A 41,595-nucleotide genomic window follows, 5' to 3' on the forward strand; every position below is an offset into this window, starting at 1 on the left:
AGGCTGTCTGACGTTTCAGACAGCCTTTTTTTAATCCAGCAGATCGGCAAGGCTGGATGCGTCCGGAGCGTAGTAGGTATTGAGCAGGATTTTTACGTCTTTATGCCCGGATATTTTTGCCAAGTCCATCACGTTAACCTTTTTTGCCATGCGCGTAAGGGCTTCGCGGCGGCTGTCGTGAAAATGCAGATCGTCGATTTCCAGTGCTTTGGTGGCGCGGCGGAATATTGCGTCTAGGGATTGGGAGGTTAGTCCGAACGTATTTTCAAATTTTAAAGGTATCAGCTTTTGCAATATTTCAATGGCTCGGCGGCTTTGGGGTACGTCGCGGCTGCTGCCGTTTTTTGTGATGTCGAGGTGTACGTATTTTTGTGATAAATGGATGTTATGGGGTTGGATGCTGCATATTTCGCCCGCGCGCATGCCGGTTTCCATTGCGTATAGGAATGCCAGTGCGACACGCTGTTTGGTTAATTTCGGCGGGGTGTCATCGTCGTATTCAAGGTAGGCGCATATTCTGCGTGCTTCTTCTTGCGTGGGCCTGCGGGTGCGCGGCGGGTTTTCTTTAGGGCGTGATATTTTTAATATGGGGTTGTCTTTGGCGTATTGCCATTCTTTCACGGCGTGGTTTAACACGGCGGATAGTGTCGATAGCTCGCGGGTTACGCTGCTGCCTTGTACATGCTTTAGTCTTTCGTCGCGCCATTCGGCGAAATGGTGGGGCTGAAGGTCTGTTGCGGGAATATTGCAGATTTTATAACGCAAGAAGCTTTCAAGTCTGATCGCTTCGCTGCGGGCGCTGCGTTTGCCGGGCGTTACTTCGTTTTTGTAGCGGGTGATGATGTCGCCTAGCGTGATGTGCTTGGGCACGATTCCCAGCGCACGGTTATTGGCATCGGTTTCGGTTTGTGCTGCCCATGCTTTTGCTTCGGCGGCGGTACGAAAGGTTTTGGAGGTGTCGATATTCTTTGTGCGTACGCGGGCAAGGTATTTGCCATTGCGCTTAACAATTGTTGCCATGATTTTTTTAGGGGATGTTGTGGTGATGGAGGTTGTAAGATACAACACAAAAAAGAATAAAGACACTCATTTGTCACAAGTGTCTTTTTATGCTTTGATTTATAAAGGAATATTGGTGCCGGCGGCAGGATTCGAACTCGCGACCCCCTGATTACAAGTCAGGTGCTCTACCAACTGAGCTACACCGGCGTTTGAAGAACTGAAATTATACAGGCTCTTTATTTTTTGACAAGGGATGAGATAGTGTTTTTTTTGTGATGTTTGTCATCATTTTGTTTTTTAATAGATAAAAATATAAAAATTGTTGGTTGGGTGATTGTTGATTTAATGCAATGGTTGAGAATTTTGTCGTGTGCTGTGCGTGCTTGTTATAAAATGCTCTCTTTTTTATTGGGTTATGGGTAATTTTATGGCTCGCCATCCTTATCATCGTGTTCGTGCGCAGAGTTTTGATTTGCCGGAGGTTGATATTTCTGAGGAGGGAAATATCCGCTCGATGCATTTGGGCAGTAAAACGATTCAGAGTTCGATGAATTTGGATAATCCTTCGGAGCTTGTGCTTTCTTACAGCCGTGCGATGATGGCTTGGCTTTTGTTTATGGATGCGCCGGAGCATATTACGCAAATCGGATTGGGCGGCGGTTCGTTTGCGCGTTGGATTGATGAGTTTTTGCCGGAAACAAAGCAAACTGCGGTGGAAATTAATCCTCAGGTTGTGAATGTGGCGCGCGGTTTGTTTGAGCTGCCTTTTGAAGAGGATGGCTTTGAAATCGTGGTGGCTGACGGTGCGGATTATGTGAAAACCTTGCTGGGCGGTACGGATGTGATTTTGGTGGATGGTTTTGATGGTGAGCAGATTATTGATGCTTTGGTGAGCGAGGAGTTTTTTCGGGATTGCCGCCGTGCGCTGAGTAAGAATGGTGTGTTTGTTACAAATTGGTGGAGTGGTGACAAACGCTATGGTCGTTTTGTGGAAAGTTTATTGGATGTTTTTGAAGGGCGGGTGCTGGAAGTGCCGGCTGAGAGTCACGGTAATGTGGCTGTGATGGCGTTTCGGAACACGCCGAAGGATCAGCGTTTAGATAGCTTGAAAAAGCGGGCTGAGAAGTTATGTGAGGCGTATGGGTTGGATTTTCGCCGTATGTTGAACGATTTGAAAGCGAATAATCAAAACAATGGTAGAACTTTTTATTTGTGATGGCGCGAGGCCTGTCTGAAAATGGTTTCAGACAGGCATGAAATAGGTTGATAATCTTGTTGAGTTGTCGGATTTAATTTTATTTGAAGAAGAATATTGTTTATTAGGTTGAGGAACGTTTTGTGGTTTTGAAATACGATCTAGTTTGGGTAGATGGCCCTTCGGGCAAATTGGAAACAATTTATTTGGCCGCTCAGGGTAACGAACGCGGAGTGGCTGTTATCAACCATCCTAATCCTTTGCAAGGTGGAACAAACACGAATAAGGTGATTCAAACGGCAGCCAAAGCTTTGGCGGCATTAGGTTTTCATTGTTATTTGCCAAATTTCCGCGGTGTGGGTAATAGTGAAGGGATGCATGACTATGGCGTAGGCGAGGTTGACGATTGTGTGGCGGTGGTTGATTTTGCGCGAATGCAGCATCCTGACGCGGAAAAGCTGGTGATAAGCGGGTTTTCTTTTGGCGGCTATGTAGCTGTGTTTACGGCGCATGTGCGCGAACCGGATTTGCTTTTGTTGATGGGGCCTGCGCTGCATCACTATGAGCGACGTGAACCGGCGGCGCCGAATGCATCGAAAACGTTGATTTTTCATGGGGCGGAAGATGAGGTTGTTGCTTTACAAAAATCGTTGGATTGGGCAGCGCCACAAAATATTCCGGTGATTGTGTTTCCGCAAACATCGCATTTTTTTCACGGCAAGTTGGTTCCTCTGCGTGATGCGGTATCGCGTTTTGCACCGGTTGTGTTGGGAATGTAAGTTGTGTGGGATGGCATAGCGGTTGGAGGATATGGCTATCAAGCTAATGTTTCTACAGTGTTTCTCTCCTTTCCTTTGAGGCTTTACCGCTTGCGGCCTGCTGCCTTGTATTAAAAATAAGTTTGTTTGCTATAGATAACAATGCCTGTCTGAAAGTTTTCAGACAGGCATTGTGTTTTCAGATTGTTGTAGCTACATGATTATGTATTTGATTAATTAGACGCAAATGTATTGCACTGAGCGGGATCGCCGCTTTGCAGTCCGCGTTTGAACCATGCGAGGCGCTGTTCGGATGTGCCGTGAGTAAAGCTGTCGGGAACAACGTAGCCTTGGTTCTGCTTTTGCAAACGGTCGTCGCCCACGGCTTCTGCGGCGTTGAAAGCTTCCTGTAAATCGTTTTCATCAAAAAAGCCTTGGGCGGCGATATAGTTGCCCCAGATGCCGGCATAGCAGTCGGCTTGCAATTCCAGTTTAACTGACAATTCATTGGCTTTTGCTTTACTTACCCCTTGTTGCATCTGGCTTACTTGCGGCAGTATGCCGGTAAGGTTTTGTATGTGGTGGCCGACTTCGTGGGCAATCACATAAGCAAAAGCGGTATCGCCTTCCGCACCAAGCTTGTGGCGCATGTCTTCATAAAAAGATAGATCAAGATAAACCTTTTTATCGGCAGGGCAGTAAAACGGCCCGGCAGCAGCTTGGCCGTAGCCGCAGCCTGTTTGCGTGCCGCCTGTGTACAGCCTCATCACAGTCGGCTCATAGCGGGCATTATGTTTTTGAAAATAAGCCGACCATACTTTTTCAGTGTCGCGTAACACAACACCGGAAAGCTCTTTGAGTTGACTTTCGAGCTTGCTGTCGATTTGGGTTTGCGGGCCGCTTTGTATAGCCGCGCCGCCTCCTACGCCGCCGACGATACCGGATAAATCTATGCCGTAATAAGCGCCGACCAATAAAACGATGATGCCTATAATTCCCGGCCCTTTGCCACCGCCTCTGCGTGGACTCTGACCGCGTCTGTCTTCTATATTGCTGCTTTGTTCACGACCTTCCCAGCGCATGATGTTCCTTATATTTTCAATGGTAACAAATAGTTTATTATAAATTATTCTGTTTGTTGTCGAAGATTATTGGATGAATGGTCGAATGACGGTCTGAAAAAGAATAAAAAACCTTTGTGGAAATACTGTTTGCGGCACATTTACTGAAAATAAAAAAACGCTGTCTTTGGATTGCAAAGACAGCGGTCAAGGATTGCATTATGAAAGGATTACAAAAATAGGAAAATACAGATACTGTTGGTACTAGTATCAGATTTATGTCGAAAGTGGTTTCATTCAATCGACATAAAATGGAATGTACATGAATTTGTAATAGATGACAAGCTTTTTATTTCTTTTGTAACTACCACTGCCTTTTCATTTTGTCGATCTGTCGTCTGTCGCGTTTGGTTGGGCGGCCTTCAGGATAAGCTGCTGTAACACGGCTGGTTTGATCAAGTAGTTTTTGCTCATCGCGTTGTTTGGCAACCGTGGCATCTTCTTCATAAAGCAACCGGGCTTCAGGAGCGGGGCGGCGTTGGTGGTTGAGCGCCTGAACAGTAACCAAGTAGGGCAGCGAGTTGAGGGTAAGGTGAATTTTGTCGCCAACGCAGATGTTTTTGCTGTTTTTAACCTTGTTGCCGTTCACGAGAATCCGCCCGAGTTCGATATGTTTTTGCGCCAGCGCCCGCGTTTTGAAAAAGCGGGCTGCCCACAGCCATTTGTCGAGCCGCATGGTGTGTTTGTCTTGAGATTCGGTCATTGTTGGTTGATGCTGTTGGTATTTTCAGACAGGCATTAGTGTAGCATATTTGTTTTGTGTGGAAGGATAAGGAATGAATGCTTGATGTTTCATTTTTTACTTGCCCAACCGCCGTTTATCGCGTAAATTCACTTTTTATTTACCATTGCATTTTACCATTTAAACTGGTTTCAGATTTAGCAGAAGAAATCAGGGAAATGAATAAAGACATCATTTTATGAAACCCGTTTTTCTAGATTTTGAGCAATCAATTGCCGAATTAAACAATAAAGTTGAAGAATTGCGTTTTGTGCAAGACGGATCTGCTGTTGATATCAGTGAAGAAATAGATCGTCTGCAAAAGAAAAGCAGCGATTTAATCAAGTCTATTTACAGCAAACTGACACCGGCCCAAGTATCCCAAGTTTCACGGCATCCCCAGCGTCCTTATACTTTAGATTATATAAAAGTTTTGTTCACAGACTTCCAAGAGTTGCACGGCGACCGCCATTACGCGGATGACCATGCCATTGTAGGCGGTTTGGCGCGATTCAACGATCAAAGCGTGGTGGTTATCGGCCATCAGAAAGGCCGCGATACGAAAGAGAAAATCCGCCGCAATTTCGGTATGCCGCGCCCGGAAGGTTACAGAAAGGCTTTGCGCTTGATGCATTTGGCGGAAAAATTTCATTTGCCAGTGCTGACATTTGTTGACACGCCGGGTGCTTATCCGGGCATCGGTGCAGAAGAACGTAATCAGTCGGAGGCAATTGGTAAGAATCTGTATGAATTAACCAAACTGCGTGTGCCGGTGATTTGTACAATTATTGGCGAAGGCGGTTCGGGTGGCGCGTTGGCCATTGCCGTAGGCGATTATGTGAATATGCTGCAATACTCGACTTATTCGGTTATCTCACCAGAGGGATGCGCATCTATTTTGTGGAAAACCGCAGAAAAAGCTGCGGATGCTGCACAAGCTTTGGGCATCACGGCAGACCGTTTGCTTAAATTGAACTTAATCGACAGAGTAGTGGAAGAACCTTTGGGCGGAGCGCATAGAGATCATGGTGAAACCATGAACCGCTTGAAGAAAGTTTTAACTGAGCAGTTGCGTGAAGCGCAATCTATGCCTATGTCTGATTTGCTGATGCGCCGTTTTGATCGGATTATGGCTTACGGCCAATATCTTGAAAAATGAGTGCTGTGTAGATTTTATACAAATTGAGGAAGGTAAGCGATTGCTTGCCTTTTTTGTTTTTGATTGGGCGGGTATGATATGCCTGTCTGAAAATATGGATATGAATAATCATGTTATCTGACTTGGATAAGCGTTTGTTGTCCAAATTGTCGGTTTCATTCGATCGTTGTGTGAATCAGGGTGCTTCGATAGAGGTTGGGTTGAGTGGCGGTTTGGACTCGATAGTTTTACTGCACTTGCTTAACCGCTTGAGAAATGACAGACAGTTTGATTTATGCTCAGTGCATATTCATCATGGCTTACAGGCTACGGCAGATGATTGGCCGCGATTTTGTGGTGAGTTTTGCCAAATACTTCAAATTCCTTTTCGCGTGGAGTATGTTCAAGCAAATACTGAAAAGGTTGGTGTGGAGGCGGGCGCCAGACGGGCGCGTTATCAGGCTTTCATGCAGAGTAGAGCAGATATCGTGGCATTGGCGCACCATCAAGACGATCAGGTGGAAACATTTATGCTGTCTGCTTTGCGTGGCAGCGGTATTAGAGGATTGTCGGCCATGCCTGAGTTGCGTGAGTTGGGTGAGCAGCATCAGTTATGGCGCCCTTTTTTAGAAATAACTCGGCAGGAGTTATCGGCTTATGCGCAGCTTCATTGTTTGCAATACATTGATGACCCCAGTAACACTGATGAATCTCTATTGCGCAATTGGTTGAGAAACACGGGGTTGCCTATCTGGCGCGCACGATTGCCTTTTTTAGACCGCCATATTATGACAAGCGTTAAAACGCTTCAGGAAGAGTTGGCGGTGTTGGAGGAAGTGTCTGAACAGGATAAACAGGCAATTTATCATTCAGGTTTTTTTGATTGTACTGTTTGGCGTAAGTTAACTGCGGCGCGTCAAAGCAGGCAGTTATTGTTTATGGTAAAACAAAACAATCTAGGCATTCCTACTCAAGCATCGCTCAATGATTTCCGTCGGGTTTTGAACGAATGCGGAAATGGATCGGCGGAATGGTGTTTGCATGGCGGTAAAATTTATGCTTACCAGAGCCGTTTGTTTTGCGTTCACGATAATTGGTTGGATGATTGTGTCTGGCTGAAACCAACATGCCTGTCTGAAAATAGCAGTGCTTCTTTAAATACTGTTTTAGAGAAGGCTAATTTTAAGCTGTGTAGACATTTGTATGGGCTTCGTGAAGATGTTTTAGAGCAGGTTGGCAATATTAGAGCGGTAAGTACCGATGATATGATTGAATTGACCGTTGGGCATAAAAAAGTACGGAAATTATTGCAAGAATGCAAGATTCCCCCCTTCGTTAGACCATATTGGCCTGTCATCACCAACCAAGAGGGTCAGTGTATTGCTGTGGCAAATTTATGGGTTAATCCCGGTTATGCCTGTCTGAACGGTGTTGTTCTGCATTTTGAAAAATTTAGTTGCTTTGTTTTGGAACCAAAGTAAAAATAGAGTGTCATAGTTTATAAGAATTAAAGACGCTCTGCTTTTGCTTTCCTGACGCATTTAAGGGTAAGTATGAAAGATCGTGAAGCCGATCAAGCTCTGGTTGAGCGTGCACAAAAAGGTGAACAAAAGGCTTTTGAGTTGCTGGTATCTAAGTACCAGCGCCGCCTTACGCGCTTACTGTCACGTTTTATAAAAGACGAACATACGGTAAATGACGTTGCACAAGAAGCGTTGATAAAAGCATATTGTGCGTTGCCTAATTTCCGCGGTGAGAGTGCCTTTTATACATGGCTTTATCGTATAGGCATTAATACTGCAAAAAATTATTTGGCAACCAACGGTAAGTTGAGTGTTATTAGCGCAGATGTTGCAAATGAGGAGGGGGATGTTCTTGATTTGGTTGAACAAATCGCAGATGAGCATACCCCTGAAGCTGAATTGATGAATAGGGAAATTCTGCAGACCGTTGAGACTGCAGTAGCGAGACTGCCGGATGATTTGCGCCGTGCAATCACATTGCGTGAAATGGAAGGCTTGTCTTACGATGAAATTGCTCAGATTATGGATTGTCCAATCGGTACAGTGCGCTCCCGGATTTTCAGGGCACGGGAAGTGATTGCCAGCGACTTAAGGCCACTATTGGATACATCCGAAGACCAACGATGGTGATGAAATGGCTCAAGAAAAAGATTTTGAATTTGTGTCTGCGGCAATGGACGGCGAATTGTCTGATGATGAATTAGACCGACTGTTGCAAGACGAGGATGTTCAGGAAAGATGGTATCAGTATCATCTTATCCGGGACTGTATGCAATATAACCAGCAAGTTGTAGGTAAAGATATTGAGTTTACCTCGCAAGAAAGCTTTCTGGCTAAACTGAATGCAATTACAGAGGAGCGTAAGGCTGCTTTGGCATCGGGGGAAGGTGTGCAATGCAAGCAACCTGTTGTTAGGGAAGCTTCCAACCATAATTTCCGCTGGTTCTCAGTTGCAGCAAGTGTATTGGCTGTTGCGGTGATTACATGGCAAATGTTGCCTGCTAATAATGACAGTGCGGCTGGAGAAGTGGCGACAAAGAGTATTGAAAAAGTACAACCTGCAGACAGTGCTGTTGTGCCTGTTTCAACTAAGCCTTCGGCTGCGCCTGGCAATAAGAGTGCTGATGTAGTTGTGCCGCAAGCCGCAATTGAAAACCAAAATAATGCGGAAATTAAATCAGCCGTGCAAACTGAAAAACAAGATGTAAATCAAGAGCGTCAGCACACAGATGTGAAGCCTGTCGTGCAATAATCTTGTATATTTTTTGTGAGAACAAGCTCTGCTTTATAGCAGAGCTTGTTTTGTTTGTAACGATATTGCTACAAGTTTCAGTGGAATGACCTAGAGAGAAATTTGCTTGTGTGTATGGTTGTAAAATTAAAGGGATACCCTACCAAAGTATGATGGAAAGAGGCCAGAATAAATGCCTGTCTGAAAAACTTTCAGACAGGCATTTATTCTGGAATGATTATTGTAGTTTCAAACGTTATTAGCAATGTTTGCTGCTTTTTCGGGAACGTGCAGCCTGTTGGCGGATGGCGCTTTGCTTTGCGAGGAAAGCGCGTTTGGCTGCTTGAAATATTGTTTGTCTTCTGCGATGTTGCATAATAAATCCTTTCTTTATTATTAATATCTTACTTTTTTAGTATTTCATTAATATGACAGGCTTTGCAGAATAAAGAAAGGTGTTTTACACCAAACAGCATTATGTAAGGTTCTGCGGTTTCAGGTTAAGGCCACAGCCAAGCCCATACACGCCGTCCCTCGCTTTGCAGGATCATGAAGGTGCGGCAGGCTGCCGGTGTGGTCATGGTTTCCAAACCTATGCCTTTTGCGGCGAGCTTGGCGGTAATTTTGGGGTGGAGGAAACAGTGTTTTCTACCGGTGCCAACCAAAATCACTTCGGGAGCTAATGTATTTTCAAATTGGGATAGGAAAAATTGATCATCAACAGTTTGTAAGCTTACCTGGCTGATAGGTAAGATTTCCTTCTCTGTGATGCACAGGGGGAGGGAGTGGTTGGTGCCGTTAATTTCTATTTTATCTCTATTACAGGCGGTGATAGCCAGTGTGTTTTGCAGGCGGTTTTCTTCAATATGCATGGTGTTTCTTTCTTGGTTTTTCGGCCAAAATCGGGTACGATTATTGGTTTATTTTGTAACAGTTTATACCAACGCATCAGGGCTTAACAAGGAGATAGGATGAAGCCAGTCAATATCGGTATCTTGGGTTTGGGAACCGTAGGCAAGGGGACGGTTGAGGTTTTGAACCATAATGCCGAAGAAATCAGCCGCCGCTTGGGGCGTGATGTTAATGTGTTTATGGTTTCTACACGTAATGTGGAGAATGCGCGTCGTATCTGCTCTGAGCAAACTTTAATGACGACCGATCCTTTTGAGGTGGTTAAGCATCCTGAGGTGGATGTGGTGGTTGAGTTATTTGGCGGTACGGAAATCGCCAAAGATTTGGTGCTGGAAGCGATTAATCAGGGCAAACATGTGGTTACCGCCAATAAAAAGCTTTTGGCCGAATACGGCAATGAGATTTTTGCCAAAGCCGAAGAAAAAAACGTAATGGTCCAGTTTGAAGCGGCAGTAGCGGGTGGCATACCAATTATTAAGGCCTTGAGAGAAGGCTTGGCCGCCAACAATATCCGCAGTATTGTCGGGATTATTAACGGAACCAGTAATTTTATTTTGAGTGAGATGCGGGAAAAAGGCAGCTCGTTTGCTGATGTATTGAAGCAGGCTCAGGAATTGGGCTATGCGGAAGCCGATCCGACTTTTGATATTGAAGGTCACGATGCTGGTCATAAAATTACCATTATGTCTGCTTTGGCCTTTGGAACTCCGGTAAATTTTAATGCCTGTTATCTGGAAGGCATCAGCAAGCTGGATAGCCGCGATATTAAATATGCAGAAGAATTGGGCTATCGCATCAAGTTATTGGGAATTACCCGCAAAACAGGAAAAGGTATTGAGTTGCGCGTACATCCTACTTTAATTCCAGAAGTGCGCTTGATTGCCAATGTAAACGGTGTGATGAATGCCGTACGTGTAGATGCTGATATGGTTGGTGAAACAATGTACTACGGTGCGGGTGCGGGTTCTCTGCCTACTGCTAGCGCGGTGGTGGCCGACATTATGGATATCAGCCGCTTGATCACTGCGGATACGGGTAATCGTGTGCCGCCATTGGCGTTTCAATCCGGTGAGGTAAAAGAGCAGGTTATTCTGCCAATGGATGAGGTTGTCAGCAGTTATTATCTGCGGGTTCAGGTAGATGATGAGCCGGGTGTTATGGCGCAGATTACGAAATTGCTTGCAGATGAAAAAGTGTCTATTGAAGCCTTGATTCAGAAAGGTGTGATTGACCAATCAACGGCGGAGATTGTCATTTTAACGCACAGCACGATAGAAAAACGCGTGAAGGCGGTCATTGCGGGTATCGAGCAATTACCTTGTGTGCGTGGCGGTGTAACGATGATCCGTATGGAGAGCTTACATGGCAGAAACGGATAATCAACCGAAGTTGCAACAGGACGAAGAGCAGCTGCGTGCGGCGGAGTTGAAAAAGAGCAAGGCAAAAATCCGCACTATCCGCATTTGGCTGTGGGTGATTGCCGGTTTGTTTGCTGCGTTTTTCTTTCTCTCGCAATGTGCGATGTCTAAGCCGAAGGCGAAAGCGGCTATTATTGAGTCGTGTATCAAGAATGTGCCGTTTACCGATAAATGGCAGGCGGATTTGAAAGCACGGGGTTTGGAAAGCCAGTCTGAAAAACTGATTCAGGATTACTGCGTTTGTATGTGGGATGAACCGCTGGAGAAGCTGACCGATAAGCAAATCCGTTCAATGAGTAAGATAGATGCAAAAGCACAGCTTGATTTGTTGGGTGGTGCCGATGCGTTTGAGAAACGCGATGAGCAATGCGTTGCACGATTGAAATAAATAAAACCGCCTGATAATTTATCAGGCGGTTTTATTTATAAGGAGAGTCAGAGATGCGTGAGTGGCAGATTTACTGCGCAGGTGGCGATGTGTTTTTACCGGAACCGAAGCGCAAGCAGGTGTTTGATAGCATGAAGAAGTTGGCCGAAGATTTTTCAGACAGGCATTATAGCTTCCGGCTTTTGATTCCTTTGGATAACGAAGTTGTTTTGCAACCGGGTGATTCAGTGGAGGTAAAACGCGCCAATGCACTTACAATCCGTTTGGCTAATGAAGAAATGATACGCCGCTGTGATGTGGTGATTGCTAATCTGTCTCCTTTTCGAGGAGAGGAGCCGGATTGTGGCACGACTTACGAATGTGGTTTTGCACGTGCATTGGGCAAGCCAGTGTTGGTATATACCGATAATCCAGTAGAACAAACGGTAAAATATGCGGGATTTGATTTCGATTGCGAAGCCGTAGATGGCAGATTCGCTTATTCGGAAGTAGAGGATTTTGCTTTGCCTTTTAATCTGATGCTTTATGATGCAGACACACCTGTGTTTGCAAGCTTTGCTGATGCGTTGCTGTTTTATGTTACTTGGAATGGGAAGTTTTGATAACTCGATTTCAAGGCGGAATAAGGAGGTTGTAATGCCTGAAAATAAGCATAAAGCAGGGCATGTTCGGCAAGGAAAAAAACAAAGCCAGCCGTTTTGGCAGGCCGACAAACCTTATCTGCATGAGCATCATATTAGTGATGCGCGTTTCCGTTTGCTGGGTTATGTGATGGCTTTTTTGGCCGGGGCAATTAATGCGGGCGGTTTTTTTGCAGTTGCCCGTTATACCTCGCATGTGACGGGTGAGATGTCTTTTGCTGCAGATATGATGTATACGGGTGAATGGCAGGCTGTAACCGTGGCAATGTTGGGCGTTGTGAGTTTCATCATAGGCGCGGCGCATTCGAGCTGGGTGATTCTGTGGACGCAACGTCAGCGGTTCCGTGGTAGTTTCGGTTTGTCGATGTGGCTGGAAGGGCTGTATTTATTGTTTTTTGGTTTTTTAGGTGTGACCGAAGTAGAATGGAGCGGCGGCACTTGGCCTTCAATTGCCATGCTTTTGCTGTGTTTTATTATGGGCATGCATAATACGGTGATGACGATTTTGTCTGGTGGCGTGATCCGCTCTACGCATATGACAGGCACGGTTACCGATTTGGGCATTGAAATCTCCAAAGTGCTGTATTATAGCCGTAGCGATAATCCCAAAATACCTAATGTGAATGTGAACAAACCAAAGATGAAGTTGCTGTGTGGGCTGATGATGGCCTTTGTTGCAGGTGGTTTTATCGGAGCATGGGGATATCATACAGTGGGGCACCATTTTGCTTTGCCTGTGTCTTTGGTACTGTTTATATTGGGATTCGGATCGGTAGGCTATGATGTGCGACTGAGGATTAAATGGTGGTTGATTGCTCGCTTGAAAAAGCGGTAAAGGTTGAGCAAGGACTGTTCAGACAGGCATTGATATATAATCATGAAACTATTGTGAATCAACTTAAAAATATTACATTTGCATATTTGGGCTTGATTTGGGTATCTTTAGTTACAGTAGCGTTGAGAAATACCCAGATCAAGCCCTAGTATGATTCAACTGTTGTTAAGTGTTTGGTTTGTAGATATAAATTTTTATACGGCGGTTTGGCTGCCTCGCTGTAACACCTACGGCTTGTCGTTTAGCACGAAAAGTTTAGTTTCATAATTAAAGGTTTCTTCTCTATTGATTGATTTGAGAATAATAAAATGCCTGTCTGAATTTCAGACAGGCATTTTATTATGCTGATTTACTTACCAGTATAAGCTTGATATTGGTAGTAGTTGCGTGCGGTGCGTTCCACACCGTTAAAGATTACGCCTTCAACTTTAATACCAGCGTTATTCAGGCGGCTCATGCTGTCTTCCAGCTCATCATGAGAAGTTTTTCTATAACGGGCGATCAATAAAGTTAAATCAGCAACTCGGCCAATGATAGAGCTATCGGTTACAGCCAATACAGGAGGAGTATCGATAATTACATAATCGTATTTATCTTTGGCAGTGGCAATAAACTCTTTAAATTTATCACTCATTAACATCTCAGACGGGCTCTGTGGTGAATGACCGCGAGAAATGAAATCCAAGCCTGGAACATCGGTATGTTTGATGCTGGCATCAAAAGTTGATGAACCATCTAAAATTTCAGCCAAGCCATTTTCTTCCGTTAAACCGAAAGAGTGATGCAGCATGCCACGGCGTAAGTCGGCATCGACCAGTAATACTCGTGAACCTGCTTGAGCTGTAACTGTAGCTAGGTTGGAAGACACAAATGATTTGCCCACACCAGGAGTGGTACCGGCGATCATGATCATGCTGCTCTTATTGTTAATAGTAGCAAAATGCAGGTTGGTGCGCAGAGCACGAATAGTTTCTACTGCAACATCGTTGGTATGGATATTGGCAAGTAGATATTGTGGGCGCTTGCTCTTACCTGCGCTCAAACGGTTGTAACGTTTGTCGGCTTTCATTTGAGTGTTGGAAGCCGGGATTGTTGAAATCAGGTTGTAGCCCATCGCGCGAATATCATCAGATACTTTAATGGTTGGGCGTGCAATTGCGCGTAACACAAAGAGAGAAGAGGCCAATAAACCTGCTGCAATGGCGGAAAGCAGAGTAATCATTGCACGGCGTGGTTTAAATGGTTTTTCTTCAGCAACTGCAGGGTCTATAACACGAATATTACCTTGAGAGCTCGCTTTTAAAATGTTCAATTCTTGTTGACGGTTTAATAATTGAACATAAGTGGCTTGGTTGATTTCTACGTCGCGGTTCAAACGGATAACTTCTTGCTCGGTTTGAGGCAAGGTAGAAATTTGGCGGTTAATGCGGTCTCTGGCTTCTTCCAATACTTTCAAACGATCACGAACAGATTTGTAAGAAGGATGCTCTGGGGTGTAAAGCTCAGACATGCCCGCCTCTTCTGCACGTAGCGTCGTAATTTGGGTTTCTATATCTGTCAAGCTGCGAAGCGCACCTTGGGCTTCTGATGGAATATCAACTGAACCGGTATTGGTACGGTATTGATTTAATTTGGTTTCTGCATCTTGCAAAGATTGTTTTAAACGAGGCAATTCTTCGCTGATAAACGCTAAACCACTTGTGGCCATTTGAACATCACGATTTTTGTTTTGGCTAACATAGTTATCGATAATATGGTTAAGGACAGTTTCAATTTTTTTTCTTTCTGTGCCGGTATAGCCTAAAGTTATCAGAGGGCTACCGTCACCTTGTGCGCTTACAGATAAATTATCGGTAATGTTATTAATGGCTTTTAAGCGTGAAAGCTTGGTGATTGAAAAAGATTGTCCCGGTTCTGCAAGGATTTGATTGATAAAAAACTCACCATTATTGGAAAATTTTAGAGGTTTGCCTACTTTGCCTTCTAAGGATTCACCATCGGGAGTAGTCAAGATATAAGAAGTTGGGCTCTCTACTTTTAAACTAAAAGTTTGATTTTCAAAGTCTTCTGGTGCTGTAAAGCGCTCAACTTTAATTGTAGGCTGGCCAGCATTACTGAATTTAGCTAATGTCGAACCAATTATAGGGGTGTAAATTGGTTGAATATCTAAGTCTAGCTGTAGATTATCAACGGTTTGACCGATAACTGAACGTGATTTGATTAAGTCAATTTCAGCATCAGGACTTGAACCATTCATACCCCTTTGAGGTAGGGCTCCGGTATTGAGTTGAGGCAAAATTTGATTGTTTTGCGCCTCTACTGCAAGTAAGGCATCCGCACGGTACACAGGTTGGGCAGACATACTATAAAGACCGCCGACAATGAAACCTGCTGCAATAGCTGTTCCAATAGGTAATTTATGGCGATACAAAATAGTCAGTAATTGACGTAAATCAATCGAACTTTCAAATGCTTGGGTAGATTTAGTTGCCATTTATTTATTCTCTAAAAATTTGAGCGGGTTATTTTGATAAACCAATATTTCAAGATAGAGTTGTGTATTTAATTTAAGTTGCACTCGGAAAAACCAAATTATTTCAGTTTTTCAGCCCATGTTTTACAGGCATTTTCAATTTGTCGATAAATTTGATCAAATGTATCCTGGCTTTTTTTGTAAGGGTCTTGTATGAACAAAGGGCTTGTCCATTGACCTAAAAGCATAGTTTTACTGCGGGCTTGCGGACAAATTAACGCTATATCTTCAATATGCGATTCTTCCATTACTAAGATTAAGTCTGAAAACTCGCACATTTGAGGAGTTAATTGCCGTGCAATATGCGGTGATATATCTATACCATTTTTATGAGCTGATAAAATAGCCTTGGGTTCCACTTTCCGGTTTGGTGTTGCGTTAATACCTGCCGAAGCAATAAATAAATCTGGCAATAGTTGTTTTAAAATATATTCTGCTGTGGGAGAACGACAAATATTGCCAGTACACACAATTAATATCTTGTCATACTTCATGAACGTTGGAGTTAAAATGAGTTGTTCACTGCAGAAACAGTATTAGCCAAACCAACAGCTTGAGAAACAACGCGATCCCAACGTGTAACGGGTGCGGCAGTAACATAAACCACATCATTTGTTTGTAACTTAAAGCGGTTGCCCAAAGCATAGGCAGTAGCATCTTTAAGATTCAATTGATAAACATGGATTGGTTTCTCAACATCTGATGGCACATTCCGAATGACAAATACACCGCTTGCGTTTGCATGTATTTGATCCATGCCACCAGCTTCACTCATTGCTTCTGTTAATGTTATACCTTTAGGAGGCATACGCAAAGAGCTTTGGCGGGTAACTTCGCCTAGAACAAATACTTTGCTATTTTCATTAGATGGAACGTAGATGATATCTCCATCACTTAATAAATGGTTCTGTGTAGCATCGCCATTGGCACGCAGATCTTCAATAGAAATTGTATGATCTACACCTTTGTGTGTCCATTTTACGCTTTGCGGATCTGCTTGATCTGTAATTCCTCCAGCCAAGTCAATAGCATCTAACAATGTCATAGGAACGTTGGTAATAGGCAATTGTCCGGCTTGACGAACTGAGCCTGAAACGCTTACACGTTGAGAACGGAATTCTGCAACGTTCACTTCAACTTGAGGGTTTTTGATGTATCTTTTCAGGCGCGATGAAAGCTCAGATTGAACTTGATTAATGGTTTTACCTGCAACAGTAATCTCGCCAACAAGAGGAAAGAAAATGCGGCCATGATCATTAACCCAAATACCATTGTTACTTTGTTGGTTTTGCAGTGTCGTAGAAAGTGTGCCTGCATTTGAAGAAGGTACGCCGATAGTAGCCGGTGTATTCAAGTCGGGGTGGTACCAAACACGAATATTAAGAACATCCCCTTTACCTAAAGTATAGCGATACGCTGACTTTCTTTTTTCTAGTTCATGATTTGGGCGGTTAACTTTCGGGGGAGCTTCAATACTTTGTAAGAGATTAAGTGTAATAGGATAGATATTAACTCGGCTATCCAATTGCACTTTTTCATCTGCAATATCATTCTCGTGGTGCACAACGGTTTTATTACCTGTTGGCAAACCGGAGCCGGGAACGACCGTACAGCCAGAGGCTGCAAGAATAACTGATAGGCTAATAAGAGTTAGTTTTTTCATATTTACTAAGATTCCTTACTTAAGGTAAGCCCGTTTTTTAGGCGGCATCATCATTATATTTGTGTATTATTTTAGTAATCGGGTGTACGCTTCATAGAGTAATTTAGGTTTGTTGACCAGCTTGCTTTGCCACCCATACCAGATCGCATATGTCATCTTTAGGTTTGAAACCCGTTGGGGCTTCAAGCAATAGTTGACGAACTGTTAGCTGGTCACCATTTGAGCAGGCCTCATCCATTTTCTCTAATATATCAGAAAGATTTTCCCATGAAAGCATTGTTTCATTAGCGGTCATAATGCGAGGGTGAGTGGTTTTTTCGACAGCGTCGCCGATTAATAATTCTTCATAAAGCTTCTCTCCCGGGCGCAGACCTGTGATTTTGATTTCAATGTCTCCCGTTGGATTGTTGCTGTCTTTTACCTCTAACCCGCTTAGACGAATCATTTGGCGTGCTAAATCAATAATTTTTACTGATTCTCCCATGTCTAAGACAAATACATCACCTCCTTTACCCATTGCGCCTGCTTGAATAACTAATTGAGCAGCTTCAGGGATAGTCATGAAATAACGAGTAATATCTTGGTGGGTTAATGTTATTGGACCTCCGGATGAAATTTGTTTTTCAAAAACCGGAACCACAGATCCCGAAGAACCGAGAACATTTCCAAAGCGTACCATAGCAAAACGTGTATTATGGTTTTTTTCTGCAGCCAATGCTTGGAGTATCAATTCGGACATGCGTTTGGATGCGCCCATAGTGTTGGTTGGACGAACAGCTTTGTCTGTGGAAATTAAGACAAAAGTTTCGACTTTTGCATCAATCGCTGCTAAAGCACAGAACATAGTGCCATAGATATTGTTGCGAACGCCTTCTAATGTGTTGAATTCGACGATGGGTACATGTTTGTAGGCTGCTGCGTGATATATGGTTTGCACGCCAAACGCCGTCATTACATTGTATAAACGCTTGCGGTGTTGTACAGAACCGAGAAGTGGAATAATTTCAAGCTGTATTTGGTTTGCTTCTGTATATTCGCGCAATTCTTTATCGATGCTGTATAAAGAAAATTCTGATAGCTCGAATAAGATTAATTTTTTCGGATTGTTCTGGATAATCTGACGACACAGCTCTGAACCAATGGAACCTCCAGCACCAGTTACCATAACGACTTTGTTATTAATATCAGCGCTCATCAGTTCGGATTTGGGTGCAACGGGATCGCGGCCGAGTAAGTCAAATACAGAAATCTTGCGTAATGAGCTAACACTGACTTTGCCATCCACCAGCTCTTTCATACCGGGCATTGTTAATACTTCGCATGGATATGACTCTAGAGAGTGGATGATTTTTTTGCGTTCTTCTTGAGATGCGCTTGGAATTGCCAGTAGGATTTTTTCTACATGATATCTTTCGATTAGCTCCGGTATGTTGCTAGGTAGATGTACAGTTATGTTGTTAATAATACTTTTTTGTAGCGAGGGGTTATCATCTACAAAAGCAACAGCATGATATTCATTAACTTGTTTGATGGCTTCTAAAAGTTGGCGTCCGGATTGGCCCGCACCGTAAATAATGACAGGCGCCATTGTTTTGGTGTTTCTGCGGCCGTTTAAAATTGCGCGCAGGACAAAGCGGGAACCGCATGTCAGAACCAACATTAATAAAAAGTAAACAAAAGAAGGCAACCAATCTATGCGTTGATGGGATATGCTCAGACACATAGTCATAATTATGGTGGACAAAAGGCTGCCCAATACGGCAGTGGTAATTACTTTTGTGCCCATAAAACGAGTGACAGCCCGATATAAGCCAAGCTTGATGAAGAAGGTGATCGTCAAAGCTGCGGTTATGATGAACACAATCCAATTGCCGATAGCCAACCACTCTTGTGAATAGTCTGATTTTAAACTCAAGCTAAACCAAAAAGTGAGGAAGATAATTAATGTGTCATGTATAACGAAGAATGCTTTTTTGATACTTCGCGGTAATGAGAGTAGATAGGCTAAATTCATAATATTTAATAGCTTATGGTTTAGTAGTCGTTATTAGAGAATTCAATAGGACTCTTTATTTTGAAAAATATTTTTCAGTTTGAAACAGTTTACTTTTATTTGCTTAATTTTAAATCTTGTTAAGAGGCTAGAAGATAGGATACTTCATTTGAAAGTTAAGAGAAATATTTACTGGATAAATGGTTTATTTTGGGAATAAAACGTTAAATTGGTGTAAATGTTGATACCGCCTGCCCTGGGCAGGCGGTTTGGTTTTAAATTTAAGAGGAAGCTTTAGTAAGGACATTGTGCAAATGCTTGCAACAAAAATCTATTTGCTCTTCTGTGATTGTGGGGTGTACGAGGAACATCAAGCTGGTTTCTCCTAATTCCACTGCATTTTTTAAGCGTTTTTTGGGGCGCCAAGGAGTGTTGTCGAAAGCTTTTTCCAAATATACTTCAGAGCAGCTTCCTTGATAGCAGGGAACGCCCGCATCATTTAATTCATTTATGATACGGTCGCGCGTCCAATCTTTTGATAAGCGTTCGGGTTTGACAAACGCGTAATATTTATATTGGGCGTGTTGAATATAGTCAGGTACTTCGACAGTTCTGATGAAGTCGAATTGTTTTAGCACTTCTTCTAATCGTGCTGCATTCGCTTGTCTTTTTGCGGTCCAGTCTGCCATGCGTTTCAGCTGGATTCTGCCTATGACTGCTTGCATTTCTGTCATCCGCCAGTTTGTGCCGAAGCTTTCATGTAGCCAGCGGAAACCGGGAGGGTGTTGGCGGTTGTAAACGGCATCATAGCTTTTTCCATGATCTTTATAAGACCACATTTTCGACCATAATTCTTTGTCATTGGTAGTTACCATACCGCCTTCGCCACCTGTCGTCATGATTTTGTCTTGGCAGAAAGACCAAGCACCAACATGCCCGATAGAGCCGACTGATTTTCCTTTATAACGGGTTCCGTGCGCTTGTGCACAATCTTCAATAACCCAAAGTTTATGTTTTTCAGCCAGCGCCATGATGGCATCCATTTCAGCGGGCATGCCTGCCAAGTGAACGACAATGATGGCTTTTGTGCTTGGAGTGAGTACGGCTGATATGGTTTCTGCTGTGATATTTTGGCTGTTTAAGTCAACATCGGCAAATACGGGGTTTGCTCCTGCAGTGACAATAGAAGAGGCCGAAGCAAGAAAAGTGCGGGAAGTAACGATAACATCATCACCAGTGCCGATGCCCATAGCTTTCAGGGCTACATCTAAAGCCAAAGTACCGTTGCCGAGTGTGATGGCATATTCTGTACCTGCCCATTGTGCGAATTCTTTTTCAAATTCACGGCATTCTGTACCTGTCCAGTAATTGACTTTGTTTGATAACAATACGCGGGAAACGGCGTCTGCTTCTTCTTGTGTAAAGCAAGGCCATGGTGCCAATGAGGTGTTTAACATTGTATTTTCCTTAATTGATACTTAATTGGGAGAGTTGCAAGGGTTTGAAACCGTTTGCAATTTTCTTTTGTTTATGGTTTCCCGTATAGTTGATGTTTATTGGTCTTCTTTTTTTGTGCCGGTAAATTTATTCATCGTGGCTTCCCCTTCTGCTTCGATACCTTCTTTGATGAATACTTTTTTTACGGTTAGGAATAATATTTTCAAATCAAGCCAGAATGAACGGTTATCTACATACCATACATCCAATTTGAATTTTTCTTCCCATGAAAGTGCATTGCGGCCATTGACTTGAGCCCATCCGGTTATTCCTGGGCGTACATCGTTTCGACGGCGTTGCTCGTCATCGTAGTGCTCCAGATATTCCATTAGCAATGGACGGGGGCCGACCAAGCTCATGTCGCCTTTTAATACATTCCATAATTCTGGTAATTCGTCTAGGCTGGTGGCGCGCAGGGCTTTGCCAAAGGGGGTGAGACGTTCTCCGTCAGGCAGGGGGTTGCCGTCTTTGTCTACTGCGTCGCGCATGGAGCGGAATTTAACCATTTCAAAGGGCCTGCCATCCTTGCCTGGTCTGATTTGACGGAAAAGAACTGGAGAACCTAGGTTTTTGCGTACGAAAAAAGCAACGATTAACAATACAGGAAACAAAAATAAAAGGCCGAAGAAAGCGCAAATGATGTCGAAAAGGCGTTTGATAATGTCTGACATGATGATCCTATTTTTAGTATCTATGCCTGTCTGAAACATTTTTCAGACAGGCATTATTGTTATGGGAGGGGTCTGAAACAATCAGATATTCATGTTCCGCAGCATAAAATCGTTGATGATGTTTACATCGTATTTGGTTTTAACAATTTCCAAAGAGGCCTGCCGCATGCTTTCGATTAAATCGGGCTGGGTAATGAAACGCTCCATTGCTTCTGCCAATTTTTCCGAAGATTGTACTGGAACAAGGAAACCATTATAGCCATCGTCAACGGTCTGGCGGCAGCCGGGTGCATCAGTGGTAATGATTGCGCGACCAGTGGCCATGGCTTCCAATACGGTACGCGGTGTGCCTTCCCTGTAAGAAGGTAAAACAAAAACATGGCAGGCATTTAGAGCGGGGCGTACGTCGCTTAGCTTGCCCCAAAATTTTATTGTTCCTTCATTAATCCATTGATCAAGCTCTGTTTGTGTTACCGAACTGGGGTTAATATCAATAAACCCAACCATATTGAACACAGCATGTGGATGTTTTTGTTTAACCTTTCGTGCAGCATCAACATATTCCCTAACACCTTTGTCTTTGAGTAGCCGACCGATAAGTAGAAAGTGGATTTCATTCCCTTCAGGCAGGGGTTGAGGGGAGAATTTCTCTGTGTTTACTCCGGAACCATTCACCACAATGGTATGTTGGCCGGGAGAAGTAATACCCAAATCGGCGAATAGTTTTTGGTCATCGTCATTTTGGAAAAAAGTTACTTCTGCAGAGGCCAAGGCTTGTTTATATAAGCCGCGTGTGATTCTTCGGATCCAGCTTTTGGCGGCGCTGTTATCGGTGTCTTGAAAAGCATATCCTAAGCCGGTGATTAAGGCGATGCGGTGTGGCACGCCTGTCGATTTCGCTGCCAACATACCGTATATAACCGGTTTGATGGTGTAGGCTAAAACGTAATCAGGCTTGATTTGCTGCATCAATTGGCGCAATGCGAGTAAGGTTTTTAAATCTTCCAGTGGATTGGTGCCTGTGCGTTGCATCGGTACGTTATGCAGGATGAATCCTTGAGCTTGGAGCTTTTCACGGGTTGGTACATCTTGCAAAATTTCAGGAGCGGCGATATGTACTTCCAAACCTTTAGCTTGTACGGCACAGATTAAATCCCAGCGAAAATTCAAAACAGATTCGGCAAAGCCGGCAATCATCAGAAATTTTTTCATTGTATTTCCCTAATTATTTATCGTTGTTGTGTAAATTGAATGCCTGTCTGAAAAGCCGAGTCAACTGGTTGCTGCCTTACGGAGCAGCTCAGATAAGCGGGGAGCTGTTTTTTGAATGCAGAATAAATTTTCGGCGTCTTGACGTCCGCGTGCCCCATAGCGTTGCCGCATATTTCGGTCTTGCAACAAAGTCTTGAGTGCGTTCAGCCAGCCGGCATCATCATTTACTAAAAATCCGTTGGCATCGGGCTCGACAATATTTTTATTTGCACCTACATCAGAACCAACAACCGGTAATCCGCAAGCCATGTATTGAATAAGTTTGTAACCGCATTTTCCATTGGTCCACGGTGTATCGGGTAAAGGCATAATACCGATATCACATTCGGCAACAAGAGGTACTTCGGTATTTTCCGACCAATCGAGAGATTCGGTATTTACCCCCGGGATATTCAGCTTGGCTCCGATGATGCGTAATTTATAAGGGATTTCTTTCGCTAAATCAGACAAAGGACGGGCGATATCGTTGACATATTGTGCGGTTGAAGGCGAACCAATCCACACAATAGTCGGTATCTGATTAACTTTTTCGTCGTTGGTGAAATAGCGGTCGATATCGATTACAGTTGGAATAATTTCTATCCATTTCGCCCCGGCTTGATGCGCTCTATCGGCTAAATATTGATTGCCGCACACAACAAGTTTGGCAGAAGCCATTAAACTATCTAAGCGCTTACCAAATACTTTACGGACGATTGGCAGACGGTGCATATCATAATTGTGGAAGAGTGCATCGTCATAATCCAATACATAAGGCACGCCGGATAATAAAAGTTTTTCAAACCATGCGGGTGTCCAAGGTAAGGCTTCTTTTTCAATCCAAATCAAATCGTATTGATCTTTTGCTGCTTGGAGCAAACGAATGCGGTTCCAATAAGTTTGGAACATTTCGTTGTTGCTATATGATTGTTTGCTGTATTTTGCAGTTAAAGCTTCATCGCTGATTAAAGGAAAAACATCGCAATGGATGCCGCTTTGCTCTAGCCAAGGTACATATTGCATAGTACGCAGGCGAGAAGACGCACCCTTGGGACCGTATTTGGTAAGCATCAGGATTTTCATCGGGTCTGGCCTTTCAATACGGCGGGTAAAGCTTTCCACAACATGACATAACCTGCCCAAGTGTTTTTAACATCGGCAGTAGAACCTTTAAGTAAAGCTAAAACTGAGCGGGAGAAAGGTTCTATAAATAATGTGACTACAGTAATGCCGACTGCTTTAATAAAAGACATATGGGTAAAACTGTAAATAAGCCGACTACGCAAAGAATAAAACAAGCGTGTGGCTTTTACTTGGCTTGATGTACCCCCTCCTGCGTGAAATGCTTGCGCGTCAGCTAAATACATGCTTTTGTAACCGGCTTGCTTGGTACGGTATGCCAAATCAAGATCTTCAAAGTAAACGAAGAAGCGTTCGTCGAAACCTTTGAGCTGTTCAAAAATAGAACGGCGCATGAAGTAGAAAGCACCAATAACCTGATCTACTTCTCTTGTGGTCATGTGATCCCAATCACCCATATGCATATGCATGGATTTAAAGAATTTGAAAGGCAGTTTGTTTAGGCCTAAGGCGTTTACAGTAAAAGTGGTAAAGGAAGGGAATCGTGTACAGCTGCGTGCGACGTGATTATTCTCTTCCAATAATTGAATACCACATATGCCGACATTTTGGTTTTCAGGACGCTCCATATATTCATATGGAACCCTGAGAGAGTCTTCAAATAGCTGTGCATCAGGATTCAGAAACAAAATATATTTACTGTTGCAAATCGCCGCGCCTTGATTACACGCTGCTCCAAAGCCATTATTGGTTTGATTCTTGATGATTTCTAATTTGAAAGGGAAATCGCTGCCTAATTGTTCAACCAATTCAATCGAGTTATCTGAAGAATGATTGTCGACAATGGCTACGGTGCCTACCAGATTGTTATGGTATTTAATAATACTGGCAACTGCATCACGCAGCAGGCTACCGGCATTCCAGTTAACAAAAACAATATCTATCATAGTGATGTAGGTTCCAAAATATTTAATTGGTTACAAGTCTGCTTTGGTGGGTGATCGGAGCAACTTGTTCTGATTTTTGTGCTTCAAGTCTTTGCAATTGGTTAAAAAAAGCAATAGCAAATAAAGTAATCGGTGTCATTCTCCAGTAAATCAGGTTGGAGAAGCCTATTTCAAAAATCAGATAAATCAAAATCAAAAAGTAGGCATATTTACTGTCTATGTTGCGCAATACAAATCTACAAAAAGCAAAGACAATTGCAATCGGACCTAGAATTGAGTTACGCAAAGAATATTCTAGATAACCGGAATCACCGTACATATATTCGGTGGTGTAGCCAAAGCCAATGCCTTGCAGAGGATTGTTAAAAATGTATTCCAAGTTATTGGCTAAGTTTCCGCCTTCTGAATACCTTCCGCCTAAACCATTGTTCTCAGAGAACATTTTATCAACAGCAGAACTGATGAGATCGCTGGCAAAGGGTAATATGACCACGAGCGCAAGTAATTCCAAACCATATATGACATAAGCAAAGTGCTTGTTGTATCTGTATAACTCGGATTGTAAAATAATCAATGAAAAGAGTAGCAATGCCAAAGATGTTGATGACTGCAGGAAAAATAAAAATATCAAAAACAAAAAAGTAGCCAATAAGAATCTTTTTTGATGTGTATATTTAAAGGCCATTATGTTTAATAAAACAAACATAAAATCGTAAAAGCCCGCGACTGAGTGTGTACCGAAAATGGTTACAGGTTTTAATTGGAATAACATATTTGGAATCAAATCATCATAGAATGATGAATAGTATTCTCGTATTATTTCGGTGATCGCAGGTACTTCTAAAATAATACCGATTGATAATGTTGAGAAGAAAATATTCGCAATCGTAAGGGTATGTAAGTAGCCTTTTAAATTTAATGGATTGTGGTTGGTATTGATTAGGATAAAGAAAAAGAAAACAATAAAATATAAGCCATTACCATATTTATAGGTGTAGTATTTTGAAAAGAGGGTGAAGACCGTAATGGCAACCCCAAAACTTAATCCTATGAATAAATTGACCATGTCTATCTTTTTTTGTCTGAATAATAGGATAAATAAGAATATCAGACTAATAAAAGACAAAGTGACCCCGGAGGTGGAAGAAATCACACCTCCGATTGAGGCTGGTGCCATAATTCCTATTAGGAATAAAGTAAAAATTAAATAATTATTCATAACTGAAGTGTTCTATCTCTAGAAGGCTTGCTAATTGATTTTTTGCAAGCCATCATTAATAAGCTTAGATCTAGAGCCATTCTGGCAGACCAAGCTATTGCTGCACCCATAATACCGAATTTTAGTAGTGCAAAGTATAAAAATGCAAAATAGATTGGAAATTCTATCATGTGAAACTTGGCTGTAACCGAGGCTTTGCCAAAAGCGTGTAATTGGGAATAGAACAGAGCGGAAAGAGAATTGAGAAATACGCCCGCACATAATATTTGTCCAACTAAAACGGATTCCGGATGAAATTCTTCTTTAAGCCAGAATTTGAGTATATACGGCATTAAAAATGCCATAGCAGATGTCATCACTAGCATTAAAGCGCCTACACGGAACAACCACGTTTTGAAGTATTTCTGCCAATTATCAGGCTGTTCCTGCATTAAGCGGGAAAGAGAAGGAAAAATAACAGAATTGATAGCAGTAACCAGAATCAAACTTTGTGCTACCAATTCGAAAGGAACCACATATATTGTTACGGCGGCCGCTGAGAGCAATGCTGCAATCATGAAGCGGTCTAGCTGAACCATCATTGGGCTCAAAATGCTGCTTACAGTTACCCAGCCGCCGAAAGAAAACAGTGTTTTGGCAACTTGGGATGAGTAAACCAACTGGTTGGGATTGTAATTCGGTTCGTTTTTTGTCATGCATGAGAATGCTAAATGGCGGAAAAACAGTAGCGATACAACACGGCTGATAACCAAACTGGCGATAATCCAGGCCAAGTCTTGTGTGAAGTAGGAAATGATCAAAGGGCCGGCAAAGTTAATGGTGCCGAGCAGTACGCGCAGAATACTGATGCCTTTGAAGTTCATATAGGCTTCATTCATACCGCGGTAGGTCGCGCTCATGGCCTGTGTTGGTAAAGCAATTGCCAAAAGTAAGACGGCATTACGGATTTCGGACTGAGGGATATGTTCGGTTTTTATCAATCCGCTGCAACCGAATAACGCAAAAAGGACAATGCCTAAGCTGCCTACCAAGCCTGCAGTCATGGTAATACGGGACGCAGTGGTCAATACAACGGGGATTTGATCAGGTTTTTTCTGCCCGCGTAGTTTGGAAACCATTTGCGTCAATGCGCGGCCAATGCCTAAGTCAAGGACGCCGGCGTAAGTCATCATTGCCCATGCTAGAGCCAGCAGGCCAAAACGTTCATTGCCGATGTTGGCTATCAATTTAGGAATGGAAACCAGGGCGATGAGTAGGGGAAGCGCCAGACCGGCCATATTCCAGCTAATATGCGACAGTTTCAAGGTGTGCTCTCTTTTAATTTAAATCAGGTTACTTGTCATGGAATTTATCAATTATCAGCCTGATTTAAGGTATTACTGTATTTGATAATGAAGATTTGAACTAAATAATTAAATTTTTAAAATATTATTTTTCAGATTTACTTGATGGATTTTATAAATTATATGTGAACCAGGGCGCATAGCCGTAAAGTAGTTTTAATTTGATTATTGTATAAACCATACTGAGGGTTATTTTCAGACAGGCCTTTAAGGCGTGAAGGCCTGTCTGAAAATATTGGGCAAGGCTGCTCAGCTACATTTTATTTTAAAAAGCCTTTATACCAAGGCATGGCTTTTTGAATGCCTTGCTCAATCGTAAACTGCGGGTCATAACCAAGCAGGCTTTGTGCTTTTCCGATATCGGCTTGAGAATGGCGCACGTCCCCTGCACGGAAGTCGCGATAGATGGCGTCTTTCGTGTATTGGATATCGTTATCGGCTAAGCTGTTGCGGATATAGTTAAACAGTTGGTTCAATGTTGTTCGGCCGCCAACGGCTACGTTGTATACCTGGTTACGTGCCTCTGTATTGTCGGTTGTGGCCGCCAAAATATTGGCCTGTACCGTATTTTCGATAAAGCAGAAGTCGCGGCTGGTTTCGCCATCACCGTTGATAAACAGGTCTTCGTTTTTAATCATCGCCGAAGTCCATTTTGGAATCACGGCCGCATAAGCACCATTTGGATCTTGGCGTTTGCCGAACACGTTGAAGTAGCGCAAACCGATGCATGTGAAGCCATAGGTCCGGGCAAATACATCAGCATAAAGCTCGTTTACGTATTTGGTTACAGCATAGGGGGACAAAGGTTTGCCGATGGTGTGTTCCACTTTGGGCAGGCCGGGGTGGTCTCCGTATGTGGAGCTGCTGGCTGCATATACAAAACTTTTCACTTTTGCATCGCGGGCAGCAACCAGCATATTCAGAAAACCGTCGATGTTGGCGCTATTTGATGTGATTGGATCGTTAATCGAGCGCGGCACAGAGCCTAAAGCGGCTTCATGCAATACATAATCTACGCCGTTGCAAGCTTGATGGCAGGTTTCCAAGTTGCGGATGTCGCCTTCAATGAAAGTAAAACGTGACCATTGTTCGGGAGTAACGGTACGTTGCACTTCATCTAAGTTATGTTGGTGACCTGTAGCAAAATTATCCAAGCCGACTACGGTTTGATCTAGCGTTAACAGAGTCTCAAGCAGGTTGGAACCGATAAAGCCGGCCACGCCTGTGACCAGCCATTTTTTCGGTGATTGCTTCAGCTCCTGTTGGATATGTTCATACTTATTCATTATGTGGATATTCCGTACGTGTAAGGACTTATAGACGCAAATCAGTTTCTTCTGCGGTAAACAGGTATTTTAAGTCGTAAATAACGTGTTCTTTTTTCGCTAGTTTACGGATGGCATCGATACCCATTTCTTTAAATTGTTTATGTGCTACTGCCAGAATGATTCCGTCATATTTGCCTTCTTCCAAAGTAGAAATAGGCGTGATGCCATATTCGTGTTGAGCTTCGCCATGGTCAATCCATGGATCGTAAACGTCAACAGTGATGTTGTATTCTTTAAGTTCTTTGATGATGTCGACAACTTTGGTGTTGCGTAAATCCGGGCAGTTTTCTTTGAAAGTCAAACCCATCAGCAAAATTTTTGCGCCTTCTACCTGTACGCGTTTTTTCAACAAGGCTTTTACCAATTGTGAAGCAACATAACTTGCCATGTTGTCGTTTAAGCGGCGACCGGCTAGAATGATTTCTGGATGGTGACCGATACTTTGTGCTTTATGGGTAAGGTAGTAAGGGTCAACGCCGATACAGTGGCCGCCAACCAAGCCCGGGCGGAACGGCAGGAAGTTCCATTTTGTGCCCGCTGCTTTCAATACGGCTTCTGTGTCAATGCCCATTTTATTGAAAATAACGGCTAATTCGTTAATCAGGGCGATATTTAGGTCGCGTTGGGTATTTTCAATCACTTTGGCCGCTTCCGCTACTTTGATGCTGGAAGCTTTGTGGGTGCCGACAACAATGATTTCGTTGTAGAGTGCATCGACAACATCGGCAATTTCAGGCGTTGAGCCGGAAGTGATTTTTTTGATGGTGCTGACACGGTGCTCTTTGTCACCAGGATTGATGCGCTCGGGGCTGTAGCCGGCGTAAAAATCTTGGTTGAATTTTAAGCCTGAGAATTTTTCTAGAACAGGCACGCAGTCTTCTTCGGTTGCGCCGGGATAAACAGTGGATTCGTAAATAACGATATCGCCTTTTTTCAGCACTTTACCAATGGTTTCAGAGGCTTTTACCAGAGGGGTAAGATCGGGTTGGTTGTGCTCATCGATAGGTGTAGGCACGGTTACGATAAACACATTGCACTTTTTTAAATCTTCCAAATCGGCAGAGTAGGTTAGATGTTTTGCGCTAGCCAGTTCTTCATCGTCTACTTCTAATGTTGCGTCGTGGCCTTGTTTTAAGGCTTCGATGCGTGCGTGGTTGATATCGAAGCCTACAACCGAACGCTGTTTGCCGAACTCTACGGCAAGAGGCAGGCCTACATAGCCCAAACCGATAATGGCCAAATTGATTTGTTCTGGTGTCATCATAATTTTAGTAATCTCTAAAGTTGAAGATAGTGAAATTTTTTGTGATGCCTTGTTTTTAAGTTTTCAGACAGACATCAGTGTTTTGTGCTGTTTAAAACCATTATGCGTATAATTCACGCAGCTCCTGCAAGGACTTGCCTTGCTGGTCTTTGGCTGACAATAAAGGGTTGTCAATTGGCCATTTGATGCCGACAGTCGGGTCGTTCCACATCAAACTGGCTTCAGCTTGCGGATTGTAATAATCGGTACATTTGTATTCGAAATCAGCAATATCGCTCAGTACGACAAACCCGTGAGCCAAACCGGGCGGGATCCAGAATTGGGTTTTGTTTTCCTCGCTTAAAATCACACCTTCCCATTGGCCGTAAGTGGGTGAGTCGGGGCGGATGTCTACCGCAACATCAAATACTTCGCCGCGCACACAACGTACCAGCTTGCCTTGCGGGTTAACGGTTTGAACGTGCATTCCACGTAATACGCCTTTTTGTGAGCGTGAGTGATTGTCTTGTACGAAATCTAAATCAATGCCGAGCATTTCGCGATAACGGTTTTTCTCGAAAGTTTCTAGGAAAAAGCCACGTTCGTCGCCGAACACTTTGGGCTGAATGATTTTGACGTCTTTGATTTTTGTGTCGATAACTTGCATTGTGTATTCCATATTTTCAGACAGGCATTTGTATGAATGCTTCTTACAATGCCTGTCTGAAAAACTTTTATTTTGAGGTGTCTAACAGGCGTTGCAGGTATTGGCCGTAACCTGTTTTGGAGAGAGGTTTGATTTTTTCAGCCAACTCTTCTTTGTTTAGCCAGCCTTTGTTGAAAGCGATTTCTTCCAAGCAGGCCACTTTCAAGCCTTGGCGGCTTTCGATGGTTTGAACGAAATGACCGGCTTCCATCAGGCTGTCGTGTGTGCCGGTATCCAACCAAGCGAACCCGCGGCCTAATAATTCCACATTCAATGTGCCTTCTTCCAAATACATCTGGTTGATGCTGGTAATTTCCAATTCGCCGCGTGCAGACGGTTTGACACGTTTTGCTTTTTCAACAACGCTGTTGTCGTAGAAATACAGACCGGTGACGGCATAGTTGGATTTCGGCTTTTCGGGCTTTTCAACGATAGACAATACTTTGTTGTCTTTATCGAATTCCACTACGCCAAAACGTTCGGGGTCGGCCACCTGATAGCCGAATACAGTCGCGCCTTTGGGGCGGGAAGCAGCCAACTCCAGTTTGCGGCCAAAGCTTTCGCCGAAGTAGATGTTGTCGCCCAAAATCAGACAGGCGCTGTCGTCGCCGATGAATTCGTCACCAATCAGGAAAGCCTGTGCCAAGCCGTCAGGGCTGGGCTGGATGGCGTAGCTGATATTGATGCCGAAATCGGAACCGTCACCTAAAAGGCGTTGATAACCCGACATGTCTTCAGGTGTTGAAATAATCAATATATCGCGAATTCCGGCCAGCATCAGCACGGAAATCGGGTAATACACCATTGGCTTGTCATAAATTGGCAGCAATTGTTTCGAAACGCCTCGGGTGATTGGGTAAAGACGAGTTCCTGAGCCGCCGGCTAAGACGATACCTTTCATAGATTTCTCCAGTTGTTTTAGTTTTTTAAGCCCAAACGTTCGCCTTGGTAGTTGCCGTCCAATACGGCTTGCCACCATGCCTGATTATTCAGATACCATTCTATGGTTTTGCGGATACCGGTTTCGAAGGTTTCTTGTGGCTTCCAGCCTAAATCACGACCGATTTTCGCAGCATCGATGGCATAGCGGTGGTCGTGACCCGGGCGGTCGGTAACGTGGGTGATGAGTTCTTGATATGATGTGATGTTGGGTGTGTTCGGGTTTTGGGCAGTGGGGCGCAATTCATCTAAGATATCGCAAATGGTTTTAACGACATCGATATTTTTGCGTTCGTTGTGTCCGCCGATATTGTATGTTTCTGCAACTTTTGCTTCGGTAAATACTTTCCACAGCGCGCGCGCGTGGTCTTCTACAAACAGCCAGTCGCGGATTTGATTGCCTTCGCCGTAAACAGGTAAAGGTTTGCCGGCCAGACAGTTCAGAATCATTAACGGAATCAGTTTTTCCGGGAAGTGGAACGGGCCGTAGTTGTTTGAGCAGTTGGTCAAGACAACAGGCAGGCCGTAGGTTCGGTTCCACGCGCGTACCAAGTGGTCGCTGGATGCTTTACTTGCCGAGTAAGGGCTGCTCGGTGCGTAAGGCGTGGTTTCTGTGAACAAATCGTCTGTGCCGTGCAGATCGCCGTACACTTCGTCGGTGGAAATATGGTGAAAGCGGAAAACTACTTTGTCTTCTTCCGAAAGAGTGTTCCAGTATTGGCGGGCCGCTTCAAGCAAGGTATAGGTGCCGACGATGTTGGTTTCGATAAAAGCGGCCGGGCCGTCGATGGAGCGGTCTACATGGCTTTCTGCGGCTAAGTGCATAATGCCACAAGGTTGGTATTGCTCAAATAGTTTGTCGATTGCTTCACGGTCGCAAATATCGGTTTGGGAAAAAATATAACGGGGGCTGTCGGCAATGCTGTCTAAAGAATGCAGGTTACCGGCATAAGTGAGTTTGTCGATGTTTACCACCGTTACGTCGGTGTTGTTGATTAAGTGGCGGATTACGGCGGAACCGATAAAGCCTGCGCCGCCTGTGACGAATACGGTGTTTTTTTGCATAATTGTTTAACCTGAATTTGAAAATAAAATAGTTGGAATGGTTGATTATTTTGTGCCTAACTTAACGACATAATAATTTTATCCTCTTGTGATTGTAGGGTCGTTGGATTAATTTTTGTTAAAAGAATCGCAAAAAAGCATGAAATGTGATAAGCGATATAACTATCTGTTTTTAAGAAAACTTTTTGTTATATAGGGTTATTTTGATGTCATTTCCCAGAATGTCTGCAGATGATGGAAAAAAATCGGGAGTTTCGCTTAAGATTCTGTTGTTTTCCGGCAATAAAAATAATCCTTTTGCGCTGTTGCCCAACATTTTAGCAGATTGGTACAACACAATTTCATCAACCAAACCGGCTTCTATCAAGGCAGTATTTAATTTTGCGCCGGCTTCTACCAGAATTTCTCCGATACCTTGTTGTGCTAATTGCTGCATAAGCTCATTCAAATTTATGCGGCCGTCTTTTTCAGACAGGCATAAGATGGAAGTATTCGGATGCTTAAGATAGGGAGCATGTTTTTGAGTGTCGGAAACCAAAGTGCAGATAATGGAAAGGCTGTTGCTGTCTTGGATAACAAAAGAATCGAGCGGTGTTTGCAAGCGGCTATCGAGGATAATGCGGATGGGTTGGCGCAAAGTAGGGAAGGTGCGCACATTCAGTTTAGGGTTGTCTGCCAGAACTGTGCCGATGCCGGTAAGTACGGCACAGCTTTCGGCGCGAAGAATTTGCACATCCGAACGCGCGGCTTCGCCGGTTATCCATTGACTTTGGCCGTTGCTCAAAGCGGTTTTGCCGTCTAGGCTGGCGGCGCATTTAAGACGAATAAATGGTCTGCCGCGCTCGATACGGGATAAGAAACCGCGGTTTAACAAGCGGGCTTTTTGTTCTAAAAGGCCGCTTTCCGTTTGGATGCCGGATTGTGTGAGCAGGGTTAAACCTTTGCCGGAAACCAGAGGATTGGGATCGGTCATGGCGGCGACTACGCGTTTTACTTTGGCTTTGATCAGAGCTTCTGCGCAAGGTGGTGTGCGGCCGTGATGGCTGCATGGTTCTAGGGTAACGTATGCAGTGGCTCCTTGGGCTAGCTTCCCGGCTTGTTGCAAGGCATATACTTCGGCGTGCGGGCTGCCTGCACGGATGTGGAAACCTTGTCCGACGATTTGATCGCCATGTGCGATGACGCAGCCAACCCGCGGATTGGGGCTGGTGGAAAAGCGGCCTTCCCACGCGAGGGTTAGGGCGGTTTGCATCAGGCGGATGTCTGTATCGTTGAACATTATGATAGTTGAGTATAAAAATAAAGGCGCATTGTAAAATACGCCTTGGGTTTTTGTATAACTATTTTTTTCAGACAGGCATTTGAAGCTTTTCTAAAACCGCCGTTTGCCTGCACATTATTTATGTTTCGTTTGTATTCGCTGCACAGCGACACATTTGGCGGGTTTTGAAAAGGTTTCAACCTATTTAATCAATGATTAAGTTTGATATTTTTCAATACGCTGTCTAATTGCTGTGTGGTTGCGCTTGGGCTGTATGCACAAATATTGTAAAGACCTTCTGTCGAGTAAACGGCCACGCAGGTTTCATTTAAGGTTTCGTCGCCGCTGGTTTGTGAATAGTGGTAATCCATGCGGTTTTCAGTGGCTATGCCGGTTTTGACGTCTTTAAGGCTTGGATCTGCTTCAATGTGTTTTTTCAGGTTGGCAAAGTATTCGTTTGCCGGCTTTTTCGGCTTGCCCAGGTTGGTGGTGTAAAGAGTGATATTTTGCGCGTCGTCTTGCTGCATCATGGTTAAGTCGGCCGCGTTAACGCCGGGTGGAAGAGGAACGGCTTCTTTGGAAATGTCTGTAAAACTGCTGTTTTCAATAACGATGCTGAGCTTGCCGTCTTTACTGGTTAAGGTTTGCACGGCGCTTTGAGGTATGGAAGCGGCTTCGTTGATGGCGGAAGCGGCAGAAGAGGCGGCTTCGGGGGAAACGGATGTTTCGGGCTGCTCGTTGCAGGCACTTAATGAGATGGCGGCCGCCAGAGCCAGGAAAGCTGTTTTCTTCATATTTGTTATCCGTTATGTTTATGTTGGAAATAATTTTGATTGTTCCGAAGTATAGCAAAAACTGGGAATGGCTGAAAATTTACCTGCCGACAATATATGCCCTCGGCTGATGTTTTCAGACAGGCATCCATGTGTTAAAGGCACGGTTTTATTGTGTTTTTATTAGTTTTCGGTGCGTAGAAGGTGTTTGGCGGAGTGTGTGTTTATGCGACAACACCGGCGGCGCGGGCGATTGCCAAACCTTCTTCTTGGGAAAGGTAGCGCGGTTTTTCCGGTCTGTTGTGCAGAGCGATGTCCCCTTGTTGAAACACAATTAATTCATCACAGGCAAATTGTTGCCAGGTTTCGTTTTGCGTGAGCGGCAGGGTTGCAATAACGGCAACTTTGTCGTTTGGCGTGGTAACGGATGCGAAATCGACGGCCACATCGTCATCCAGCAAACGGGCCTCTCCGAAAGGGGCTTTGCGGATGATGTAGTAGAGCAGGGTGCTGGCGTGGGCAAACATGATGTCGCCGTTTGACATGATGAAGTTGAACAGGCCGTGGCTGCGGATGCGTGCGGCCAGCTCCTGTATGGCTTCGGCTAAAGTTTTGAGGTCAGGTTTTTCATCGAAACGCCGGCGTAATTCTTCCAAGATATAGCAGAAAGCGGCTTCTGAATCGGTTGTGCCGACGGGGCGGTAGTATTGGCCTTGTGAGGGTTTGAAATTCATTAGGTTGCCGTTGTGTGCAAAGAGCCAATATTCGCCCCACATTTCGCGCACAAACGGGTGTGTGTTGGCCAGCGAAGTCCTGCCTTGTGTGGCTTTGCGGATATGGGCGATAACGTTTTCGGATTTAATCTGATAGGTGTTGACTAAATCTGCAACGGGTGAGTTGGCGCTGGGTTTGTCGTCGTGAAACAGGCGTATGCCTTTTTGCTCGAAAAAGCCGATGCCGAAGCCGTCTGCATGGTGGTCGGTCAGACCGCCGCGTAGGCGGAAGCCTTCAAATGAAAAAATGATGTCGGTGGGGGTGTTGCAGTTCATGCCCAAGAGCTGGCACATGGTTCATCCTTTGCGGTTGATACCGCAAATAAACTTTATTTCTGCTACGGTGTTGCTGTGCTTTAGCTCAAAGAGAGCGATTTTTGTAAGCTGCTGCTCAAGCAGCAAAGCAACAAAATCAGTCCCGTACTACTTGTACTGTCTGCGGCTTGCTGCTTGGTGTCAAAAATAAGTTTATTTGCTATAGGTAAACTTTAAAAGAAATTAAGTCTATCATTAACGGTGAAGCTTGTAGAGCCCATCCATGCCTGTCTGAAAATTTTCAGACAGGCATGGATGGGCTTGATTTTAACATTTCTGTAACCATATAGCGGTTAATAAATTTGATGCAGAAAGAACATTATGACTTCTAATAATCTGACCGCTGTGTCGCCGGACAACAGCCGCAACCGTTTCATTTTCGACAATATGCTGGTACGCGGTTTGCATGTGCGCCTGCAGGAAGTTTGGCAGCATATTGTCGGGCGCAAAACTTACCCCGAAGCTATCCGCCGCGCGCTGGGCGAGCTGTTGGCGGCCGGCGTGTTGCTTTCGGCTGATTTGAAAACGGCAGGTACGCTGATTTTGCAGGTCCAAGGTCAGGGAAGATTGAAAATGTTGGTAGTGGAGGCAACTTCCGACCAAACCTGCCGCGCAACCGCGCGTTGGGACGAGTCGGCCGAAATCGGAGAAGACGAAACTTTGAGCGGTTTGCTGGGCGATCAGGGCGTGTTTGTGATTACGCTTCAGCCGAAAGACGGTGAACCCTGGCAAGGCGTGGTACCTTTGGAAGGCGGAAGCATTGCGGAAATGCTTATGGCTTATATGCGCCGTTCCGAACAGCTGGATACGCACATCACGCTTGCTGCAAATGAAGAGAGTGTGGGTGGTTTATTGCTCCAGCGTTTGCCGGAACAAGAGCAGGATCAAGATGCCTGGGCACATTTGACCACGATTGCCGATACGGTTACGCCGCAGGAATTGTTGGACTTGGATGTGCAGCATGTACTTTACCGTTTGTTTCACGAAACGCCGCCGCGCATGTTTGCGCCGGACTCGCTTGAATTTGCCTGCACATGTTCGCGCGGCAAGGTAAGCGATATGCTGCTGTTGCTCGGCGGGCAGGAAGTGGGGCAGATCGTGGCTGAGCAGGGCAGTGTGGAAATCGATTGCGATTTCTGCAATGAGAAATATGTGTTTGATGAAGCGGATATTAATTTACTGTTTGATGCGGATGTGGCTGCTGTGCAGGAAGAGCAGCATCGTTTGCAATAAACATGTTTGGATAACACAATGCCTGTCTGAAATATTTTCAGACAGGCATTTGATTATTTGAATGCCGGATCAGACATTATTTTTTCAAAGAGTCGCGGATTTCGCGCAACAGCAACACTTCTTCGGAAGGCGCGGCAGGTGCTTCTTCAACGGGCGCTTGTCTTTGCAATTTGCTTAGGGCGCGGATAACCATGAAGATAGCGGCTGAGATGATTAGGAAGCTGATAACGGTGTTTAGGAATGTGCCGACGTTCAGGGTAACGGCACCGGCGGCTTGCGCGGCAGCCAAAGAAGCATAGCCGTCAGCCGGAGCGTTTGCACCGTCTTTTAATGTAATAAACAGGTCTGAAAAGTCAACGCCGCCGATCAATAAACCGATAGGGGGCATGATCACATCGTCTACCAATGATTTAACGATACCGCTGAACGCAGTACCCACAACCATACCCACGGCCAAATCGACCACATTGCCACGCATGATAAACGCTTTAAAATCTTGTGCTAAAGACATTTCTAGTTCCTTTAAGTAAGTGAAGATTGAAACAGTTTAAGAGGATTTACAAAAGAAAAGCGATAAATCTTAATACCGGATATAAAATGAGGGCGCCATTCTATGATAAAGGCGGGAAATGCTGCCGTTTATTAAATGCAAGGTTTGATTTTCCGTTAAGCGGTTCGCTTTACTTAATATATAAGAAAGATAAAATCATTTTAAGTTCAGATAAATTTACGGCCTATGTCGATAAACATTGGCCGTTTTCTGTTAAATACTTATGTAATAAGCTGTAATAGGTTGATTATACTTCACTTAAGGCATTGATGCTGTATCCGCCGTCAACATAAGTGATTTCGCCGGTAATGCCCGAAGCAAGGTCAGACAGCAGGAAAGCCGCGGCATTGCCTACTTCTTCAATGGTTACATTTCGGCCGAGCGGGTTTTGTGTGGCAACATGGTTCAGCAGTTTGCCGAAATCGGCAATGCCGGAAGCAGCCAAAGTTTTGATAGGGCCTGCGGAAATGCCGTTACAACGGATGCCGTCGCGGCCCACGGATGACGCGGTAAAGCGGATGGCTGCCTCCAAGCTGGCTTTGGCCAAGCCCATCACGTTGTAATTCGGGATGGCACGCACGGCACCTAAGTAAGAGAGGGCAACCACGGCGGCATTGCGGCCTTTCATCATCGGGTGTGCGGCTTTCACCAATGCGGGCAGGCTATATGCCGACACATCATGGGCCACGTTAAATGCTTCGCGGCTGATGCTGTCGAGAAAATCGCCGTTGAGCGACTCGCGCGGTGCGAAAGCAATGGCGTGCACCAAGCCGTCCAAGCCGTCCCACGATTTGCCTAGATCGGTGAAAAGCTGTTCGATTTCGGCATCGCTTTGCACGTCGCAACGGAACACCAGCTCTGAGCCCAGTTCGGCAGCCATTTTGCGCACACGGTCTTCCAATTTGTCTACCACATAAGTAAACGCCAGCTCGGCACCTTGGTCGCGGCAGGCTTTGGCGATGCCGTACGCAATCGAGCGCTCGGAAATCATACCGGTGATGAGAATTTTTTTACCTTGTAAGAAACCCATGTTTTTTCCTTAGTTTGTTTCACAGTCGCGATTTTAAGGGGCATTATAGCGGACTTTGGAAAATCCCTGCAAAGATATATGCTTTATTGATGCCGGCGGTTTCAGGTTACAATGCCTGCTATGGAAAACCTGATGTTTTGATTATGAAGAAACTCTTTGCCGCCGCTTTATACTTGTTTTCGTTCCCGCTTTATGCCGCACACGGTTTCAGCTTGGGCGCGCCTTTGCTTTATCCGCCCGATTTCAAACATTTTAGTTATGTGAATCCTAATGCGCCCAAGGGCGGAACATTGGTTTTGCCCGCATTGGGTAGCTTTGATACGTTGAATCCGTTTACGATGAAAGGTGATGCGGCATCCGGTATCAGCATGCTTACTGTCGATCAATTAATGGTGCAGGGGCAGGATGAGCCTTTTGCGATGTACGGTCTTTTGGCTGAATCGGCGGAACTCGCGCCGGACGGGCTTTCCGTTATATTCAAAATTAATCCTAAAGCGCGCTTCCATAATGGTGATCCGGTGCTGGCAAAGGATGTGAAAGCTTCTTTCGAGCTGCTGACCAAAGATGAAGCGGCGCAACCGATGTACCGCTTATACTGGCCGGACGTTGCCGGAGTGGACGAATTGGATGCGCGCACCGTACGCTTCCGGTTCAAGCAGCGCAATGCCGAGTTGCACCTCACGCTCGGCCAATTGCCCGTGTTTTCCCACAAAAGCTATCCGAAAGGTTTGGCTGCTGCACCGAATACGCCGCCCATCGGTTCCGGCCCTTACAGGCTGGGCAAAAGCGAGAGCGGGCGCAGCATTGAGTTTAAACGCGATAAAGGATATTGGGCGCAGAATCTGCCGGCACGCAAAGGGATGTTCAACTTTGATACCGTGCGTTTTCTCTATTACCGCGACAATGCTGTACGCATAGAGGGCATCAAGGGCGGACGCTATGATTTTACGGAAGAATATACGGCGAGAAACTGGGCGAGAGCCTATCCGGATACGATATTGCAAAAACGCGCTTTGGAAAAACGCGAATGGCCGCACAGCAACACTGCAGGTATGCAGGCTTTTGTGATGAACCAGCGGCGCGGTTTTTTCAAAGACATCCGCGTGCGGCGCGCGCTGGTGTTGAGCTTTGATTTCGAAAGTATTAATCAGCGCCTGTTTTACGGCACTTATACCCGCAGCAACAGCTTTTTTACCAACAGCGAAATGGCGGCAACCGGCAAGCCGGAAAGCGCGGAGCTGGAAATTCTGAAGCCATTGAGTGGCAAACTGCCCGAAGCGGTGTTCAAACACAATGTGCCGCAGCCGCCGAAAATCGATATTCAGACAGGCATCCGCCCGAATTTACTGCAAGCAAGAGCTCTGTTGCTGGCTGCAGGTTACAGTTACCGAAACGGCTTATTGGTCGGCAAAGACGGCAAGCCTGTGCAGATAGAATATCTGGCCAGCCATAAATCATTCGAAAAAACCGCAGTGAAATGGCAGCGGGATTTAGCCAAAATCGGCATCACGCTCAATATACGACTGGCGGATACGGCGCTTTACCAGCGCAGGATCAAAAATTTTGATTACGACATTATCATGACCACTTATGCCAACAGCGAAAGCCCGGGCAACGAGCAGTTTTCATATCACAGCTGCCAAGCCGCGAAAACACCGGGAGAGCGCAACTATGCCGGTTTGTGCGATGAGGCGGTGGAAGCGCTGCTCAAACGCTTCAGCAGCTTCACAAGCCGCGCGGATTTGGTGGCGAGCGCCCGTGCGCTCGACCGGGTGTTGCGTTGGCAATATTTAGTGGTGCCGAACTGGTATTCGGCTAAAAAACGTGTGATTTACCGCAACACGCTTGCCATGCCGGATAAGCTGCCTAAGTATTACGATGCAACGACATGGGCTTTGGAAACTTGGTGGGTTAAGAAGTGATTGTTTAATCAAATAATTGAGCCTGAAAAATGCCTGTCTGAAAACTTTTCAGACAGGCATTCTTGTTATGGATGTTTAATTAAATTCTGCCAATACTGGCGCGTGGTCGCTCGGCCGTTCCCAGCCGCGGGCTTCCGTATCGACCGAAACGTTGTGCAAAGCATCTCGCATAAGGCTGCTGACTAAAATATGGTCGATGCGCAAACCTTGCTTGCGGCGGAACATGGCGCCGCGGTAATCCCACCAAGTGTACATCACGGCATCGGGGTGGATGTGGCGCAGGCTGTCGTGCAAACCTAAATCCAGCAAAGCTTGAAACCATGCTCGTTCGGCGCTGGAGCAATGAATTTTTTCATGCCATTTTTCAGGGTCATAACAATCCAAATCTGCCGGCGCGATATTGAAGTCGCCCAGCAATACCAGCTTTTCATGACAGGCAAGTTCCTCTTTTACAAAGGCATTTAAAGCAGAGAACCATTCGCGCTTATATTCGAATTTCGGGCTGTCGAGCGCTTCTCCGTTGACACAGTAAACGTCAATGACGCGTACGCCGTTAATAGTGGCGGCTATCACGCGCTTTTGAGGATCATCAGGCAGTAAAGGCAGGTGGGTGCAGACTTCGGCAATATCGTGTTTGCTGATAATGGCCACCCCGTTATAGGTTTTTTGCCCGCTCCAAACAACTTGATAACCCTGCATTTGAAAAACAGCAGCGGGAAATTGGTCGTGATCTAGCTTGAGCTCCTGCAGAACCAACACATCGGGCTGGTGTTGTTGCAGCCATTCCTGCACTTGTGGCAGGCGGACTTTTAGGGAGTTGACGTTCCAAGTGGCGATTTTCATAGCGAACGGATTGGATGGATAAAGAAAATGGGATTGTAGCAAAAAACACAAAGCACCGAACCATTACTTTGCTGTATTCAGCAGATATCAGTAATGATTCGGTGCAAAAGGCAATGCTATTGTTTAGCTTCCCGATCAGTTGCGCAATAAACTTGGCACATGGCTTCAAGCAGGTTGAAGATTTCCGGAGAGGTGATGCGGTATTGCAGAATCCTATGGTAGCGGGTGTAGTCAACCACACCTTTTGCGCGTAGTTTGGCTAAATGATTGGATACGGCGGTTTGATTGATGCCGATAATATTCACGATTTCGGTAACATTACGCTCACTTTGCGCCAACAGACACAAAATCATCAATCTGTGCGGATGGGAAATCAATTTCAATAAGGAAGATGCGCGCTCGGCATGCTCCATCATTTGATTAGCGGTTTGTGATGTTATTGTCTTCATGAGAGCATTGTAGATAGTTATGTAAAGAGCTGCAAGTGCTTTGATATTTAAGGATTTATATCAATTTTATAGATATAAATGAAGT

At 44.6% G+C, this 41,595-nt stretch carries 39 protein-coding genes and 1 tRNA gene; 12 read left to right on the forward strand and 28 right to left on the reverse strand.

Annotation, left to right across the window (positions count from 1 at the left end):
- Window positions 1–30: 30 nt before the first annotated feature.
- Together HMPREF9370_RS04525 and HMPREF9370_RS04530 are read right to left on the reverse strand one after the other, a co-directional pair.
- Window positions 31–1,020: a tyrosine-type recombinase/integrase gene (locus HMPREF9370_RS04525; protein ID WP_009116162.1), complete on the reverse strand. Its 990-nt coding sequence runs from the start codon at window positions 1,018–1,020 to the stop codon at window positions 31–33.
- A 113-nt stretch (window positions 1,021–1,133) separates the two neighbouring features.
- Window positions 1,134–1,209: transfer RNA gene (locus HMPREF9370_RS04530), tRNA-Thr, on the reverse strand.
- 220 nt (window positions 1,210–1,429) lie between these two features.
- On the opposite strand from HMPREF9370_RS04530, the gene HMPREF9370_RS04535 reads away from it, so the two are divergent.
- On the forward strand, window positions 1,430–2,218 hold the full coding sequence (locus tag HMPREF9370_RS04535) for a polyamine aminopropyltransferase (RefSeq protein WP_040667459.1): 789 nt from the start codon (window positions 1,430–1,432) through the stop codon (window positions 2,216–2,218).
- Between the two features lie 122 nt (window positions 2,219–2,340).
- Complete coding sequence (locus HMPREF9370_RS04540; protein WP_009116165.1) at window positions 2,341–2,976, forward strand: alpha/beta hydrolase; 636 nt, start codon at window positions 2,341–2,343, stop codon at window positions 2,974–2,976.
- Between the two features lie 212 nt (window positions 2,977–3,188).
- Here HMPREF9370_RS04540 and ypfJ read toward each other — a convergent pair whose 3' ends face one another.
- Both ypfJ and HMPREF9370_RS04550 read right to left on the reverse strand, forming a co-directional pair.
- Window positions 3,189–4,037: a KPN_02809 family neutral zinc metallopeptidase gene (ypfJ, locus tag HMPREF9370_RS04545; protein WP_009116166.1), complete on the reverse strand. Its 849-nt coding sequence runs from the start codon at window positions 4,035–4,037 to the stop codon at window positions 3,189–3,191.
- 343 nt (window positions 4,038–4,380) lie between these two features.
- Window positions 4,381–4,779 carry an RNA-binding S4 domain-containing protein gene (locus tag HMPREF9370_RS04550; RefSeq protein WP_009116168.1) on the reverse strand — a complete coding sequence of 133 codons (399 nt, stop codon included), beginning with the start codon at window positions 4,777–4,779 and terminating at the stop codon, window positions 4,381–4,383.
- 217 nt (window positions 4,780–4,996) lie between these two features.
- On the opposite strand from HMPREF9370_RS04550, the gene HMPREF9370_RS04555 reads away from it, so the two are divergent.
- The 4 genes from HMPREF9370_RS04555 to HMPREF9370_RS04570 all read left to right on the forward strand — a co-directional run bounded on the left by HMPREF9370_RS04555 (window position 4,997) and on the right by HMPREF9370_RS04570 (window position 8,710).
- A complete protein-coding gene (locus HMPREF9370_RS04555; RefSeq protein ID WP_009116170.1) occupies window positions 4,997–5,956 on the forward strand; it encodes an acetyl-CoA carboxylase carboxyltransferase subunit alpha in 960 nt (319 codons plus the stop codon).
- Between the two features lie 110 nt (window positions 5,957–6,066).
- Window positions 6,067–7,416 (forward strand): tRNA lysidine(34) synthetase TilS, encoded by a 1,350-nt coding sequence (tilS, locus tag HMPREF9370_RS04560; RefSeq protein WP_009116172.1) that lies wholly within the window; start codon window positions 6,067–6,069, stop codon window positions 7,414–7,416.
- Window positions 7,417–7,488: 72 nt separating this feature from the next.
- Window positions 7,489–8,088, forward strand: coding sequence for an RNA polymerase sigma factor RpoE (gene rpoE, locus HMPREF9370_RS04565; protein ID WP_009116173.1), 600 nt, complete (start codon window positions 7,489–7,491; stop codon window positions 8,086–8,088).
- 4 nt (window positions 8,089–8,092) lie between these two features.
- Window positions 8,093–8,710: a sigma-E factor negative regulatory protein gene (locus tag HMPREF9370_RS04570; RefSeq protein ID WP_009116174.1), complete on the forward strand. Its 618-nt coding sequence runs from the start codon at window positions 8,093–8,095 to the stop codon at window positions 8,708–8,710.
- A 479-nt stretch (window positions 8,711–9,189) separates the two neighbouring features.
- Here HMPREF9370_RS04570 and HMPREF9370_RS04575 read toward each other — a convergent pair whose 3' ends face one another.
- Complete coding sequence (locus tag HMPREF9370_RS04575) at window positions 9,190–9,561, reverse strand: Mth938-like domain-containing protein (protein ID WP_009116176.1); 372 nt, start codon at window positions 9,559–9,561, stop codon at window positions 9,190–9,192.
- A gap of 99 nt (window positions 9,562–9,660) precedes the next feature.
- On the opposite strand from HMPREF9370_RS04575, the gene HMPREF9370_RS04580 reads away from it, so the two are divergent.
- Genes HMPREF9370_RS04580 through HMPREF9370_RS04595 form a run of 4 tightly spaced genes read left to right on the forward strand, consistent with a single transcriptional unit; the run spans window position 9,661 to window position 12,883 of the window.
- Entirely contained in the window at window positions 9,661–10,980 is a 1,320-nt protein-coding gene (locus HMPREF9370_RS04580; RefSeq protein WP_009116177.1) for a homoserine dehydrogenase, read from the forward strand.
- Entirely contained in the window at window positions 10,964–11,407 is a 444-nt protein-coding gene (locus HMPREF9370_RS04585; RefSeq protein ID WP_009116178.1) for a hypothetical protein, read from the forward strand. Before HMPREF9370_RS04580 ends, HMPREF9370_RS04585 begins: the two co-directional genes overlap by 17 nt.
- A gap of 53 nt (window positions 11,408–11,460) precedes the next feature.
- Window positions 11,461–12,009, forward strand: coding sequence for a nucleoside 2-deoxyribosyltransferase (locus HMPREF9370_RS04590; protein ID WP_009116179.1), 549 nt, complete (start codon window positions 11,461–11,463; stop codon window positions 12,007–12,009).
- 34 nt (window positions 12,010–12,043) lie between these two features.
- The gene (locus HMPREF9370_RS04595) at window positions 12,044–12,883 is read left to right on the forward strand and encodes a YoaK family protein (RefSeq protein WP_040666902.1); all 840 of its coding nucleotides are present in this window, start codon (window positions 12,044–12,046) and stop codon (window positions 12,881–12,883) included.
- Window positions 12,884–13,232: 349 nt separating this feature from the next.
- On the opposite strand, the gene HMPREF9370_RS04600 is transcribed toward HMPREF9370_RS04595, so the two are convergent.
- The 19 genes from HMPREF9370_RS04600 to HMPREF9370_RS04695 form a co-directional block, all read right to left on the reverse strand.
- Complete coding sequence (locus tag HMPREF9370_RS04600; protein WP_009116182.1) at window positions 13,233–15,377, reverse strand: polysaccharide biosynthesis tyrosine autokinase; 2,145 nt, start codon at window positions 15,375–15,377, stop codon at window positions 13,233–13,235.
- A 98-nt stretch (window positions 15,378–15,475) separates the two neighbouring features.
- A complete protein-coding gene (locus HMPREF9370_RS04605; RefSeq protein WP_009116183.1) occupies window positions 15,476–15,910 on the reverse strand; it encodes a low molecular weight protein-tyrosine-phosphatase in 435 nt (144 codons plus the stop codon).
- 11 nt (window positions 15,911–15,921) lie between these two features.
- Entirely contained in the window at window positions 15,922–17,079 is a 1,158-nt protein-coding gene (locus HMPREF9370_RS04610) for a polysaccharide export protein (protein WP_009116184.1), read from the reverse strand.
- Window positions 17,080–17,182: 103 nt separating this feature from the next.
- A complete protein-coding gene (locus HMPREF9370_RS04615; RefSeq protein ID WP_009116185.1) occupies window positions 17,183–19,093 on the reverse strand; it encodes a polysaccharide biosynthesis protein in 1,911 nt (636 codons plus the stop codon).
- A gap of 260 nt (window positions 19,094–19,353) precedes the next feature.
- Entirely contained in the window at window positions 19,354–20,529 is a 1,176-nt protein-coding gene (locus tag HMPREF9370_RS04620) for a DegT/DnrJ/EryC1/StrS family aminotransferase (protein WP_009116186.1), read from the reverse strand.
- Between the two features lie 96 nt (window positions 20,530–20,625).
- Complete coding sequence (locus HMPREF9370_RS04625) at window positions 20,626–21,240, reverse strand: sugar transferase (protein ID WP_040666903.1); 615 nt, start codon at window positions 21,238–21,240, stop codon at window positions 20,626–20,628.
- Window positions 21,241–21,321: 81 nt separating this feature from the next.
- A complete protein-coding gene (locus tag HMPREF9370_RS04630; protein WP_009116188.1) occupies window positions 21,322–22,452 on the reverse strand; it encodes a glycosyltransferase family 4 protein in 1,131 nt (376 codons plus the stop codon).
- Between the two features lie 60 nt (window positions 22,453–22,512).
- Complete coding sequence (locus HMPREF9370_RS04635) at window positions 22,513–23,574, reverse strand: glycosyltransferase family 4 protein (RefSeq protein ID WP_009116189.1); 1,062 nt, start codon at window positions 23,572–23,574, stop codon at window positions 22,513–22,515.
- Window positions 23,571–24,518, reverse strand: a complete 948-nt coding sequence (locus tag HMPREF9370_RS04640; RefSeq protein WP_009116190.1) for a glycosyltransferase family 2 protein — start codon at window positions 24,516–24,518, stop codon at window positions 23,571–23,573. Before HMPREF9370_RS04640 ends, HMPREF9370_RS04635 begins: the two co-directional genes overlap by 4 nt.
- Window positions 24,519–24,540: 22 nt before the next feature.
- On the reverse strand, window positions 24,541–25,737 hold the full coding sequence (locus HMPREF9370_RS12010) for a hypothetical protein (protein ID WP_009116191.1): 1,197 nt from the start codon (window positions 25,735–25,737) through the stop codon (window positions 24,541–24,543).
- Window positions 25,734–27,041: a flippase gene (locus HMPREF9370_RS04655; RefSeq protein WP_156792972.1), complete on the reverse strand. Its 1,308-nt coding sequence runs from the start codon at window positions 27,039–27,041 to the stop codon at window positions 25,734–25,736. The genes HMPREF9370_RS12010 and HMPREF9370_RS04655 overlap by 4 nt, the downstream gene beginning before the upstream one ends.
- A gap of 299 nt (window positions 27,042–27,340) precedes the next feature.
- Window positions 27,341–28,366 (reverse strand): NAD-dependent epimerase/dehydratase family protein, encoded by a 1,026-nt coding sequence (locus HMPREF9370_RS04660; RefSeq protein ID WP_009116193.1) that lies wholly within the window; start codon window positions 28,364–28,366, stop codon window positions 27,341–27,343.
- Window positions 28,367–28,394: 28 nt separating this feature from the next.
- Window positions 28,395–29,672: a Vi polysaccharide biosynthesis UDP-N-acetylglucosamine C-6 dehydrogenase TviB gene (gene tviB, locus HMPREF9370_RS04665; protein WP_009116194.1), complete on the reverse strand. Its 1,278-nt coding sequence runs from the start codon at window positions 29,670–29,672 to the stop codon at window positions 28,395–28,397.
- Between the two features lie 100 nt (window positions 29,673–29,772).
- Window positions 29,773–30,318: a dTDP-4-dehydrorhamnose 3,5-epimerase gene (rfbC, locus tag HMPREF9370_RS04670; RefSeq protein WP_040666911.1), complete on the reverse strand. Its 546-nt coding sequence runs from the start codon at window positions 30,316–30,318 to the stop codon at window positions 29,773–29,775.
- Between the two features lie 67 nt (window positions 30,319–30,385).
- Window positions 30,386–31,258, reverse strand: coding sequence for a glucose-1-phosphate thymidylyltransferase RfbA (gene rfbA / locus HMPREF9370_RS04675; protein WP_009116196.1), 873 nt, complete (start codon window positions 31,256–31,258; stop codon window positions 30,386–30,388).
- A gap of 17 nt (window positions 31,259–31,275) precedes the next feature.
- Window positions 31,276–32,361 carry a dTDP-glucose 4,6-dehydratase gene (gene rfbB, locus HMPREF9370_RS04680; protein ID WP_009116197.1) on the reverse strand — a complete coding sequence of 362 codons (1,086 nt, stop codon included), beginning with the start codon at window positions 32,359–32,361 and terminating at the stop codon, window positions 31,276–31,278.
- 172 nt (window positions 32,362–32,533) lie between these two features.
- Window positions 32,534–33,640, reverse strand: coding sequence for a bifunctional diaminohydroxyphosphoribosylaminopyrimidine deaminase/5-amino-6-(5-phosphoribosylamino)uracil reductase RibD (gene ribD / locus HMPREF9370_RS04685; protein ID WP_009116198.1), 1,107 nt, complete (start codon window positions 33,638–33,640; stop codon window positions 32,534–32,536).
- 191 nt (window positions 33,641–33,831) lie between these two features.
- Window positions 33,832–34,416: a hypothetical protein gene (locus HMPREF9370_RS04690; protein ID WP_009116200.1), complete on the reverse strand. Its 585-nt coding sequence runs from the start codon at window positions 34,414–34,416 to the stop codon at window positions 33,832–33,834.
- 203 nt (window positions 34,417–34,619) lie between these two features.
- Window positions 34,620–35,462 carry a class II glutamine amidotransferase gene (locus HMPREF9370_RS04695; RefSeq protein WP_009116201.1) on the reverse strand — a complete coding sequence of 281 codons (843 nt, stop codon included), beginning with the start codon at window positions 35,460–35,462 and terminating at the stop codon, window positions 34,620–34,622.
- 342 nt (window positions 35,463–35,804) lie between these two features.
- Here HMPREF9370_RS04695 and hslO point away from each other — a divergent pair, with 342 nt between their 5' ends.
- Window positions 35,805–36,716, forward strand: a complete 912-nt coding sequence (gene hslO / locus HMPREF9370_RS04700; RefSeq protein WP_009116202.1) for an Hsp33 family molecular chaperone HslO — start codon at window positions 35,805–35,807, stop codon at window positions 36,714–36,716.
- A 76-nt stretch (window positions 36,717–36,792) separates the two neighbouring features.
- Here the strand turns inward: hslO and mscL are convergent, their stop codons facing one another.
- Together mscL and fabI are read right to left on the reverse strand one after the other, a co-directional pair.
- Window positions 36,793–37,227 carry a large conductance mechanosensitive channel protein MscL gene (gene mscL, locus HMPREF9370_RS04705; RefSeq protein WP_009116203.1) on the reverse strand — a complete coding sequence of 145 codons (435 nt, stop codon included), beginning with the start codon at window positions 37,225–37,227 and terminating at the stop codon, window positions 36,793–36,795.
- A 286-nt stretch (window positions 37,228–37,513) separates the two neighbouring features.
- Window positions 37,514–38,296 carry an enoyl-ACP reductase FabI gene (fabI, locus tag HMPREF9370_RS04710; protein ID WP_009116205.1) on the reverse strand — a complete coding sequence of 261 codons (783 nt, stop codon included), beginning with the start codon at window positions 38,294–38,296 and terminating at the stop codon, window positions 37,514–37,516.
- A gap of 143 nt (window positions 38,297–38,439) precedes the next feature.
- Between fabI and HMPREF9370_RS04715 the strand changes: the two genes are divergently transcribed.
- Entirely contained in the window at window positions 38,440–40,218 is a 1,779-nt protein-coding gene (locus tag HMPREF9370_RS04715) for an extracellular solute-binding protein (RefSeq protein WP_040667461.1), read from the forward strand.
- Between the two features lie 75 nt (window positions 40,219–40,293).
- On the opposite strand, the gene xth is transcribed toward HMPREF9370_RS04715, so the two are convergent.
- On the reverse strand, window positions 40,294–41,061 hold the full coding sequence (xth, locus tag HMPREF9370_RS04720; protein WP_009116207.1) for an exodeoxyribonuclease III: 768 nt from the start codon (window positions 41,059–41,061) through the stop codon (window positions 40,294–40,296).
- 116 nt (window positions 41,062–41,177) lie between these two features.
- On the reverse strand, window positions 41,178–41,510 hold the full coding sequence (locus tag HMPREF9370_RS04725; protein WP_050795378.1) for an ArsR/SmtB family transcription factor: 333 nt from the start codon (window positions 41,508–41,510) through the stop codon (window positions 41,178–41,180).
- Window positions 41,511–41,595: the final 85 nt, after the last annotated feature.

The organism is Neisseria wadsworthii 9715, assembly GCF_000227765.1.
Lineage (GTDB): Bacteria > Pseudomonadota > Gammaproteobacteria > Burkholderiales > Neisseriaceae > Neisseria > Neisseria wadsworthii.

Bases quoted from the DNA above. Each gene is read 5' to 3' on its own strand.
- HMPREF9370_RS04630 (WP_009116188.1), bottom strand. From the start codon at position 22,452: ATGAAAAAATTTCTGATGATTGCCGGCTTTGCCGAATCTGTTTTGAAT.
- HMPREF9370_RS04580 (WP_009116177.1), top strand. From the start codon at position 9,661: ATGAAGCCAGTCAATATCGGTATCTTGGGTTTGGGAACCGTAGGCAAG.
- HMPREF9370_RS04525 (WP_009116162.1), bottom strand. From the start codon at position 1,020: ATGGCAACAATTGTTAAGCGCAATGGCAAATACCTTGCCCGCGTACGC.
- ypfJ (WP_009116166.1), bottom strand. From the start codon at position 4,037: ATGCGCTGGGAAGGTCGTGAACAAAGCAGCAATATAGAAGACAGACGC.
- HMPREF9370_RS04605 (WP_009116183.1), bottom strand. From the start codon at position 15,910: ATGAAGTATGACAAGATATTAATTGTGTGTACTGGCAATATTTGTCGT.
- ribD (WP_009116198.1), bottom strand. From the start codon at position 33,640: ATGTTCAACGATACAGACATCCGCCTGATGCAAACCGCCCTAACCCTC.
- HMPREF9370_RS04595 (WP_040666902.1), top strand. From the start codon at position 12,044: ATGCCTGAAAATAAGCATAAAGCAGGGCATGTTCGGCAAGGAAAAAAA.
- HMPREF9370_RS04570 (WP_009116174.1), top strand. From the start codon at position 8,093: ATGGCTCAAGAAAAAGATTTTGAATTTGTGTCTGCGGCAATGGACGGC.
- HMPREF9370_RS04690 (WP_009116200.1), bottom strand. From the start codon at position 34,416: ATGAAGAAAACAGCTTTCCTGGCTCTGGCGGCCGCCATCTCATTAAGT.
- HMPREF9370_RS04695 (WP_009116201.1), bottom strand. From the start codon at position 35,462: ATGTGCCAGCTCTTGGGCATGAACTGCAACACCCCCACCGACATCATT.
- tilS (WP_009116172.1), top strand. From the start codon at position 6,067: ATGTTATCTGACTTGGATAAGCGTTTGTTGTCCAAATTGTCGGTTTCA.
- rfbB (WP_009116197.1), bottom strand. From the start codon at position 32,361: ATGCAAAAAAACACCGTATTCGTCACAGGCGGCGCAGGCTTTATCGGT.
- xth (WP_009116207.1), bottom strand. From the start codon at position 41,061: ATGAAAATCGCCACTTGGAACGTCAACTCCCTAAAAGTCCGCCTGCCA.
- rfbA (WP_009116196.1), bottom strand. From the start codon at position 31,258: ATGAAAGGTATCGTCTTAGCCGGCGGCTCAGGAACTCGTCTTTACCCA.
- rpoE (WP_009116173.1), top strand. From the start codon at position 7,489: ATGAAAGATCGTGAAGCCGATCAAGCTCTGGTTGAGCGTGCACAAAAA.
- HMPREF9370_RS04660 (WP_009116193.1), bottom strand. From the start codon at position 28,366: ATGAATAAGTATGAACATATCCAACAGGAGCTGAAGCAATCACCGAAA.
- tviB (WP_009116194.1), bottom strand. From the start codon at position 29,672: ATGATGACACCAGAACAAATCAATTTGGCCATTATCGGTTTGGGCTAT.
- rfbC (WP_040666911.1), bottom strand. From the start codon at position 30,318: ATGCAAGTTATCGACACAAAAATCAAAGACGTCAAAATCATTCAGCCC.
- HMPREF9370_RS04625 (WP_040666903.1), bottom strand. From the start codon at position 21,240: ATGTCAGACATTATCAAACGCCTTTTCGACATCATTTGCGCTTTCTTC.
- HMPREF9370_RS04725 (WP_050795378.1), bottom strand. From the start codon at position 41,510: ATGAAGACAATAACATCACAAACCGCTAATCAAATGATGGAGCATGCC.
- HMPREF9370_RS04635 (WP_009116189.1), bottom strand. From the start codon at position 23,574: ATGAAAATCCTGATGCTTACCAAATACGGTCCCAAGGGTGCGTCTTCT.
- hslO (WP_009116202.1), top strand. From the start codon at position 35,805: ATGACTTCTAATAATCTGACCGCTGTGTCGCCGGACAACAGCCGCAAC.
- HMPREF9370_RS04615 (WP_009116185.1), bottom strand. From the start codon at position 19,093: ATGAATTTAGCCTATCTACTCTCATTACCGCGAAGTATCAAAAAAGCA.
- HMPREF9370_RS04575 (WP_009116176.1), bottom strand. From the start codon at position 9,561: ATGCATATTGAAGAAAACCGCCTGCAAAACACACTGGCTATCACCGCC.
- mscL (WP_009116203.1), bottom strand. From the start codon at position 37,227: ATGTCTTTAGCACAAGATTTTAAAGCGTTTATCATGCGTGGCAATGTG.
- HMPREF9370_RS04610 (WP_009116184.1), bottom strand. From the start codon at position 17,079: ATGAAAAAACTAACTCTTATTAGCCTATCAGTTATTCTTGCAGCCTCT.
- fabI (WP_009116205.1), bottom strand. From the start codon at position 38,296: ATGGGTTTCTTACAAGGTAAAAAAATTCTCATCACCGGTATGATTTCC.
- HMPREF9370_RS04550 (WP_009116168.1), bottom strand. From the start codon at position 4,779: ATGACCGAATCTCAAGACAAACACACCATGCGGCTCGACAAATGGCTG.
- HMPREF9370_RS04590 (WP_009116179.1), top strand. From the start codon at position 11,461: ATGCGTGAGTGGCAGATTTACTGCGCAGGTGGCGATGTGTTTTTACCG.
- HMPREF9370_RS04600 (WP_009116182.1), bottom strand. From the start codon at position 15,377: ATGGCAACTAAATCTACCCAAGCATTTGAAAGTTCGATTGATTTACGT.
- HMPREF9370_RS04620 (WP_009116186.1), bottom strand. From the start codon at position 20,529: ATGTTAAACACCTCATTGGCACCATGGCCTTGCTTTACACAAGAAGAA.
- HMPREF9370_RS04715 (WP_040667461.1), top strand. From the start codon at position 38,440: ATGAAGAAACTCTTTGCCGCCGCTTTATACTTGTTTTCGTTCCCGCTT.
- HMPREF9370_RS04585 (WP_009116178.1), top strand. From the start codon at position 10,964: ATGGCAGAAACGGATAATCAACCGAAGTTGCAACAGGACGAAGAGCAG.
- HMPREF9370_RS12010 (WP_009116191.1), bottom strand. From the start codon at position 25,737: ATGAATAATTATTTAATTTTTACTTTATTCCTAATAGGAATTATGGCA.
- HMPREF9370_RS04640 (WP_009116190.1), bottom strand. From the start codon at position 24,518: ATGATAGATATTGTTTTTGTTAACTGGAATGCCGGTAGCCTGCTGCGT.
- HMPREF9370_RS04555 (WP_009116170.1), top strand. From the start codon at position 4,997: ATGAAACCCGTTTTTCTAGATTTTGAGCAATCAATTGCCGAATTAAAC.
- HMPREF9370_RS04535 (WP_040667459.1), top strand. From the start codon at position 1,430: ATGGCTCGCCATCCTTATCATCGTGTTCGTGCGCAGAGTTTTGATTTG.